The sequence below is a fragment of the Pseudoalteromonas sp. AS84 genome (assembly GCF_038900255.1).
In the GTDB taxonomy this organism is placed as follows: Bacteria; Pseudomonadota; Gammaproteobacteria; order Enterobacterales; family Alteromonadaceae; genus Pseudoalteromonas.
On record NZ_JBBMQY010000030.1, the window covers coordinates 1 to 42481 of the forward strand.

The 42481-nt window shown below is 38.9% G+C and carries 26 protein-coding genes, 1 tRNA gene and 1 pseudogene; 12 read left to right on the forward strand and 16 right to left on the reverse strand.

The features are described 5' to 3' along the window. The first annotated feature begins 224 nt into the window (after positions 1-224). The 8 genes from WNY79_RS19520 to nth all read left to right on the forward strand — a co-directional run bounded on the left by WNY79_RS19520 (position 225) and on the right by nth (position 9175). The gene (locus WNY79_RS19520) at positions 225-2168 is read left to right on the forward strand and encodes a GGDEF domain-containing protein (protein ID WP_342876673.1); all 1944 of its coding nucleotides are present in this window, start codon (positions 225-227) and stop codon (positions 2166-2168) included. Positions 2169-2379: 211 nt separating this feature from the next. Further along, positions 2380-2961, forward strand: a complete 582-nt coding sequence (gene rsxA, locus WNY79_RS19525; protein ID WP_008134172.1) for an electron transport complex subunit RsxA — start codon at positions 2380-2382, stop codon at positions 2959-2961. A gap of 1 nt (position 2962) precedes the next feature. After that, positions 2963-3517 carry an electron transport complex subunit RsxB gene (gene rsxB / locus WNY79_RS19530; protein ID WP_002960333.1) on the forward strand — a complete coding sequence of 185 codons (555 nt, stop codon included), beginning with the start codon at positions 2963-2965 and terminating at the stop codon, positions 3515-3517. Positions 3518-3525: 8 nt separating this feature from the next. Beyond that, positions 3526-6102 (forward strand): electron transport complex subunit RsxC, encoded by a 2577-nt coding sequence (rsxC, locus tag WNY79_RS19535; protein ID WP_342876674.1) that lies wholly within the window; start codon positions 3526-3528, stop codon positions 6100-6102. Then, positions 6099-7157, forward strand: a complete 1059-nt coding sequence (rsxD, locus tag WNY79_RS19540; RefSeq protein WP_342876675.1) for an electron transport complex subunit RsxD — start codon at positions 6099-6101, stop codon at positions 7155-7157. The genes rsxC and rsxD overlap by 4 nt, the downstream gene beginning before the upstream one ends. Further along, positions 7154-7795, forward strand: a complete 642-nt coding sequence (rsxG, locus tag WNY79_RS19545; protein ID WP_342876676.1) for an electron transport complex subunit RsxG — start codon at positions 7154-7156, stop codon at positions 7793-7795. The genes rsxD and rsxG overlap by 4 nt, the downstream gene beginning before the upstream one ends. Beyond that, positions 7792-8490, forward strand: coding sequence for an electron transport complex subunit E (locus WNY79_RS19550; protein ID WP_007585346.1), 699 nt, complete (start codon positions 7792-7794; stop codon positions 8488-8490). Before rsxG ends, WNY79_RS19550 begins: the two co-directional genes overlap by 4 nt. 49 nt (positions 8491-8539) lie before the next feature. Next, a complete protein-coding gene (gene nth, locus WNY79_RS19555; protein ID WP_342876677.1) occupies positions 8540-9175 on the forward strand; it encodes an endonuclease III in 636 nt (211 codons plus the stop codon). A 103-nt stretch (positions 9176-9278) separates the two neighbouring features. Here nth and WNY79_RS19560 read toward each other — a convergent pair whose 3' ends face one another. Next, entirely contained in the window at positions 9279-13076 is a 3798-nt protein-coding gene (locus WNY79_RS19560; protein ID WP_342876678.1) for an SIR2 family protein, read from the reverse strand. Between the two features lie 99 nt (positions 13077-13175). Between WNY79_RS19560 and WNY79_RS19565 the strand changes: the two are divergent. Together WNY79_RS19565 and WNY79_RS19570 are read left to right on the forward strand one after the other, a co-directional pair. After that, positions 13176-13424 (forward strand): annotated as a pseudogene (locus tag WNY79_RS19565) (endonuclease III); the annotation flags it as partial. Between the two features lie 442 nt (positions 13425-13866). Beyond that, positions 13867-15777, forward strand: coding sequence for an aminotransferase class V-fold PLP-dependent enzyme (locus WNY79_RS19570; RefSeq protein ID WP_024594845.1), 1911 nt, complete (start codon positions 13867-13869; stop codon positions 15775-15777). Positions 15778-16149: 372 nt separating this feature from the next. On the opposite strand, the gene WNY79_RS19575 is transcribed toward WNY79_RS19570, so the two are convergent. The 12 genes from WNY79_RS19575 to WNY79_RS19630 all read right to left on the reverse strand — a co-directional run bounded on the left by WNY79_RS19575 (position 16150) and on the right by WNY79_RS19630 (position 37457). Further along, on the reverse strand, positions 16150-19113 hold the full coding sequence (locus WNY79_RS19575; RefSeq protein WP_170072887.1) for a TonB-dependent receptor: 2964 nt from the start codon (positions 19111-19113) through the stop codon (positions 16150-16152). Positions 19114-19634: 521 nt separating this feature from the next. After that, the gene (locus WNY79_RS19580) at positions 19635-22667 is read right to left on the reverse strand and encodes a TonB-dependent receptor (RefSeq protein WP_024598711.1); all 3033 of its coding nucleotides are present in this window, start codon (positions 22665-22667) and stop codon (positions 19635-19637) included. A gap of 325 nt (positions 22668-22992) precedes the next feature. After that, positions 22993-25725: a poly(beta-D-mannuronate) lyase gene (locus WNY79_RS19585; RefSeq protein ID WP_342876679.1), complete on the reverse strand. Its 2733-nt coding sequence runs from the start codon at positions 25723-25725 to the stop codon at positions 22993-22995. A 461-nt stretch (positions 25726-26186) separates the two neighbouring features. Further along, complete coding sequence (locus WNY79_RS19590; RefSeq protein WP_024598713.1) at positions 26187-27149, reverse strand: class 1 fructose-bisphosphatase; 963 nt, start codon at positions 27147-27149, stop codon at positions 26187-26189. Continuing rightward, positions 27146-28228, reverse strand: coding sequence for a class II fructose-bisphosphate aldolase (gene fbaA / locus WNY79_RS19595; RefSeq protein ID WP_024598714.1), 1083 nt, complete (start codon positions 28226-28228; stop codon positions 27146-27148). Before fbaA ends, WNY79_RS19590 begins: the two co-directional genes overlap by 4 nt. A gap of 14 nt (positions 28229-28242) precedes the next feature. Continuing rightward, the gene (eda, locus tag WNY79_RS19600) at positions 28243-28860 is read right to left on the reverse strand and encodes a bifunctional 4-hydroxy-2-oxoglutarate aldolase/2-dehydro-3-deoxy-phosphogluconate aldolase (protein ID WP_337120128.1); all 618 of its coding nucleotides are present in this window, start codon (positions 28858-28860) and stop codon (positions 28243-28245) included. A gap of 429 nt (positions 28861-29289) precedes the next feature. Then, positions 29290-30222 (reverse strand): sugar kinase, encoded by a 933-nt coding sequence (locus WNY79_RS19605; RefSeq protein WP_342876680.1) that lies wholly within the window; start codon positions 30220-30222, stop codon positions 29290-29292. Positions 30223-30296: 74 nt separating this feature from the next. Further along, a complete protein-coding gene (locus WNY79_RS19610) occupies positions 30297-31604 on the reverse strand; it encodes an MFS transporter (protein WP_007585328.1) in 1308 nt (435 codons plus the stop codon). 2 nt (positions 31605-31606) lie between these two features. After that, positions 31607-31951: a cupin domain-containing protein gene (locus tag WNY79_RS19615; RefSeq protein ID WP_002962963.1), complete on the reverse strand. Its 345-nt coding sequence runs from the start codon at positions 31949-31951 to the stop codon at positions 31607-31609. Positions 31952-31956: 5 nt separating this feature from the next. After that, positions 31957-34173 (reverse strand): heparinase II/III family protein, encoded by a 2217-nt coding sequence (locus tag WNY79_RS19620; RefSeq protein ID WP_342876681.1) that lies wholly within the window; start codon positions 34171-34173, stop codon positions 31957-31959. Between the two features lie 5 nt (positions 34174-34178). Then, a complete protein-coding gene (locus WNY79_RS19625) occupies positions 34179-36437 on the reverse strand; it encodes a chondroitinase-B domain-containing protein (protein ID WP_342876682.1) in 2259 nt (752 codons plus the stop codon). A 141-nt stretch (positions 36438-36578) separates the two neighbouring features. Beyond that, on the reverse strand, positions 36579-37457 hold the full coding sequence (locus WNY79_RS19630; protein ID WP_024598719.1) for an NAD(P)-dependent oxidoreductase: 879 nt from the start codon (positions 37455-37457) through the stop codon (positions 36579-36581). 648 nt (positions 37458-38105) lie between these two features. On the opposite strand from WNY79_RS19630, the gene gloA reads away from it, so the two are divergent. Next, positions 38106-38507: a lactoylglutathione lyase gene (gloA, locus tag WNY79_RS19635; protein ID WP_024598720.1), complete on the forward strand. Its 402-nt coding sequence runs from the start codon at positions 38106-38108 to the stop codon at positions 38505-38507. Positions 38508-38643: 136 nt separating this feature from the next. Here gloA and WNY79_RS19640 read toward each other — a convergent pair whose 3' ends face one another. After that, on the reverse strand, positions 38644-38910 hold the full coding sequence (locus tag WNY79_RS19640) for a DksA/TraR family C4-type zinc finger protein (protein ID WP_342876683.1): 267 nt from the start codon (positions 38908-38910) through the stop codon (positions 38644-38646). Between the two features lie 85 nt (positions 38911-38995). Between WNY79_RS19640 and WNY79_RS19645 the strand changes: the two genes are divergently transcribed. Then, entirely contained in the window at positions 38996-39139 is a 144-nt protein-coding gene (locus WNY79_RS19645; RefSeq protein ID WP_170072881.1) for a hypothetical protein, read from the forward strand. Between the two features lie 21 nt (positions 39140-39160). Here the strand turns inward: WNY79_RS19645 and WNY79_RS19650 are convergent, their stop codons facing one another. Together WNY79_RS19650 and WNY79_RS19655 are read right to left on the reverse strand one after the other, a co-directional pair. After that, a complete protein-coding gene (locus WNY79_RS19650) occupies positions 39161-42028 on the reverse strand; it encodes a pitrilysin family protein (RefSeq protein ID WP_342876684.1) in 2868 nt (955 codons plus the stop codon). A 382-nt stretch (positions 42029-42410) separates the two neighbouring features. Further along, positions 42411-42480, reverse strand: a tRNA-Glu gene (locus WNY79_RS19655). Position 42481: the final 1 nt, after the last annotated feature.

Genomic DNA, 42481 nt, shown 5'->3' on the forward strand with positions numbered 1-42481 from the left:
CCCCCTTAGCTCAGTTGGTTAGAGCGACGGACTGTTAATCCGCAGGTCCCCCGTTCGAGTCGGGGAGGGGGAGCCAATTCTAAGAATTTCATAGACATCTCAAGCTAATTCCACTACTCTTCCTTATATAACTAAAGCATTAGTTTACTCTTTGATGCGCTGTACTTAGTTTATTAATCAAGGACTTGATTCCTTCCCTTTTGAACTATTAAAAGACTGAAAACATGGCTGGATTTAAAAAACTTATTTTTATACAAATTATCACTTGGTTATTGTGTGTTGCAGCAGGAAGCTACTTCATATCTATAAGCTTTGATACTGCAGTAAGTGATGCACAAAAAAATGCGCAAACAACTGTTACTAAGTATATTAATGACCTTTCTTTAGACGATATTTCTGCTCAAAATTTAAAACAATCAATTGCAGATGGTAAAACGTTTTCAAGCTTTACACTAAGAGATTACCAAGGGGCTGAAATATTTAGCATTAACCCCCCTACTCAATTACCAATGTTTGCTGAATTTGTACTCTCTAACTTTAATTCTGTACGCCCTCAATTTGCTGTAAATGATGCCTCAGATATAAAAGTTGAGTTTGTACTTAACATTGAACATTTAGCGTCGCAACTTCAAACGTCCCTCTTTATCGTTATTTTGATTTCTGCGATTTTAGTTATTATTCCAATAATTTTAATGCAATCAATTTTCTATCAGCTAAATAAAAACATAAGTACAACAGTTGCTGACATTATCGATATTTATATCAATCAAAACCAAGTTGATAATGATTTAGAAACAGCGTTAGATGGCACTCGATTGAAAAAAATGGGGAAAGACTTAGTACCTAGTTTTAATCGATTATCTCATTTTTTAAAAAACAAAAACGAAGACATACAAAGCGCTGCTATGACTATTAAGCATGAAGCGTACAAAGATGTAATTACCTCGCTTGGTAATCGTAATATGTTTGTTGAGTACTACGAAAAAAATATTGAAAACACTGAGCAAAGTACATTTGGCTCTTTAGCTATGGTACGTTGTAGCGAACTACAAGCTATAAACCAAACCCGTGGTTATCAAAAAGGTGATGAGTACGTTAAAGGCGTTGCCGATATTATTAAGCACATAAGCGGCACTTACACTGGTAGCCAAGTATTTAGATTAAACAGCTCTGACTTTGCTGTAGTACTGCCCCACACCCCTTTAAAAGAAGCAGAGCGCTTTGGTGAAAATCTACAATCGCGTTTTACTCAGTATCAACAAAACCAAGAGCTAAGCTCTGTTGCTAACACGGGCATTGTCGGTTACGAAAAAGGTAAGCCTTTAGGTGAGCTACTTTCTGTTGTTGATAACGCGATGAGTATGGCGCAATCAAAACAAGTAAACGCATGGCACGTGCAACGAGAAACCGATTTAGTTAATAACGTAAGTGCAGGTTTTGGTAATCAAAACTGGCGTAAGGTTATTAACGAGGTTATTGAATCTAAGCGTGTACATTTAGTTATGCAAAACATTATGCCGCTTGGTAAAAGTATTAAAGCCTACGCTGAAGTACAAGTGCGATTTAAAACAGAAGACAATCAAGTACTCCCTACGGCCTCTTTTTTAGCTATGGCCGAAAAGCTTGATATGGCAATAGAAATTGACCGCCTGATCATCGACTCTTCTCTTGAAAAGGTGAAAAGCCGTAACTTATCCGAAAAGTTTTTTGGTTTAAATGTAACAGCCTCTAGTGCACACAACGATCAGTTTGTAATTTGGCTAGAACGCCGATTATTAAAAGATACGCATATTGCATCTAAACTAGTATTTGAAGTAAGCGAGTTTGGTTTACAGCAAAACATAAAGGCTAGTAAGCGCTTTATCGACATGGTGCACAGAGTTGGCGCACGCGTTACTGTTGAACGTTTTGGTGTTGGCTTGACTTCATTTAAGTTTTTCCGCGATTTAAAACCTGACTTTATTAAAATGGACGCAAGTTATACTCGCGGCCTAGAAGACGATAAAAACAATCAGTACTTTATGCGCTTAATGGTCGATTTAGCCCACCGTATTGGTGTTAGCGTATTTGCTGAGGGCGTTGAGAGCCAAGAAGAGAAACATATAATAGAAACTTTGTGTTTAGATGGCGTTCAAGGTTATTACATAGAAAAACCTAAAGATATTTAATTAGTTTTTAATTAATAAAAAAAGAGCATTCGTTGCTCTTTTTTTGTTTCTGCTATTTGAGTAATTCCTTACATCAAAATCACATTAATTTTACAGCCTTGTGATCAATATGTTTGTCCTTGCGTTTATTTAACTGATAACGACTCGCAAATGTTGTTTATCGGGGCAGAAAAAAGGATAATACGCAGGACTTTAATAGCGTGAGGCACACATGACAGAATATGTCTTGTTATTGATTGGAACCGTTCTGGTTAATAACTTTGTATTAGTACAATTTTTAGGCTTATGTCCGTTTATGGGCGTATCAGGTAAGCTTGATACAGCGATTGGTATGTCTTTGGCAACCACGTTTGTGCTTACCCTTGCCTCTGTAACTAGCTATTTAGTTAACCAATATATTTTAATCCCTCTGGATATCGAATTTTTACGTACCATGAGCTTTATTTTGGTAATTGCCGTTGTAGTGCAATTTACCGAAATGGTTGTACGTAAAACAAGCCCTACTCTATATCGTTTACTAGGCATATTTTTACCGCTGATCACTACTAACTGTGCGGTATTAGGTGTAGCTCTATTAAATATCAAAGAAGATCATTCATTTTTACAATCTGCAGTGTATGGTTTTGGTGCTGCGGTTGGTTTTTCTTTAGTGCTTGTATTGTTTGCAGCACTGCGAGAACGCTTAGCAGCAGCTGACGTTCCTACGCCTTTTAAAGGCGCCTCCATTGCAATGATCACCGCAGGCTTAATGTCGATGGCGTTTATGGGTTTTACTGGATTAGTGAAGTTTTAATATGACTTTGTTTTATGCCTTGATAGCGATTGGCTCGCTAGCACTCGTTTTTGGACTTATTTTAGGATTTGCAGCAATCCGCTTTCGTGTTGAAGGCAACCCTATTGTTGAGCAAATTGATACTATTTTGCCGCAAACTCAATGCGGACAATGTGGCTACCCGGGCTGTCGCCCTTACGCCGAAGCTATAGCCAATGGCGATGAAATAAATAAATGCCCTCCGGGCGGCGAATCAACTATGAAAAAGCTTGCCGGCTTAATGGGTGTTGATGAAAAACCACTTGCAGGCGGCGAGCAAGCAGAACCTATAAAAACAGTGGCTTATATTCGCGAAGATGAATGTATTGGCTGTACCAAATGTATTCAGGCCTGCCCTGTTGACGCTATTTTAGGCGCGACTCGTCAAATGCACACCGTGTTAATTGATGAATGTACTGGCTGTGATTTATGTGTTGAGCCTTGCCCTGTAGATTGCATTGATATGCTACCTGTAGCCGAAACTAAACAAAACTGGAAATGGCAGCTAGATGCTATTCCTGTTACACAAATAGATTAGAGGTTTGAGTGGACAAGTTACTTGAACAAATAAAAAAAGGCACGGTGTGGGCATTTCCTGGCGGCATACACCCACCACAGCAAAAATCACTCTCTAATAGTGCGAGTATCACTCGCCTACCTTTGCCCGACAAACTCATTGTTGCGCTTAAGCAACACATAGGCGCAAACGGTAAGTTACTTGTAGAAAAAGGCCAACACGTCTTAAAAGGCCAACCACTTACAGCGCCTGCTGCTAACTGGTCGGTACCTGTGCATGCGCCAAGCTCTGGTGTGGTTACTGATATTGCACCTATGCCATCAGCACATCCATCGGCCCTACCTGAACTAAGTGTTATTATTGAACCAGACGGCAAAGACGAATGGGTAGCTCTAAATAAAAATAAAAATCCTGCTGAGCTTAGTCATGACGAGCTAATAAATATTATTCACCAAGCCGGTATTAGTGGTATGGGTGGTGCTGGTTTTCCTACTTATGTGAAAGCAGATACTAAGCAGCCTATCGAATTTTTGATTGTAAATGCTGTTGAGTGCGAACCTTATATTACTGCCGATGACGTTTTAATGCGCGAACACGCTAAAGAAGTTATCCAAGGCATTGAAATTATGCAGCAGCTTTTAAACCCAACACTGTGCATTGTGGGTATAGAAGATAATAAGCCAGAAGCTATTGCAGCAATGAAGCAAGCAGCTGAGCATAACTCAAAAATAATTATTCAAACGGTGCCCACTATTTACCCCTCTGGCGGTGAAAAGCAGTTAATTAAATTACTTACCAACCGTGAAGTTCCTAGCATTGGTATTCCTGCCGATATTGGTATTTTAGTGCACAACACGGGTACTTTGTTTGCCGTACAACAAGCCGTTTATGAAGGTAAACCACTCATTGAACGTATAGTTACAGTAACAGGTAACACTATTCATAAGCCAGGAAATGTATGGGCACTACTTGGCACTGAAATAAAGCACTTACTTGATTGCCAAGGGTTCTCGCCTGTACCTCAGCAAAGTGTTGTGATGGGCGGCCCGATGATGGGATTTACGCTACCCACAGTACGTATTGGCATAGTTAAAACAACTAACTGTATTTTAGCGCCCGATCATAAAGAGCTAGCAGAGCCCGGCCCTGAAAAAGCCTGCATTCGTTGTAGTGCTTGTGCCGATGCCTGCCCTGCTTCTTTATTGCCACAGCAATTACAGTGGTTTGCTAAATCAAAAGAGTACGACAAGCTACAAGAGCATAATTTATTTGACTGTATTGAATGTGGTGCTTGTGCATATGTGTGCCCAAGTGAAATCCCTCTTGTACAATACTATCGTGTGGCCAAAGTTGAAATTAAAGAACAGCAAGCTGACAAAATAAAAGCCGACAGAGCAAAAGAGCGTTTTGATGCACGAAAAGAGCGTTTAGATCGCGAGCAAGAAGAACGTCAAAACCGCCATAAACGTAAACCTGCGGCTAAATCTGCTGACGAAAAACAAAAAGTAGCTGAGGCACTAGCCCGTGTTAAAAATAAATCAGATAACGGCGATGAAAAATCAGCTGTTGCTGCCGCTATTGCACGCGCTAAAGCTAAAAAGCAAGAAGGCGAAGAAGTAGAGCCAGACAACAGCGAAGTAGCAAAAGAGCGCGCACTACGTAAAGAACAAGCGCGTAAATATAAAGAGCAAAAATCGCAAACAGATGAATCGGCCGAGACTGCACCCGTTGATGATAAAAAATCAGCAGTAGCTGCAGCCATTGCGCGTGCTAAAGCTAAAAAAGCAGCACAAGCATTAGATAACGCTGAACAAGCAACAAGTGAAGAGCCACAAAGTGATGCCCCTGTTGATGATAAAAAAGCAGCCGTAGCGGCGGCCATTGCGCGTGCAAAAGCTAAAAAAGCGGCTAAAGCACTTGAAGAAGCTGAGCAAACAGCAAGTGAAGTGCCACAAAGTGATGCCCCTGTTGATGACAAAAAGGCAGCAGTAGCGGCGGCCATTGCTCGTGCTAAAGCTAAAAAAGCGGCTAAAGCATTAGAAGACGCTAAGCAATCCGTGAGTGAAGCGCCACAAAGCGATACGCCTATTGATGACAAAAAAGCAGCGGTAGCGGCGGCTATAGCTCGTGCTAAAGCTAAAAAAGCGGCTAAATCATTAGAAGACGCTGAGCAAACCGTGAGTGAAGCGCCACAAAGCGTTGAGCCTGTTGATGACAAAAAGGCAGCCGTGGCGGCGGCCATTGCTCGTGCAAAAGCTAAAAAAGCAGCTAAAGCATTAGAAGAAGCCGAGCAATCCGTGAGTGAAGAGCCACAAAGCGCGGCACCCGTTGATGATAAAAAGGCAGCAGTAGCGGCGGCCATTGCTCGTGCTAAAGCTAAAAAAGCGGCTAAAGCATTAGAAGATACCGAACAAACTCAGCCGCAAGAGCTACAAGTTGATAGCGCAGCACCGAAGAGTGCAGAAAATAACACCGATGACTCATCAGTTCTTATTAACGCAGATAAACCTAAATCAGCCGACGATAAGAAAAAAGCCGCCGTGGCTGCTGCAATTGCGAGAGCAAAAGCTAAAAAGTTACAAAAAGAAGGAAATAATCAGTCATGAAATTAACCATGGCCAGTTCGCCGCATAATCACAGCCATAAATCGTTAACACGATTAATGCTTAGCGTTATTGCTGCGTGTGTTCCTGGGCTAATTGCTCAAGTTTTCTTTTTTGGTACCGGGGTGCTTATTCAGCTAGTACTAGCCCTTGTTGCTGTAAGTGTATTTGAAGCTGCAATAATGCTAATGCGCAAACGCCCTGTTTGGCCTGCATTAAGTGATGGCAGTGCGTGGCTTACTGCCGTGTTATTGGCATTGAGTATCCCTCCACTTGCCCCTTGGTGGATAATCGTGATTGGCTGTTTATTTTCTATTGTTATAGTTAAACAGCTTTATGGCGGCCTTGGGTTTAATTTATTCAATCCAGCAATGGCGGCTTATGTACTGCTTTTAGTTTCGTTTCCGGTGCAAATGACCGCATGGTTGCCTGTTACCGATTTAATAAATACGCCAATAAGCTTTGCTGATCAGCTAAGGCTAATATTCACCGATTTTACGGCCTCTGGGTTTAGCCTAGATCAAGTTCGTGCAGGGGTTGATGGCCTAACAATGGCAACCCCGCTGGATACTGTTAAAACAGACATAGCCCACGGTTTAACCGTTACCGAGAGCATGCAAAAGCCACTATTTAACGAATGGGCTGGCCTTGGTTGGACATGGGTTAATTTAGGCTATTTAGTGGGTGGTTTATACTTACTAAAAGCAAGAATAATTAACTGGCATATTCCTGTAAGTTTTATTGCAAGTTTAGCACTATGTAGTGCGATTGGTTATATCGCATCACCTGGTACAGAGCCGGGCACCCTATTTCACTTATTAAGTGGTGCCACTATGATGGGGGCCTTTTTTATAGCGACCGATCCGGTATCTGCAGCAACAACTAACAAAGGGCGCTTAATTTATGGCGCACTAATTGGCTTACTAATTTATTTAATTCGTACCTTTGGTGGTTTTCCTGATGCCATCGCATTTAGTGTATTACTGATTAATATTGCAGTGCCGCTAATAGACTACTACACACAGCCGCGTACTTATGGCCATGGAGCAGTAAAATGATCATTTCGTCAATGGCTAAAAATGGTGCTATTTTAACTGCGTTTGCGTTAGCAACAACGGGCTTAGTTGCCTCTATCAATGCACTTACTGCCGATAAAATTGCAGAGCAAGAACAACTACAACTTACTGCGCAGCTACAAGAAGTGCTCGACCCAAAATCATACGACAATCAACTATCACAAGATTGCGTAATTATTACTGACGAAAAACTAGGTCCACACGCAGAACAAGTAATTTACCGTGCTCGTAAAAACAATAAACCAGTCGCTGTTGTCATTAGGCATGTTACGCCAAACGGCTACAGTGGCGATATAAATCTATTAACCGCCGTTTTAAGTGATGGCACCATAGCGGGTGTACGCACTACTAAACATGAAGAAACCCCAGGTTTAGGCGATAAAGTAGAAGTTAAAAAATCACTTTGGATCACCGCATTTAAAAACTTAACGGTTGAAGGTGAAGATGACGCTCGTTGGGCTGTAAAAAAAGATGGCGGCCAGTTTGATCAATTTACAGGTGCAACCATAACGCCCCGTGCTGTTGTGGGCTCTGTTAAAAATGCCGTATTGTTCGCACAAACTAATTTTGATGATATTTTTGCAGCACCTAATGCCGAATGTTTAGAGGTAGCTAAATGAGTGAGTTAAAAACATTATACAAAGAAGGTGTGTGGGTAAATAACCCTGCCCTTGTACAGCTTTTAGGTTTATGTCCACTGCTTGCGGTTACCTCAACTGTAACAAATGCCTTAGGCTTAGGTTTAGCAACCTTACTCGTACTAATAGGCTCTAATGTTACCGTATCAATTGTGCGTAACTGGGTGCCAAAAGATATTCGTATACCTGTATTTGTCATGATCATCGCGGGCTTTGTTACAATAGTTCAATTACTTATGAACGCTTATACCTTTGGTTTGTATCAATCATTGGGAATTTTTATTCCGTTGATTGTAACTAACTGCGCCATTATTGGCCGCGCCGAAGCATACGCCTCTAAAAATCCTGTTCATTTATCAGCATTTGACGGCTTAATGATGGGCTTAGGCTTTATGATTGTGCTTGTTGTTTTAGGCGCTATGCGTGAGTTAATTGGTCAAGGTACGCTGTTTGACGGAGCCGATTTATTACTTGGCCCATGGGCACAGAGCCTGCGCATAGAAGTATTTAACTTTGATAACCAATTTTTACTGGCAATTTTACCACCGGGTGCCTTTTTAGGGCTTGGGCTGCTTATTGCTGCAAAAAACGTAATTGACGCACAAATAAAATCAAAGCAAATTGCACCGCCAGAGGCTGAAAAAGGCCCTCGAGCACGTGTTACTAGCTTAACTTAAGGGGAAAGCGTATTAGAGCAATAATTAGCACTAATACGTTTTAAGTTGCATGAATAAAGAAAAACGTCACCAAATACTGTCGCGCCTGCGCGATGATAATCCACACCCAGTTACAGAGCTTGAATATTCAAGCCCGTTTGAGTTACTAGTAGCAGTAACACTCTCAGCGCAAGCAACCGATGTAGGCGTTAATAAAGCCACTCGTAAATTGTTCCCTGTTGCTAATACACCACAAGCCATTTTAGATATAGGCCACGATACACTGCGTGACTATATAAAAACCATCGGCTTATTTAATTCTAAAGCTGCCAACGTTTATAAAATGTGCCAAATTTTAGTGGATGAACATAATAGCATCGTGCCAGAAAATCGTGAAGCACTAGAAGCCCTACCAGGCGTTGGCCGTAAAACCGCTAATGTTGTACTCAATACCGCCTTTGGCTGGCCTGTAATAGCAGTAGACACACACATATTTCGTGTTTCTAATCGTACTAAGCTTGCTATGGGAAAAGATGTTGTTGCCGTAGAACAAAAGCTTGAAAAAGTAGTCCCTGCTGAATTTAAAGTAGACGTGCATCATTGGCTAATACTTCACGGACGTTATACCTGCGTAGCACGTAAACCAAAGTGTGGCAGCTGTATTGTTGAAGACTTATGTGAGTTTAAAGACAAGACTGAAATTTAAGTCACATTAATTAGTATCTAATTTGAGCTTACTTTACTGCTTAATTAAAACTTATCAGGGAGAGTTATAAAACTCCCCCATCTAAAAAATACTATTGAAAAATTTAACTTGGAAGCGCTTTTAACTCAGTGTTTCCCTGATTGAATGGATTTAAACTTGTACCATAAGTTCGTTTTATCCACTTAGCTTGCTTTTCAACTAATGACGAAATATCAGGATTTCCAGGTAATGGATAATCTTCTGGTTTATAACGTCCTAAATTGGGTTGTTTTAATAATAAAAATCTGTGTTGCCAATATCGATAATAATGCTTTTTAGTTAACTCAAACCCTCGTTCATAAATAGTTTCGAAATCTAAACTATCTGCTTTTTGTAAAAACCGAGCATAAAAATAAAGTGCTTGCACATAATAAAACTTAATATGGCTTAAGTCTGGTAATGCTGATTGGTAATACCGAATTATATTCTGATTCGGCTCATTATGTTCTAGCTCAGATGACTGCTCATGCTCGCATGAAAAAGCATACATCAACTTTTTTAAACCTCGCGTATAAGGGTTAACGCTAGCCAACTTATCTATAGCTTCGAAGCTAACATAGGTCTCACGAGATTTAAGATAAGTTAACTGTACCCTGTTTCTATGCTCATTTTCATGTAATTCATCTATGGAATGATTTAGTTGATTTAGATTGATTGCACCATATAAATAATCTTGTGCCTCGTAGTAACTCAAATCAGTTTTAACAAGGCCCATTAAGGGTTCAACATTCATTGCAACTTGAACATTCGAGTGACCCAAAACGACGTACGGATATAAATTAAATTTTATGTTATGAATAATCCAATCAAGTGGATAACCTTCCATCTCATATAGGTTTGCTGCGATATTGTAAACAATTCTTTCAAGCACTCGACCTCTTTCATACTTTCCAGAAAGAGTAGATAGCGACCCAATTGTAATTAAAGATTTTAATTCCTCATAAGCAGCATCGAACTCTCCGTTATAATAGCGCGTCTTAAGTTTAATGAGCTTCCATACCTGCCTTACCTGAAATTCATTACTCCTTGTTACAAACCCTTCAATATTAATTGTTTCAAAGGCAGCTAAAAGTTCAGAATCTAGATTTAAATTATTTGAAAATAGACTAATGTTTTTAACCATCTCAAAGTAATCTTCTACTTCATCTTCACTTCTGATTACATTGCTCTTAGTGCCATAAGTGAGCGCGGCTATCAAATTATTAAAAAGAGATGAGAAAATTAGATTCGACTTTTTATTAGTATCACGAAATTGGTAAATAGACTCCATGAGCTGCTGATTGTATTTAAAAGCTTGCCTGAACAATTCAAACTTGTCTTTTTCTGTCGTATGTTGTTCAAATCGAAAACGAGCAAAACGTTGAATAACCGATTGTAATGAATAAAATCTACCGTAAGCCTCGACTAATGATTTATTTGTAAGTACGGCAATATCTTTATCACTAATCGGCTTTTTCAATTTATTCGACTCTTCGTTTCTATCCTTCATCTTACTTTCTGTTATTAAACGTTTAAAAGTATCGAGGTCTATTCCATCAGGAAATAACGAGAAGGATTCCAATGTACGTTTCTGATGTTCCTCCAATGAACCGTAAGAATAAAGAATGGAAACATAAAGAGACTCTTGACGATTAATATTCAAATCAACTTCATCGTCAAACATTAAAGTTAAGTCTTCTTCTTTAACCTTATTAAAAAAGTCGTCTTCTAACTCTTGCTTTAACTCTTTTAAGCTTTTACCTGTAGGCATCCCATCACAAATTAACTTAATGGCTAACGGGTTATTATTTAGTAGTGGTTCTAGAATTTTTCTGCGAGCAAAGTCTTGATCTTTATCACTTCGATAACCGTTTTTAGTTAGGCGATTAAATAATGCTAACGCTTCTTCAGACTCCATTTGCCGAAATGGCAACACATCTTCCCACTCTGTATTAATGCTTTCTCTTGAGGTCACCAACACATTTGCGTACATTAGTGTTTGCGATAACAATAACCTAACTTGTTCTACTTCTTGCTTGTTTTGGCTTTTATCCGCTTGTTTTAAATACAATAAACTTTCTAAGTTATCAAAAATAAGTAAACGCACTCGCTGATCATGATGTTTTGCTAAGTGACCAAATAAATTATCAGCGGCACGTAAGTTAAAGGCACTGCCGATGTGCATTTCAAGCTGATTGCTACTTGAGATATGTTCACAATCAATAAAATACACACCTGCATCAAAATGCCCGCGATTCGCTAACTCCAATGCCACTTTTTTTGCTATTGTTGTTTTACCTAAGCCTCCACTGCCTTTAATTGTTAATAACCTTTGTTTGTTGGCTGCTTTAGCAAGCTTTTGGCTGATATCCGCTAAATCAGATAAACGCCCTGTAAAGCCTTGCAATTCACTTGTATTAATACCTTTAGGTAGTAATGGTTGATACTTATGCCAATTCTGACGGTTTTCTGGTTTCAGAGATGCTAATAACTCACCGCTAATATGCGCCGATTGGACATCACTTTTATCAATAAAGTGTTTAACATCCGGCCTTTTGAATAGCTGATGCGCTAATTTATCAAGAGGTTTAAGATCTTTGCCTTGTTGATTTAACAGTGGAAAAACCAGTAATGGAAACTTAACTAGCCCTAGTTCTTGCTCATTCAATAGTTTATCTGTGATCAACACTGTTATTTTAGCATTAATTGGTAAGCTACTTTCTAGTTCATCAATTGCTAAGTAATCACTACAAGCGTTGTCGTCTTCAATCAACAATCCACTACTCGTTGTTTTGGCTAATAAAAATAAAATGGAATAATCATCAGCCTCCATTAAATTACTTTCAGTAAAAGCTTGTTGCGAAATAGGATATTTAAACTTTTTAAGTTTTGCGATGATATCCGAATCATCTATTGGTTTATCAAAAGGTGAGGCTGTAAATAGACCAATTTTATCGTGCTTATTTGGTTCTTCCTTAAGTGGTTGAATTGATTCTTTTGGTTGCTGCTCTTGTTGATTTTTGCATTCAACCAATTGATGTACAGCATCAATTAAAGGTTGACCAAAGTCACTAAAAGTAATTGTATTAACTGGGATGCCAGTCAATTTAGCATCAATTGCCTGCTTATCACTTTCTCGTACCAGCGCATAATGAGGACCAGTATTATTATCAAACAATTTATTCTGTTTTACTATTGCAGCCAATAGCTCTGCGTCATCAAGTGAACAACCAATAAAAAGAATAATCTTGTTGCTTAGCAGCTCTTTGAACTTGGTAAGCGCAGCCTGATAGTGTTCTTCAGCATATTCTTGGTATAACCGATTATATGACTGTGGAGTAAGCACCATATGCTTAGGATTTTCGATTTTACCATGCAAATGCCAAAGCATTTCTTGGGAGCCATTGCGTGAAAATTCTGCAAGTCGATTTGTATTTTCGTTATCAAAAGCACAAACATTAACTGATTCTGTATGTGCCCATTCTAATACCTTGTCATAATTTAAGGTTACAAGCCTGTTACTTAATTGCCAAATTGCTTGTGGTAAAGCCTTACAGCTATCGTCCAATTGAGTGAAATCTATTACAAATTGGGATTGCATAAAATCATACCAGCGCCTGCCTGACAATTGCTCTTGAGCTTCTTGTGCAGCTTGTTGGAGCTTTCCTTTCTTCACAAGCAATTTTACTAGATGACTATCATCTAATAACTCTTCATCTTTCAATCTTTCTGCTGCAAAATTAAGTAGTTCAGGCCAAGATGGAAAAGCCCTACTCCCATCTTTGTTTTCGACAGACATAGAAACACCTGCACCAATTAAAGGAATAACGTCATTGCTAGCTAAGTATTTTTTTAAAGATTGGGGAATTAAAAGTTCTTCCATGAAAAATCCATATTGTTTTATTGCGTTAGGCACTATGCCACTGAAAAGCAGAGAAATTCAAGTGCTATTATACTTTCAATCGGACAACTATTTTGCTTATCTTTTGGCTGGCCGACAATTGCTGTAGATACACATATTTTCCGAGTTTCAAACCGTACTAAGCTTGCCATGGGTAAAGATGTTGTAGCTGTAGAACAAAAGCTTGAAAAGGTTGTACCAAAAGAATTTAAAGTAGACGTTCACCATTGGCTAATACTGCACGGGCGCTACACCTGCGTAGCACGTAAACCTAAGTGTGGCAGCTGTATTATTGAAGACTTGTGTGAGTTTAAAGAAAAAACTGATTAGTTCCTAAAGCGCGGCATAAAACCGCGCCTACAAACATAACACCAGCCCCGTAGTCGCGAGTTTACCTGGCGCAATAAAGCACAAGCCCCAATAACGCGGCATAAAACCGCGCCTACAAATACAACGCCGACCCTGTAGTCGCGAGTTTACCTCGCGCAATGAAGCACAAGCTCTAAAACCCCAAAAGCGCGGCATAAAACCGCGCCTACAAATACAACGCCAACCCTGTAGTCGCAAGCTTACCTCGCGCAATAAAGCACAAGCCCCAAAAGTGCGACATAAAGCCGCGCCTATCAATCCATCTAGATAAAATATTTTTATACGTGAGGGCATGTTGGTGAAATTGTACAATTATTAGAACATTATCAAAGTATTAATTTCACAAGTTACATTCCTTTGGTTATGCTAGTGAGCATTATAAAATTATATTGCGAAACCCTCTATGCTACCTCTACTTCGTATCTTGATAATTGAGCAAGACCCAGCCACTTTACAAGGGCTTTCAACGAATCTGTCAAAGACCATTCCTAACTTTGAGCGAGACGATATTCATATCGATATTATTGAGTGCCTCGAGCTGAAGCACGCGCTGGAATGTGTAGAGGAAGATGGTGATATTCAAGCCGTGGTTCTAAGCTGGGATATGCACAACAAAGTGGGTGAGCGGATGTATAGCCGCTTTATTGAAGAGTTAAAGGCAATTCGCCTTGAGTTGCCGGTTTATGTTATTGGCGACGACACAAAAGGGCTGGAGATCGTAAACGAATCAGAAGAAATCGAATCTTTCTTTTTTAAAGATGAAGTGATTTCTGACCCAGAAGCTATTTTAGGTTATATGATTAACGATTTTGACGACCGCTCTGAAACACCATTTTGGACGGCATATCGTCGTTACGTTGGTGAAGCAAACGACTCTTGGCATACACCGGGTCATAGTGGGGGTTCTAGCTTTAGAAACTCACCTTACATCAAAGATTTTTATCAGTTTTACGGCCGCAATGTATTTGTTGGCGACCTGTCGGTTTCGGTAGACTCGCTAGGTTCATTGTCAGACAGCACTAATACCATTGGTCGCGCTCAAGAATCAGCGGCGGCGACGTTTGAAGTTAAGCACACCTACTTTGTTACAAATGGTTCATCTACCTCAAATAAAATCATTTTGCAGACACTCCTGCGCAAGGGAGATAAAGTAATTGTCGACCGTAATTGCCATAAATCAGTACACTATGGCATCTTGCAATCAGCTAGCTACCCCATTTATTTGGCGAGTATCTTAAATCCAAAATATGGTATTTTCGCGCCACCGTCGTTGGCCGACATCAAGTTAGCAATTGAAAACAATACTGATGCTAAATTGCTAGTGCTTACCGGTTGTACCTACGATGGCCTACTTAGCGACCTGAAACAAGTCGTAGATTATGCTCATCAATATGGTATCAAGGTGTTTATAGATGAAGCCTGGTTTGCATACTCTTTGTTTCATCCTAGCTTTCGTCATTATTCTGCAATACATGCTGGGGCTGACTACATCACACATTCGGCGCATAAAGTAGTATCGGCGTTTTCTCAAGCGTCTTATATTCATATTAACGACCCCGATTTTGATGCTGATTTCTTTCGAGAGATTTATAGTATCTACGCTAGTACATCGCCTAAATATCAGCTTATTGCATCGCTTGACGTGTGCCAAAAGCAATTAGAGATGGAAGGCTACAAGTTGCTCAATGCGCTGCTAAATCATGTTGAAGAGTTTAAACAACAGATGGCCTCGCTTAAGCAAATTAAAGTATTAGCTAAGCAAGACTTTATGGAAATATTCCCGCACTTTAGTGGTGATAACATGGGTCACGATCCATTAAAAATCCTTATTGATATTAGTGAGCTACCCTACTCATTAAAAGATATTCATAAATATCTACTGGATGAAATTGGGCTAGAGATTGAAAAATACACACACAGCACAATTTTGGTTTTACTGACGCTTGGCGGCACGCGCTCAAAAATAATTCGTTTGTACAATGCATTGAAAAAGCTAGATAGCGGTAAAGTAAAATTGTCGAAATCGACGCGTAGAGCCCGCTTACCTGAAAACTTACCAGCCATAGACTTGGCATGTATTCCAAGCGATGCTTTTTATGGCGACCGCGAATCTGTGCCTATCAGTAAAAGCAACAACCGCATTTGTGCAGGTTTAGTTACTCCATATCCACCGGGGATTCCGCTTTTAGTCCCAGGCCAGCATATTACTGATGATCATGTTGAATATTTGCAAGAGTTGGCAAGCCAAGGGCTGACGATTCAAGGCAGTTTCGATGGTGAAATTTATGTTCTTAAGGGTAAGGTTAAGAAGTAACGGTATTGGTTTAATACTATCTCGATAATAATACCAATCTGCTTATATACGGGGTCTATTTAACGTTAAGAAAATTACGCTAGAACTAGGCAAAAATTTTTGTATCTAGTTGTTCTAAATAAAAAATTTTTAACGATGTTATAGTGCAATTTAATTCGTTAAATTGATCAAAGATTTATGCAGGTTGGTATAATTACTGCCGGCAGTGTCGCAAGACATTGCCGCTGTAACAGTATTTAGAAGTAAAATACAAAGTGGAATAAATCATTCTCATAAATATTAACTAGTTTTAGTTAAAAAAAAGCAAGCCAGGTGGCTTGCTTTTAGCGTCTTTAAATACACACACTTATAGACTCGATTTAACTATAACTTTTAAAATCTATAGCTTGCGCCAAATGTAATACGGCGGTCTGTAATACCTTGGAAACAAAGTAAAGCACCTTCGTTAACACAAGACTGGCTAACTTCTGATTCAGTTAAGTTAACGGCTTCAATACCGATATTTAGCTGATCGTTCACATCATAACTTATGCTGGCATTAAGCTGCCCTCTGTCTTCTTGAACAACAGGGAAACCCCATGGGAAGCTTGAGGTGCTACCAAAGTCAGTTGAACGGTACCCTTCGCGCCACGTATAACGCGCTCGAGCAGATAGGCCGTATTTCTCATAGTAAAATGTAATGTTATATGCGTTTTCTGACAGATCAATGAGTGATTGCTTAGCACTTATGTCTGCATCAGGGTTACCGGTTGTTAATGCAAAAACAGCATTTGCACGACTCGTTGCGGTGTCAAATGATTCGCCACCAGAAAATTCTTGATAGGTATAGTTAGCAACCACACCAAAACCTGATGCCCATCCTAGTTCTTTTTCAAAATTTGATAAGTCGTATTGAGCTGCAAGCTCGATACCTTGCTGTGTTGTTTCACCAGAATCATTAATAGTAGTTTGCGTAGGAACACATAACCCTACGCCAGCATCTGGGCCAAATACGTTTATGTCAGCAATTGGGTTAAATATGCCGCCGCCTTCACATTCTGGACCAGTTGTATCGCGAAAGCCTGTGCTTGGGTCTTCAAATGGGTCAACTTGCTGTGTAACGTGCAAATCGCTACGTGTTTTATGAAAGTACCCCACACTTAACAAAGCAGCGGGTGCAAAATACCAATCTGTGGATATATCGAAAGAGGTTACTTCTTCTGGCGCTAAGCCTGAGTTACCAATTGAAACGGCACTATTAGGGCTGGTGCCAAACGTAACAGATGTAGATAGGTCATCAAAATCTGGGCGTCTAATATCTTTAGACCAACCTAAACGAACAATCACATCTTCACTTACATTCGCGGCTAAATTAAATCGTGGTAAAAAGAAATCGTAATCACCTTTTGACGTTAGCTGAGTAACCAGTTCGTTGCCACTTCCATCTTGAGTAACAGAGTTACCTAGCGATGTAACTTCAGTCTCTAAATAACGCAGGCCAAAGTTACCGCGAAACATGCCATACTCAAAATTTGCTTGTGCATATAAGGCATGTGTTTCTTCTTCAATATCAAAAAACGCATTTACTTGAGACGTTGGTGAACTTATTGGACCACGATCAGAACCTGTTATTGCATTATTAGCTTCAATCGCTTGGTTAAGCGCTGCTAAAACTGCTTGTGGATCAGAGGATGCAAGCTCTGGGTTTATAAGTAAGAAATCACGAATATAGAGTGCTCGCCCATCACCATCGTTAAAGTTATCTGGGCCCGCTGTTAATAATTGTGCAAATAAATCACCCGTTGGGCTATCAGCCATATTTCTTAAACCAACGTTAGAACGAACTTGATCCGACACACTACTCGTTTTACTGTAGCGGTAACCGAAATCGACTGACGTTATTACATCATCTAAGTAATATGTAAAATCTGTACGAAACGCATCTTCTGTATTTTCTGACTCATCTTGCCCTTGGTTTACGTCACGTAGAACAACATTTGCAGGGTCAAGTAATTGAGCCATTGTTGGCGCGTTTGCCTCACCCGTAGCAATCCCAAACGTAAGTGCATCACCTGTAAGATCATACTCAAAAGGAGTCCCGTTTTCATTTGACGAATTAGTAGCAACATTTGGATTTATAAAATTAAGCGTTGTATTAAAGCTTGGTGTCGTTGAATCAGAACGCGAGGTTGAGGCTTCAACACTTGCAAATAATCTATCGCCTTGCCATTCCCCTCCTATTCTAAATATTTTGCTCTTTGTGATGCGTGAATTAGTATCGCTAGAAAAACGCAAGTTAGGATCGCCACCACCGTCTTCAACCGGAATAACGCCTCTTACAGCCGCTTGAATGCTGCCTAGGTTCTGTCCGTCAAGAGAACCAAAATTAACTGTTTCAAACTCACTCGGTATTGATACATTTCTAAGATCACTTAGGCCAGATGCTTGTACTCTAGAGCTTTCTTGGCGGCGCTCTTGATCGTTAACAACTGCATCAAAAAAGAATTTCATATTATCGTTTGGCGCATATTCAAATGTACCTGCGAAGTTTTTTGTCTCGTATTCGTAATTATCATAATCTTGAATTAAAAATTGTACTGGTAGGAAATCAAATGATTGTGCACTTGCAGCACCGCTATCAGCGGCTACCGAATTATCTCTATCTGCGCGAGGACGAAATGCGGTTACGTCTTGCTCACTGTAACTACCACTAAATACAACACCAAACTTACCGCCCGAATCAAGCTCCCAGTTATCCCCCCAGGCACCAGAAACTCGAGGAGTGACACCGTCTGTTGATAAACTACTATCTTCACCTTGAACTCTAATTGAGCCTAGAGTTTCATTTAACTGTAACGGGCGAATTGTTTTCAAGTTTATTGTTGCGCCCACAGAGCCTTCGATTGTTTTTGCTTCAGGGGACTTAATTACTTCTACACCAGAGATAATTGCTGCTGATACATCTTCAAAACTAATACCACTTCGTCCAGAACCTGAGCCAACTGTTGATACGCCGTTCACTTCTGTACGATTAGCATTGGTACCACGAATTTGAACGCCCGTACCTACCCCTGCTTCACGAGTAATTTGAATCCCTGTTACGTTTTCAAGTACTTCTGCGAGGTTTTGATCTGGTAGCTTACCAATATCTACAGCCTCAATAATTTCAACAAGGCTGTCTGCTGAACGCTTTTGTGCAAGCGCATTTGTAAGCGATTGTCGAATACCTGAAACCTCGATAACCTCAAGATCATCTGCAGCTTTTTTTGGAGCTTCTTGCGCCTGTGTAGACAAAGACATACCAAGTGCAGTTGCCGATATAACTGCCAGTGTAATTTTAGATAACTTGTGACTCATAGTTTTTTTCCTGTGTGTGTGAAATGCTATGTTTAACCAGCTACTTTATTGTTTTTATTAAAAGCCCTTAATTATTACAAAACCTTAACTTTATATTTACACTCAACTATAAAAAGGTCAACCTTTTGGTAATTAATTTAGATCAAATATCATGCAATATGTTATTACCAAAATAGAAAAACCTATCTAACCTTCAAGCTAATAGCAAAACTTACATTTTAAGTTAATGTTATTTATGGTTTTTAAGTTTCATTAGAAATAGGCCTATTAATAACAAGGGTTAGAAGAGTTATCGTTTTAAAAATGAAATAATTTAGGCAGGAAAAATCGATGATGTTAGGCTTACTGAATAAACAACAATATTGGTTAACCAATTCAATTGTTTTAGTCGAGTAGCGTAATTCTGGAGTGAGTTTTTTTGAGTACTGTTAGCTAACGCTATCGAAAATATAAAATTGAAGAATTTGAGGATCAAAAAAGGCGGTAAAACCGCCTTTTTAATATGATTAAGTGTTTAACTATTATAGCTTGTAGCTTAAGCCTAAGAATAAACGTGGGCCGTAGTCATTCACTTCACCTAGGTTACCTTCAACAAAGAAATCTTGTGATTTAGGAGCACTGAACAAGTTAATTGCTTCAGCTTTAACTCTAAAGTGCTCATCAATTTTGTATGATGCGCGCATTTCCCACACACCTACGCCATCAACATAACGAAGTCGAGTACCATTTGTAGTATATGGTTGGAAATACTCACTACGATATTTGTAAATAACGGCAGTATCAAATCCACCTATTTGGTAGTAAAGCTGGCTGCTAAATACATGCTTTGAGAAACCAGGTACTGAAGCCGACTCAATAATACCATCAGTTAATTGTGTAGTATTACCATCTACGTCAGTCTCAAACGTATCGCCGTACAAGCTATCTTGGAACTCAAAATCAGTGTCTGCATAGTTGTAACCAAATTTCATACCGATGCCATTATCCCAGCGGTAAGAAAATGAAGCTTCAAGACCTAATATTTCACTGTCCTCGTCTGATGTAACAGAGTTAGTAATTGGTAATGAAACAGTTTCACCGGCAACAGTAAAATCTTCAATTACTGTTTGTTGTTGAAAACCACCGTTGAACTGTTTGTAGTATAAGCTTAACGCTAAGATTGAATCTTCGTTAGGGTACCATTCAAATGCAGCATCGTAGTTCCACGACATAAGCGGTTGAGTATCTGGGTTACCAGAACCATTTACACCCACCAATAAATCGCTGATTGAAGTTGCTGTACCTTCTGTATCTTCTTGGAATGTACGGCTGTAACCTAAATCAGATGGATCTGCGCGTGACATACCACGGTATATACCAGCTCGGAATAAAATATCTTCACTGTAATCAATAACTAGGTTAAAACTTGGTAAATACTTAGTGTAGTCACCACCGCTTTTTATTTTATCCAATGAACCATTATCAGATTCAACCAGAGAAAGTACACCGGTATCACTTGTTACAACATCAAAGCTATTTCTAAAACCAATCGAAGTTACTTCTGTGTCTACAATACGAAGACCAAAGTTACCGCGAATGAATTTACCAAACATTTCTGTATCGTAATTAGCCATTAAGTACACTGATGTTGTTTTTTCTGTTACATCAATTGTACCTGCATTTTCATATTCAACTTCTGGGTAAGCAAACACACCATCAGCGTTAGAACCAGCTACAGCTTGTGAGAAACATACGTTGTCGTATGTAGCCCATGATGAACCTGTACCGCTATCTACAACGTTACCGTCACTATCAACATTTGTTACAATATCGCCATCAGATACACTCGATAAAAAGCCTGATTCTGGAAAGTCGATTTGACAACCTTGTAATACGTCAAGCGCTTCTGTACCAGAGTCTAGTGTAAATTCGTTTCTTGAACCGTTACCTTGGCTACCACCATACTGTAGGAACGTCATTTCAGATGTTCTAATACCACCTTGTACACTGGTGAAAACGTTACCATCTAGCGCATAGTCAAAATCTAATCGCGCTGAGATAACTTCGTTTTCACGAACATTTTCACGGTCAAGTCGCGTTCTTAGGCTATCTGTAAAGTTTGAAATATCTGTTACATCAAAATCTGTCAGTGTGAAATGAGGGATCTCATCACCCATATCCCAAGAAAAGAAATTACGACCTGATGTTCTACCACGGTTAGATATTTGAAGTTCTTCACGTTCAGTTTTTGAATATGCTAAATCTAGGTCAACAGTTAATCTATCAGTAACTGTATGTTCTATATTTATGCCGTAACCTTGGTAGTTTTCTTCACGAGAAAATTGCTCACCCGCTGATTCAATGCGCTCTTCACCTTCCCAGTGCAAAATACCGCCTACATCGTTAGTAACAAGTGTTGGACCTGTTACACCTGGTGTGGCACGTTTTTGTAAAAAGATTAAATCGTGGCGTGCTTCTTGTTGTGTTCTATCTGAAATTTGCGCATCAAAGTTAACATCCCAATCAGCTGAAGGTTGGTATTGCAGTGCAAAAAACATTGCATCACGCTCATCTGATGTCTCGTTTTGACGGTAGCTTCGGCTACTACCAGTCCAAGCATACGGAGTACCATCACTTACTGCTTTGCCCGTTTCAGGATCAATTTCTGTATCGTAACCTTGGTTGCTACTGCCACTAACTTGGTCTTCACAGTCGCCTGCGCTGCTACGGTAAAAACCTTCATTAGTATTATTTGGATCGTTTAAACAGGCCCATAATGAAGAACCTGATGGGCTAGAGCTTCTGTATTCAGCTTCTGGTTGGCTAATATCTTGGCGCTGTACACCAAAAGACACACCAACAGCTTGGCCGTTATCAAATTCAAACTGGTCAACATAACTAAACGTGCCACGGTAACCCGCGTCACTTTGAAGTGAGTTATCTACATTACCTTCATCAGGGTTGTAGTTTAATTTAACCTCTGCAGATACACGTTGTTTGCCAAAATCAAGTGGAGTTATAGTTTCAAGTGCAATAACACCTGCAACACCACCTTCAATCATTGAGGCATCTTGCGTTTTATATATCGCTACTTTTTTTACAAGTTCAGAAGGAAACTGCGAAAAGTTAACTGAGCGGTCACCACTACCATTAGTCGCTTCACGACCATTAATGTGTGTTGCGCTTAAAAATGGACCAAGTCCACGGATAGTTATTTCAGTTGCACCACCATTTTCACGGTGAGATGCAGCGCCTGTAATTGACTCAAGTGCTTCACCGATAGACAGTGCTGGTAAATCACCAATGTCTTCTGATGACAAGCCATCAACTACCGTTGTTGCTTCACGTTTAATTGCTATTTGGTCCTGTATTGTTCTACGAGTACCTGTAACACTAATTATTTCAACGTCTTCTTCAACTTCTGTCGCTTTTCCCTGATCTTCTTGTGCGCTTGCTGTAAATACGCAAGAACTTGCCATACCTGCGATGACCGCTGTTCTTACCCATTTTGCAACTGGGCGCATTGCAAACTGCCCTGTTGTAGAATTATTGCTATCTCGTGACTTCAACGACATTTGAATTCTCCGCTGGTTGTTGTTGTGTGATTTTAGTGTGTTAGCTTGTTATGCTTATGTATATTTTATGTGTCCTTTGACTTTAATATACTCAAACGCAGTCATATGATCAACCAATTTAGCGTTTTAATATTACCATAAGGTATACCAATTTTTACATAGCGGCATTACCAGCAGGTCAGGCAGGTTTTTCACTAGAATATAAACACCTCTAAGCTAGTCCATAAATGAGTTATGTAGGCTAAATTAAAGTGTGGTGAAAAGTATAAACAATAAAAAAGCCCCAAATTTGGGGCTTTTAAAAGTTAACTGATTAATTGGTTATTTAATCGTTTTGTATTTCCCATGTAGATCCAACACCTACTTCAGATGATTGAATATAATGAAGCCCTTTAGCACCCGCCTCTGACTGAAGGCCTGCAGGGTCAGTTTCTAATAACGTACTTGTTGCTGTAACGTACTCAAGCACTTCTTTACCATTCGTTGCTGGGTCTTGGTCAATTGCACCATCAGTATCGAATGCCCCATTACCGTTTAGTTTTCTAATTTCAACCCAGTCACCGCTTGCATCGCCTGATACTCGACTATCCATATAACCAAAGTTGTTACTTAGCACCGAACTATCATGATTAATTAAGTCACAGTCATATTCAAAAGCATGGTCACTATCAAGTGTATTTGGATAAAATAGGCCTTGAGTTGTAGCACTGCTGTTTATTGTATCTTCGTCTGTTTGATCGCCTAAACCGTTTGCAATTAAATTTCCATTAAAGTTGATAACAAACGCATTTTTGGTTAGGCCGTATAGCACCGGCGCATTCGCTGCGGTTAACTCATCACAATCACTTGTTGGTGCTTTAGGGCCTATTTCTGTACTAAATACAATAGGTTGCTGCGAGTTCAAAACCGTATTGTTTGTTACATTTAGTGTAAAGTCGCCGGCACTATCAAGCACTGCCTGATTACCTGACTTTGGTACACCACCATCATCTTGCGAAAATGGGTTAGCTGTAAATACAATACCGCCCGCTTCTTTATTACCAGAACGAATACCTGCAATGTAGTTGTTACTTACGGTGTGACCAAGTGGTGTAATTAATATACCCGCTGGGCGATCATCAGAGCTTGCAATATCGGTAGTTCGAATAATAACGTTATCTGTAACACTGTTGAAGCCACCATCTTCTAGTGAAATACCCCCATTAGGATTTACGATTGTATTGCCTTTGATGGTTGCACCCGAAGTTTGTACACGCATTAAACGACGACCCGTTACAAAGTTTTCTACGCGGTTATACTGAATAGTAAAGTTTGCATTATCAGCTGCACCGCTACCCGTTGTGCTACCTGCATTGATTAAATATAAACTTGATTGACCAAAGTTTGGATTATCACTGTCGCTAAATAAATTATATTGAATAACGTGATCAGAGCTTGATGATGATATTTTTATCACAGACCCTTTTTCTGCTACATTTCGATTAGAGAATGTATTTCGCTCAACCAACGCGCTTTGACCTTTTATCATCAGCCAATGGTATTCAGAGTTATTGAGTGTAGCTTCTTCTCCATCCATCGTGTTTTGCGAAAAAGTAAAGTTATCCCCTTCTGAGTAAATAACAGCACCTTCTTCTGCTTCACAAAATGCACCCGCTTTAGTATCTATATTCTTAAAGGTAAGCCCTGTTAATCCAGCGCCATCTACTCCAGCAGCTACATGCACACATACTTCACCGCTAAGTACAGGAGTTTGACCTTCTACAGCGCGAAGCGTTACTGCACTGGTTAATAAAATTGCGTCCATATCAGCATAAACACCGGTGTTTAAGCCAATAACATCACCATCAGCTAAACCGCCGCTTAAAGCACCAAGGAGTGCTTCAGGGTTACTAACTAATTGTGTGTAAACCAATGTATCAAGTGAGTTTGTAACCTCACTCGCAAAGCCATCGTTATCTGTATACGTAGCTTTTACAGACATTATTGAGCCAGCGTAAGCAGCAGGTGTAAATGTTTTACTATTACTGTCGGCTACTTCAACGCCATCAGCAGACCAAGTATAAGTAACGTTTGCCTCTTCAACACCATTGTTATCTGTTATCTCAGCTGTTAACTCGCCACTTGTCAAATAAGGCGCTACGCCCATAATTGCGACGCTACCGGCTTCGTCAACCGCAACAGCAGAAACAGCAATTGTTTCCTCAGACGTATTATCCTCGATAAATCCATTATCATCTGTATAAGCAACTTGAACACTTATCTTTTGACCTAACAGTGATGCATCAACTGTAAAGGTACTTTCTGTCTCGCCAACTATCTCTTGTGCATCAGCAAGCCACTGATAAGTTATATCTCCGGTTGCTCCATCGGTATCTGCAATTTCTGCTGTTAATGTATTGCCAACAGTTGGCGTGCCACTAATTGTAACTTGGCCTTCTGAATTTGTTCGTGCTACAACTTGTGTTCCAGTAGATGTAACAGATTCAGCAAACCCGCGGCTATCTTCAAAAGATGCACTAACTGTAATAACTGTACCAAACTGTGCGTCTGTTAACGTGAGCGTTGAAAGTGCTTCATCTGCAATCTCTACGTCATCAGCAAACCATTTATAAGTTACTGTATCGCCATCAAAACCGTTTTCGTCAGCTACATTGGCTGTTAGTTGCGAACCAACTAGCGCGTCACCCGTAATGGTTAAACTTGCAGGAAATGCGATTGCGGCAACATCTGCGGTTGGATCTGTAATATGTGATTCATTAATACCGCCATCATCGGTATAAAGCCCTTGAACAGTAATTGGTAACCCTATCTGATCGTCAGTCAGTGTAAATGAAGCGCTATTTGCACCTGCAATTGCCTCACCATCTGCATACCAATAGTAAGTCACGTCACCTGAGATGCCATCAGGGTCACTAACTTCTGCCGTTAATGTTTGTCCGCTTGTAACTGTTCCACTAAGAGCAATAGAGCCCAAGTTGTTGTCATTGTTGTTTGAGTTTGTGTCACAACCAACTATTGCTGCTGCAATAGCGCATAGCGCAAAATGTTTTAATTTCATGGTGGCTCTATTCTCCAAATTTATGATTTTACTATTTGGTTATCTATTGTGTGTGTTACCAAATAATTCACTTGTGTATTACCAAATTTATTTGAGTTGCAAATAAATTGTTAACCAACTTGGTAATATAACCATAATAAAATAACTTTTTCCACTACACTCACTCAAATAAATAACAATAAATAAACATAAAGTTAACCGCGCACTGTTTCTCTGGTCAAAAATTGAATTCAATCATGTATAATTACTGCGAAAAAACATAACTTTAGAGCAAAAAATTGGTTTTACATGAGGTTAAGTAAATCAGATTTATCTAATATATATAAAGTATTCTTATTTGAAGACTATAAGAAAATTAAGAAATGAAGTGAGTTTGTATAGAAAGGATTATTGACAGAGAGAACGAAAAGTAAGAGTAAAAAAGGGGCTATTTTTTTGCCCCTTTTTTATTAAGTACTGTTTTATAAAATAGCGTTATTATAAAACTCTACAGGCTCATTTGAGCCCAAAGCAACAGGCACGCGTTGATGCAAGCTCGTTGGCGCAATATCTAAAATACGCGTTCCTCTAGAGGTTGCTTTACCACCTGCGTTTTCAACTAAAAGTGCTAGTGGGTTTGCTTCATAAAGCAGTCTTATTTTTCCGTTATCGTTACCACTGCGTTTATCTTGCGGATACAAAAATAACCCGCCTCGGCATAAAATACGATGAACGTCACCTACCATCGCTGCATTCCAGCGCATTGAGCTTTTTTCAAAGCTTTCACAGGTATATAGCAATTTATCAAAATACACTTGTGTCGGTTCGTCCCAATAACGGTAGTTTGCCATATTAACGGCAAATTCACGACTTTGCTCAGGCACATTCAATTGCTTATTTGTCAATAAGTAACCGCCATGTGTTGAGTCTAATGTATAGCAACGTGTTGGACCACCAGTACTCATTACAAGTAATGATGAAGGGCCGTATAACACATAGCCTGCACATACTTGATTCACACCTGGCTGACTAAATTGCTCGTCACTGTCGAAAGCAACATCATCACGGGCTAAGTAAATAGTAAATATAGTGCCTATTTGACCATTAACATCAATATTAGAAGAGCCATCTAATGGGTCAAAGGCAACAATAAACTTACCTTCAGGATGACCACCTACTGCATGATCTTCTTCTTCTGATGCAACTGAGCGTACGCTGCTATCGTCAAGTAGTATGTCTTTAAGTAGTTGGTTTGCGATTACATCCAACTTTTTTTGAACTTCACCCTGAACATTTTCGTTAAGAGTTGAGCCTAAAACACCGGCTAATTCACCCTGACTTACTCGAAAAGCAATTTCTTTACTAGTCGCTAAAATTGTGCGAATAAGTAAAATAAGATCGGTATCTACACCGTCTTCTTTCAATACTGTATTTAATCTTTTCATGCGCTATACCTATTTACACAATTTAGATCGTCAAAGCATTGCTCTAGTCTTGCAACCATACTTTGCTCTGAATGACGCAGCCATACGCGAGGGTCGTAATATTTTTTGTTTGGCTTATCTTCCCCATCAGGGTTACCAATTTGCTCTTGTAGGTATGCTTGGTTATCTTTGTAGTAATCTAAAATACCTGTCCAACAAGCCCATTGCGTATCGGTATCAATATTCATCTTAACTACGCCATAGGTTAAAGACTCTGCAATTTTATTGTACTCAGAACCACTACCACCATGAAACACAAAATTAATTGAGTTGCTTGGTAGATTAAATTTCTCTGATACGTAAGCTTGTGAATCTTTTAAAATAGTGGGTGTAAGAACAACGTTACCCGGCTTATATACACCGTGAACATTGCCAAAAGACGCTGCAATTATAAAGTTAGGGCTAATACGGCTCAAACGTTCGTAAGCAAATGCAACATCTTCAGGCTGAGTATATAAAGAAGAGCTATCTAAGTGTGAGTTATCAACACCGTCTTCTTCGCCGCCCGTGCAACCAAGTTCAATTTCTAGAGTCATACCTATTTTTGCCATACGCGTTAAATAACGTTCACAAATTTCAATATTTTCTTCTAAAGACTCTTCGGAAAGATCAATCATATGCGAGCTAAACAGTGGTTTGCCCGTCAGTTCAAAGTGTCTTTCACCTTCATCAAGCAAACCATCAATCCAAGGTAGTAGCTTTTTAGCTGCATGATCAGTATGAAGCATTACTGCCACTTCATAATGTGCTGCCACTGAATGTACATATCTTGCAGCACTTACCGCCCCAAGCACTGCTGATTGTTGCTCTGGTAAAGATAAGCTTTTACCACAAAAAAATTGAGCTCCACCATTAGAAAGCTGAATAATAACGGGCGAGTTTTTCTTTTTAGCAGCTTCTAGCGTCGCATTTATAGATGTTGTACTAACAACATTTACCGCTGGCAAAGCATATTGATTAGTACGCGCATGCTCATACACAGCACTTACTTCATCGCCAACGATTACGCCTGGCAGTATTGTTGGGGCTAAATAATTCATTTATGCAATCCTTTCTATTTTAAAGCCTGGATACAAGAATCGGTAATTGCTTGCCAGTTTTCTTGCTCAACCCATTCTTTCTTCGCTATCCAAGTACCGCCAACGGCGAATACATTATTTAAAGAAAGATAGTCCATTTTGTTACTTTCGCTAACACCGCCTGTAGGGCAAAAGCTGACTGCTCTAAATACTGACGATACAGCTGATACAAAAGGTGCTCCACCGGCTAGCGATGCCGGGAATAATTTTTGCTCTTCAAAGCCATATTCAAGCGCCATTAAAATATCACCTGTGTTTGATACACCAGGAAGTACCGGTACATTACATTTAGCAAGTGCGGCAAGTAGTACAGGAGACACAGCTGGCGTTACAATAAAGTCAGAACCCGCTTCAAGTGCTTGCTCCAAAATATCAGTATTGATGACTGTTCCCGCACCTACTTTTAGCTCAGGCACTTGTGCCTTAATAGCTTTTAATGCTTCTAAAGAAGCTTCTGTTCTTAGCACTACTTCAACTAAAGTAAGGCCGGCGTTAGCCATAGCTTTCGCTATTTGAACACCTTGCTCTGGCGTATCAGCTTGAATTATAGGTAGCAGTGTTTGTCCTGACATAAGTTCAGAAAAGCGAGTCATAACGTTGTTCCTTTATAAAAAAGTAATGCGGCCGAGGTATGGCGGCCTTTAATGTTTGATTAACCTGAACTCTAGATAATAAATCTATCTCAAGCAGCTATTTTCAGCGCTAACTGCGTTGAATTTACTTGCAATAGGCCCGCTATTGACGCGTAAATTCGCCTTGTTTTCACTGAAAATCTCTAGCTAGAGAAAATAATTTTAAATATCACCATGATTCAATATGTTAGTAAATCTCTTAACCAGAGTTCAGGTTAATTATTTTGTTATACCAATTGCATTAAATTAATGAGCTATTATAGCGACAAGAAAATAGCTCAATAACAAGGCTAAAATTATGATACATAGTTGTTCTATATAAATAATTTTTAACGTAGTTAGTGAGTTATTTAATACGCTAAGGTGATCATGTTTTTAATAAAATTGGTATCAGATCCCAGCTTCAACCATTGCTAGCTGAAATATATCTTTTGGAGCAATAGCGCCTGGCTGTTGTATAACAGCACCTGCTGCTTTTGCAGCAAGTTGTACAGCACTTGAAATTGATTTATCAGATAAACGAGCACCTAAATAAACACCGTTAAAAGCATCGCCTGCTGATGTAGTATCTACAACATTTGTTACCGGTATTATAGTGTGGCTTTGAAGGGTCTCGCCCTCTTTTGTCACTACCGATTCAGGGCCATTTTTAACAACAATTTCTTCTATTTGGTAAGGTTTTAAATATTCAACAACCGCTTCTACGCTATGTACGTCATAAAGTGTTGTTAAATCTTCAACGCCAGGTAGGGTAATATCTGCAAGCGTAAAGGCTAAATGATATTGCTCTTTAGTTTCCTCTACACTATTCCACAAACGCGCTCTGTAGTTAGGATCAAAAACTATTTTAACTCCAGCATCTTTGAGCTGCTTTACAACTTTCCAAAATTGCTCACGTGCACTTTTTTCAATTATTGCTAATGAAATTCCTGAAAAGAAAAACATATCACCTTGGCTAAGCTGCTCAAGTGCATCAGCATCTAAAAAATCAACAACCTTTTTAGCTGCAGAATCATTGCGCCAATAAATAAAGCTACGCTCACCATGCTCATCGGTTTCTATGTAATACATGCCAGGTACTTTAGTATCGTGAGCAAATACAAGTTGCGTATTTATTTCTTCACTTTCAAAGCGCTCTAGCATTTTTTTACTTAAATTATCTTGACCTAAAGCCGTAACAACCGAAGTAGTAACCTGTGGGAAGCAACGCTTTAAATACACTGCAGAATTATAAACATCGCCTGCAAATGATTGGTGTAGTGTTGCCGCGCTCATAGCCCTAAGCTCGACCATGCATTCACCGATAAAGTAAATATTTTTCATCTTGGAAGTTACCCTATGTAGTTAACTGCTATGCACTTATACAAAATATGTTGGCACAGCAGTTATTATCTAGATTATTGAGGCTTTTTAAGAGGTTCTATTTTTGGAATTAAAATCCAAACAGCTGCCATTGCTATAATGGCTAAAGAAGCACCAATAACAAATGCTGGTGTATAGTTACCATCAGCAGTAAGAATAGGCACAAGCGATGTAAGGCCTACAGCACCAAGTTTTGCCGCCATACCAGAAAAACCTGATAATGTACCTACAGCTTTTTTGCCTAACAAATCACTTGGTAGTGTTTGCACATTACCAATTGCAGTTTGAAAACCAAATAAAATAACAGCCATAATTAGTACCGCTGTCGTTGGTCCGCCTGGATTTGCCATTGCAAGTAACGCAGGTAGCATAATTAAACAGCCTAGCGTAATAGTTAACTTACGTGTTTTATCAGTGTTCCATCCGGCTTTAAGTCGATTTTGTGCCAGTAAGCCACCAAACCATGCACCAAACATAGCGCCAACATAAGGAACCCAACCGTATATACCAATAGACTTAACATCCATGCCGTATACTTCGTTTAGGTAAATAGGTATCCAAAAAACAAATAACCACCAAATAGGGTCAATCGCAGCAGAGGCAATAATTACACCCCAGCTTTGTTTGCGAGAGAGTAACTCAGCAGTAGACGGGTTATATTCTTCTTCATCTTCGCCAGTCACATCGCCATTATCATCAACACGTCTTTGACCTGTTAAGATATATTCACGTTCTTCGGCAGTAAGCCAAGGGTGAGAGCTAGGCGGCGCTTTAACTAAAATTAACCAAGGCACTAACCAAAGAAAACCTAATACACCAACAAAAACAAACACCATTTGCCAGCTAAAGTAGATAGTTAAGTATGCAATTAAAGGAATCGCAATAATACCGCCGATAGCAGCGCCAGAGTTAAAAATACCCTGTGCTAAAGCACGCTCTTTAGTTGGAAACCATTCAGCATTACCTTTAGCTGCGCCCGGCCAGTTACCAGCTTCGGCTACACCTAAGATTGCGCGAAAAATACTAAGGCTAAGTACACCTTGTGCAAATGCATGGGCAACGGTTGCAATAGACCAAACACCTATCGATAAAACAAAACCGAAGCGTGTGCCTACCCAGTCAAATATTTTACCAAATATGGCTTGACCAAATGCATAAGCAAATACAAACACAATTGAAATATTAGCGTATATTTGTTTGCGTTCTAATGCTGATTCATCAGGGAATAAATCTTCAACAATATCAGGCCAAAGCACGCTAAGTGCTTGACGGTCGATATAGTTAATAATGGTAGCTAGCGCAATTAGCGCTATAACCCACCAACGTAAGCCTTTAAGTTGCATAATTAATCCTCAAGAAAGTCTTCACGCGCTGGGCTAAAGGTATCAATCAGGATTCCGCCTGTTGGGCAGGTAGCTCCATGATCAGCAAATGGTGGGATTAAGCAGCTATCACCCGGTTTTAAGATTTTAGTTACGCCATCAATGTTAAAGTGAAATTCACCTTCAACAACATACGTTACTTGAGAATGTCTGTGAGCATGGTTATAACCAATAGCCCCTTTCTCAAACCAAATTTTAACAGCCATTAGCTCTTCGTTGTAACCTAGCATTTGACGTTTTAGACCATTTCCTAAATCTTCAATTTCAGTCTCGTTGCCAAATGAAAAGTTTGCGCTTTGCTTTTGCATCCTATTTACTCCTGATTATTGTTCATCATATAAACGGCTAATCGGCCATTTAAAGTGAACTCTTTATTTTGATAATTGAATGTGTTTTTAGCTGATGTTGGTGCTTTATTAATAGCCACTAAATATGACTTGCCTTTAATATCAAGTTCAACAAGTGTTAAATCGCCCTGCTGACTATATTCAAGCTTTGTAACTCTGCTAACAGCTTCTAAGGTATATTCTTTACTTGGATTATATTCACCGTGAGGCTCTAATACTGATATAAATTTATGATGCTTTTGACCCTCAACGCGACGAATAAAACCGTTTTCGTTGCGTAAATTAAAATCAGGGTCGTTTGCGCCTATTTGGGTAAACAAGAAAGACTCATCACCTTTAACTAAACTCGTTTGCGTATAAAAGCGGCCATTCTCGTTTAACCACGTTACTTTAGCTAAACCACTTTGAGGTTGCGCTTGAGCTTTAAGCCATAGATGCTGGTAGCCATTTTTAGTACCTAATGCAGCGAGTTGTGTTGCATTCGCTTTTAGCTCAAAGCTGGTATCGATAAGCTGACCTTTATAATGCAAAGGCAAGTCAAGCTGATGCGCTTTATTTGCTGCAACATCAAACATATCAAGTGCAACTGTGCTTTGTAGTTCAGGTAAGTTAATAAGTGCAAGCGTGCGTTCAAGATCAACGCCTTTATAAGCTGTGCTTATTTCGCCACTTGAAACCGTGCCATATTCATTTGTTTCAAAGAAGTTAAGCGTTGGGTAGTTATTATTACCTACTTCAACATTTGCATTAAAATGTGTTGTTTCGTCAACCACTACCGTATTGTGCGCAACAGTGTGTTTAGCGTAAGTTTCGTTTTCTGGTAAGTAACGACCGCCGTATTTAGCTTCTACATTTAAAAAACGTGCTGCGCCATAATCAGATACAATTTCATTACCGTGGTCGTAAAACTGCCATGTTAGTTTATCAAAATGACCATGACCTAAACCTTGTGCAGCAGGTTTAAATAGTAGAGCTTGATCGCCACCTAGCTGCGTTCTCATTACAACTAGAGCACCTTGTTTACCGTCATTACCATCGCCGAAAGCAACTGATTTAAACGAATAAGGTTTTGCCATGTTGTTATCAAGTGCTTGAGCTACTTTTAGTCCATCACCAGAGAGGATTATTTGGTCTTGTTGCTTAGCAATATCTAAATAACCTGCATCGTTGGTTAAACCGTATGCCGCAGTTACACCATTTACTAACTCAATGGTATCGATACCTTTACTTTTTATTGCATCGTTAATTGGGAAGAACAAACCGTTGTAGCTAAGTTGAATCGTCGTATCAATCGCTTTTAATAATATGCCATCGCGATATTCAAAGATTTTTCGTTGCGGTTCGTTGTTTTCAATCGCTTTAGCAAACGTTACAAAGGGTAATAGTGCAAAGCGTTGATAGTAAGGACCTTCGTTATAGTAACCTTGTGGTGAAAACAGCATCTCTAGCTGCTTAATAAAGCCACCTTTACCCGACTTTTCTAAATCGTATAATGATTTTTCTACCCACTCAGGTTCACCTAATACATACCCTGCCATGCCAACACCCGCTGTTGCCCATGTTCCATGGTTATGTACTTTATTAAATGTAGAAGGCTGGCCTACTGATGTGAACAACGAAACAGGTCGTAGTAAGTCATTTTCAATTTTTTTAATGTTATCGGCATTTAACGAGTCATGAATTAGATCATATGCTTGTATTGTGTACACAAGCCACATTGCTTCATTTAGGCTTTGCCAAAAAAACTTACCTGGATTTTGCGAATCCATTTTACGTTTTGGATGCAGACCAAGCGTTGGGTATAATTTTGCATACTCAAGCAACATATCACGTACATAATTTGCGTATTTATCATCTTGGCTTAATTGATAAATAATGCCCGCATTGTACATAAGTTGGTAATTTTTCTTATGACGCTCATGTGTATAACCACCACCGCCGTCTTTTGGAACTGGCACAGTGATAGGCTGTGCAATTTGCTCATCAACTTGTGCTTTTAGCGATTCAAACGCGTTAGCAAACTTTGTGCTACTGTTGCTACTAATTGCTTGGCGCATTTGCTTAACATCATCAGTAGTAATTACTAAGTTTGGGTGCGCTGCATGCGCACCCAATGATGTAAGTAATGTAAGTGCAGCTACAGCAGCTATTTTAAAACCTGTTTGGCATTTTAATAAGTGCATAGTATTTACCCTGCCTTATTTAAAATGTTGTTATTTTTTAATACTGCCGTATGCGGGCCTTTAACTCTTAGCTCTTTCACACTTGGTGCTTTAGTTTCATCAAATGTATTGTTTGAGATTTCAGTTTTAGGCTCGCCTACTGTGTGCTCTACAACAATAGGAGCAGTTTTAACAAATTTATTATCTGTGATATTAGTAACCTGAACACCGTGAACATAAATGCTCGCTTGCTCTTTATTACGCTTACCAAAGCCAATATTATTAAGCGTGTTACTCGTCATTTCAAAATGAGGACCAAATGTACTTTCATCTGAACCACCACGGTAAAGCTTAACTATGCCGCCTTCTACATCGTTAAATGTATTATTATTTACAATGACGTATTCCGCGTTATAAACACCTAAGTCTTCAATTTCAGTATTTAGACGTAAAATGTCACCTGTTACTGTATTAAAGGTATTACCTGTAAGAATAATTTCATCAGCCATTGCACCTTTACCAGTGATAAAGAAATGGAATGAATGATTAATATCTAAAGCATTCAACTCAGAGTTAGTCATTACAAAGCGATAATTATCAACCATACCCCATTTTTGCGTACGAACAATGCTGTTCCCTATTGCATCTGGCGCGTTTTCACCTGAAATTGATAAGCCATCTAGTTTTAAGCTGCCGCCATCATGTATTTCAAATAATGTAGAGCGTTGAAAAGTAAGTTTAGACTTGCCGCTTTGCTTCGCTTTAATTGTCAACGTTTTATCAATTTTAACCAGTTTAGAAACATCATACTGACCAGGTGCGAGTTCTAATACATCACCCGACTCTGCATTATCAATAGCGTCTAGTAATGCACTTACATCAGCTTTAACAGAATGTGTTTTACCAGAATCAAAATCAACTAAGGCAGGTACTTTTGCATACCAGCTAACACCGGTATCTTCTTTTTTCAGCACTTTTAAATCGCGCTTTGCACCTACATTTAAACTTTTAAATGTTGGGTAAAGTAGACCATTACTTGCTTTTTTAAGTGTGATTTTTTCTTTCTTTACACCGTACATTAACTCAGAAATCACTTTTGTATCAGCAATGTTGTTACTTAGTACCAACCCACTTACATCATCAAATGTTGTAAATGGCTGTTCGCCATCTTGATTTATGATTAAGTTGTTTTTCATTGTGCTGTTTTTAGGCGCCGCACTTCGTTCAGCATCGCTACCAGCTGCAAGTTGAATATGACGCACATTTATAAATGTGTTGTTTTCAATTGTCGCATTTTCAACCTGGTGATAACGATTAATAGATGAATTTGGTACGCCGTTCATCACAGTAAAACCACTGCCAAAACGATATCCTGTTAGACCTTGTAGGTAGTTGTTTCTTACAATTTGGTCTTTATTGATAACGCGTATACCACCAGTGTGATCAACACCATTACCAATGAAAATATTTTCTTCTATAAGGTTACCGTTACCGTGGCGCAGCGTTAATGTACCGCGCGCTTCATAAAATACATTATTACGAAGGATGTTTTTGCCTGACTTAACCGACACAATTTCTACTTCACCATTGGTGCGTTCAAAGTAGTTATTCTCTACCAATGTATGCGAATCAGTTAATGAGTAATGGCTGGTGCCAATACGTAGGGTTTCACCACCGTTCGAACCAAAAGTAGGACGGTAACCAAAGTAGTTGTTATCTATACGATGATAATTTTCCTGACTTGCTTCAGTATTTAAACGCACAGCAACTGTCACGCCTTTATTTCGTTTGCCGACTAAATGGCTATGATCGAAGCGGTTATGTTGTCCATATAGTGCCACCCAATAATCAGACTCTCGTTTGTCTGGATTACTGTAATTATCAATTACTGTTTGTGTAACTCGTGAATTGTAGGCTAATTCATTTTTATTTTTACGAAACTCTATTACAGCTGAGCTCGGTGTATAGCCGTCTTTGAATACTAAACCTGAAGCTTCAAGGTATTTACCTGCAAGTCTTAGGTTAGATTGACCCGATAAGATTACTTTACCGTTAGTTTCAGCGGTCAATAAAATAGGAGAGTTTTTTGTGCCTTGGCCTTCAAGTAGGATTTCGAAGTCAGACCATGTACCGTTTTTAAGGATTACTTTGTCGCCAGCAACTAAGTTAGACGAAATATCACGGAAGGCTTGTTTATCATCTACAAAATAATCTTTGGCTGCTAATTGCGTAGATATACAACCAATCAGAACTAAACTTAGCTTTATAGTATTAATTAAACGCATAGTTAACTCTTTATATTGTGACTCGAATTAGGCTCTATGAATATTTAAAAGTGGTGTTGCACAAAGCAGGCTAAGTCTCGTCAATCGAAAGTGTGTGTGCTGGCGCTAAACTATAAAGCTAAGCGCCATTTGTCGTGTTTTTTACTTTTCTAACTTTTTGAAGTAATCAAAAATTTCAGGAACGTTACCTTGACCCATACCAGCGTCAAACGCTGCTTGTAGGTTAGCTGATGAACCTTCAGCGATTTTAGATTGTGTACCTAAATCTTCTACCATTTGTAGGAAGTAGCCTAAATCTTTGTTTGCATTAGCAATTGAGAAACCAAGGTCGCTAACATTATCAACCGCATAGTTTTTACAAAATTGCATAAACGGTGAATTAGATGGACCAGTCGACATGATGTCGAAAAGTTGTTGACGGTCAACACCAGCAAGCTCTGCAACTGCAAACGCTTGTGACATAGCACATACTGTAGTCATGCCCATGAAGTTGTTGATTAGCTTAGTTGTATGACCAGCACCTAGCTCGCCAAGATGGAAAACATTTTCACCTTGATCTTCTAGTACTGGTTTAACTTTATTGAATGTATCAATATCGCCTGCAGCCATAATGTTTAAAAGACCGTCTTTAGCATGTGCTGGAGTACGACCAAGAGGAGCATCAATCATGCCTGCGCCTTTTGCTGCTAAATCAGCACCAATTTTTTTAGTAGATGATGGGATAGAAGTACCAAAATCAACTAATACTGCACCTTCTTTAATGCCTGCTAAGATACCGTCTTCTGCGTAAACAATTTTTTCTACAACTGCTGAAGTTGTAAGACAAAACATAACAATATCTGAACCTTCAGCTAGCTCTTTTGCAGTGCTTGCTGTTTTTGCGCCTCTAGCAACACATGCTGCAACCGCATCTTTGCTAAGGTCCATAACAATTAGCTCATAGCCTTTGTTTTGTAAATTTTCGGCCATGTTGCCGCCCATTAAGCCTAAGCCGATGAAACCGATGACTGGTTTTGACATGAATAACTCCTAAATATGTGGCGCATACTTTTATAAGAACAAGTAAAATCTACTCTATAAATACGCTGTGTCTTTTGTTTCAATTTGTAGAGTAACTTTAAGCTTGAGTTATTTATAAATTAACCTGTGCAAAACGTAACTCTGATTAATTACCAATACATTGTATTCACTCAAACCAAGCAACTTACCAATTGGTATGCAAAAACTGTATTACCATACGCCTTTTTTGTCAACCAATAAGTTAACCAAGTAAACCCCGCATTTTTACAAATTACATACAAAAAAATTTAATACAAAATAAAAACAATTAGTTAGGGAGAACTAACCCAATCAAACCCAGGTTAACTTTTGTTGAACAATCAGTAACTTTTTTTATACTAATAGGTTGACCAATAATTAAGTGTTCTTTATTTAAATATGCAAAATTCAATAAAACGGTTCATTAATTGGCAATTTACAATTGATGTTATTGGTAAATCATAAAGGCCATACATGAACAGCTTCCAAATCTCCATCGCATTGAGGTTGTGATCTATAAGTAACGCCTACATATATGGCTAATACACATAAAACCACAAAATGTGCTTAATAATAGTGCTTAGTTGAAAATATACTGAACTTTGAAAAAATCACCAAAGGAACTTAATAATGCGTTTATTACATACTATGCTGCGTGTAGCTAATTTAGACAAATCAATTGCTTTTTATACTGAAGTCTTGGGTATGAAAGAATTACGCAGAGCCGACAATGACGAGTATCGGTATACATTAGCTTTTATTGGGTATGGAAATGAAAAGGACACGACGGTCCTCGAATTGACATATAACTGGGATGAAGATAGCTACGACCTGGGTAATGCTTATGGACATATAGCTATTGAATTTGAAGATATTTACAAAGCCTGTGCTGATATTAAGGCAGCCGGTGGCAATGTTAGCCGTGAACCAGGTCCTGTAAAAGGCGGTACCACTGAAATTGCTTTTGTAAAAGACCCTGATGGCTACTCAATAGAGCTAATTCAGAAAAAAGAAGACATGAGTAACTTTTAAATTACTCACTAACAAATTCAAGTGATAACAATTTGCTTAGTCATGTGGGGCCTAATTGAGGGTGTAACAAATTTTATGAATTGTTCAGATACTTGTGTAGATTGGTATTAAATAAAAGGTGCTTTTTAGCACCTTTTTAACGCAACTGACTATCTTTACTACCACGTCTATTGAATGATTTTGCGCTAACACCATTACCTTCTATTGCAGCTTGGCATGCAACACAATAACGCACTCCTGGTAACGCAAGCCTTCGTGCTTGTGGGATTTTCTCGTCGCACTCATCACATAGCTCTGCACTTGCGCCAGATATTAAATTGCTTCTTGCGTACTGTACGGCGTCATTAACACTCGCATCAATTTGATCTTGAATTGCACTGTCTCGTGCCCATCCACTTGCCATAAATCCTCCTAATAAAGTTGGATGTTTAAGTTTATGCTACCAAATCGAATCTTTATAAGTACTGAATAAAAAAGCTAGGAATGTGATGTTCTTTGAAGGCTTAAGCTACGAAACTATATTTTATACTTGGAGAAAAGATACTGTAGTTGTTCTTTGTGAACTCTTTTTCAAAAAAGATCAACACTCTACAATTAGGCAAAAAAAAGCAGCTAAAAAAGCTGCTTTATAATTCCAATTATTTATTTAAATATTAAAGGCTGTAATCAACAACCTTCATACCTAATTTTTCGAGCTCTGGGCGGAGTGTTTTAGCATCACCCACTACTAAATAAATCATGTCTTTAGTATTTAAGTGTTTTTTAGCTAAGGCGTTAACTTCTTCTTTGCTAATATTGCTAACAATCTCATTTCTTTCTTTTACAAAGCTAGGTTTTAAATCAAATTCTAATATTTGTGCTAAAAAGCCAAGTTTTGCATTAGGCGTTTCGTATTTAAGCGCATCTTTTTGATTGATAGCTTTACGCATAAACATAAGCTCTTCGTCAGTGACACCGTTTTGAGCATAGTTATTAAGCTCATTAGTAAACTCTGTAATAGACGCTGCAGTAGAGTCGGCTCTCACCGCTGCAGAAGCAGTAAAGCCACCCGATGTTTTATCACCCCAAAAACGAGAGCGAGCACCGTAAGTGTAGCCTTTATCTTCGCGTAAATTTAAATTGATACGGCTGTTAAACGTGCCGCCCAGTGCAAAGTTCATCAAGTTAGCTTTAAAAAACTCACCTGTAATATCTTCAACCATATCGCGTTTACCAATACGAATTTCTGATTGAGGAGCATCAGGTTTATCAACCAAATAAATCACATTAGTTTCTACTTTAGGTTCACTGAAATCAACCGCTACTGAGCTCGATTTACCTTTCCAGTTTGTAAGTGTAGCTTTAACTTTTGGTTCAATTGTTGACTCTTTTAAATCAGAAACAATAATGACTTGAGCGCCCTGCGGTTTAAAGTTTGCGCTATAAAAAGCTTTAACGTCAGCAAGTGTAATAGCCTCTATACTATTAAGCGTTCCAGTGCTTGGAAGTGCGGCTATATTGTTTCCATATAGTAATTTACTATATGTATTAGATGCTAAATACCCAGCATCCTTCATTGAATGTTGAATATTTTGAATGATTTGCTTTTTATTACGCTCAAAGTCATCTGCATTAAATGCTGGTTTAAATAACTTTTCTTCGACAAGCTTTAGCGTTGCATCGACATTTTTGGTTAAGCTAGAAACATACACATTTGTATGTGTTTTATCTGAGTAGATATTTACCTGGCTACCTAGCTTTTCAAGCGCGTTACTCATCTGCTCTGTAGTGTAGTTTTGCGTTGACTCGCTCATTAACGATGCAGTTATTGATGATAAACCAACTTTACTAGCTTGCTCACTGTACAGGCCACCGGGAACTTTAATGAAAATAGCGGTAGTTGGTGTTTCTGTACTTTGAGTACCTAATATTTTAATACCGTTTTCGGTCTTAGTTTGCCAAAGAGTAGGAACATCAACAGCAGGATTTGCGCCGGCCTCTGGATGAACACTTCGATCAAATGTATCAACAGCTCTTCGTGCCACTAAATCATCAGCTGAAGTTGTAGATGGACCTCCAAAATCATGCGTTTTAGGAGTAAAGTTGTCTGGTGCAGCTATAAGCTGTGTCTGCCCTTCTGGCACAACACTCATAATAACGGCAGATTTATCTTTGATATATTGATTAAAAACACGCATAACATCAGCTTTTGTAACTTTGTTATAACGTGCAATCTCATCTTTAGCTGAGTTTGGATTACCAGTAAATGTTTCTGACGCGGCTAGTTGAGAGACTTTACCTGATACGCTTTGCAGACCAAAAATTGCACCCGATTCTATTTTAGCTTTTACTTTATCTAAATCATCTTGTGTAACGCCTCGCTCTTCAAATTCAACAAATGAATCACGAATGATTTTTTCCATATCAGCTAACGTTTTCCCTGCTGTAGGATTTGGTAAAGCATAAAGACTAATTGAACACGCTAACTCTTGGCATGGGTGATTTGCACTTGCTTGAACAGCAAGTTGAGTTTTAACTAAGTTTTTGTATAGTAGTGAATTATTACCACCACCTAATATTTCAGCAAGTATATCCAGTGGTGCTTCATCTTCAGAGCGAGCGTAAGTCGTTGGGAAGCTCATGCTTAATAAAGGTAAATGAACTTTATCTTCCATTGAAATATATCTATCAGCATCTAGTGTTACAGCTGTTTTTTCTACTGTAGGAATTTCAGGGCCTTTTGGGATTGGCGCAAAGTATTTAGTAACTAAAGGCAGTATTTCATTAGCGTTGATGTCGCCACCAATAGTAAGCGTTGCATTATTAGGACCATACCACTTTAAAAAGAATGCTTTTAAATCATTTACATTTACGCGATTAAGATCGTCCATAAAACCAATTACAGGCCATGAATATGGATGACCATCAGGGTACATTGCTTGAGCAACACGCTCACCTAAGCGACCATAGGGGCGATTATCAACGCGTTGGCCGCGCTCATTTTTTACTGTTTCGCGTTGTACTTCAAATTTTTCTTGGGTTACAGCATCGAGTAAAAAGCCCATTCGATCAGCTTCTAGCCACAACATCTTTTCTAATTGATTTACAGGTACTGTTTCAAAATAATTTGTTCTATCTGAGTTAGTAGTACCATTTAAAGTACCGCCTGCTTCAGATATTATTTTAAAATGTTCCTCATCAGCAACATTTTCTGAACCTTGAAACATCATATGCTCAAAAAAGTGAGCGAAGCCTGACTTACCCAACTCTTCGCGAGCAGAACCAACATGGTATGTTACATCAACGTGTACTAAGGGGTCTGAATGATCCTCATGCACAATTATTGTTAAACCGTTATCTAGTTTATATTTTTTATACGGTATGTTGATTTCACCTGCATTAGATTTCACTGATTCAATAAGTGTAACGCCAGGAATTGATGTTTCTGTAACAATATTTTTATCAACAGCTTGAGTTGAGCTATTACATGCAGCTAACCCTGATGCAAGTAAAACAGCGAGTGCAATTTTTGTGAGTTTCATTTTTTAGTCCATATTTAAATTAACTCAATGAGTTTAAAGACTAATTAAAAGTACAACAAGGAATATGGAGCGATTATCGGTTTGGTTTTGTAACGAAGTGTAAATAGATTGATATAAAAATACAAAGTTGGGGTAAAATGAGGATATTTATTTTTGAGTTTTATTCTAATAACACTGCACTTCCCTATTAAAAAATAAGTAAATGACATACCTAAGAGATTAGTACTCTTGATAACGTCGTGCATAGAGAGTGCGATGTCACACTGCTTTATACATTACTTAAAATAAGTAAATGGCATCCCCAAAAGATTAGTACTCTTGATAACGTCGTGTATAGAGAGTGCGGTGTCACACTGCTTTATACAGTACTTAAAATAGTAAGTGGCGTCCCCAAGGGGATTCGAACCCCTGTTACCGCCGTGAAAGGGCGGTGTCCTAGGCCTCTAGACGATG

What these genes read in the sequence shown, in the direction of transcription:
- WNY79_RS19580 (WP_024598711.1), bottom strand. Translation starts at nt 22,667, where the DNA reads ATGTCGTTGAAGTCACGAGATAGCAATAATTCTACAACAGGGCAGTTT.
- WNY79_RS19640 (WP_342876683.1), bottom strand. Translation starts at nt 38,910, where the DNA reads ATGGCAAGTGGATGGGCACGAGACAGTGCAATTCAAGATCAAATTGAT.
- WNY79_RS19570 (WP_024594845.1), top strand. Translation starts at nt 13,867, where the DNA reads ATGCTACCTCTACTTCGTATCTTGATAATTGAGCAAGACCCAGCCACT.
- WNY79_RS19615 (WP_002962963.1), bottom strand. Translation starts at nt 31,951, where the DNA reads ATGCAAAAGCAAAGCGCAAACTTTTCATTTGGCAACGAGACTGAAATT.
- rsxG (WP_342876676.1), top strand. Translation starts at nt 7,154, where the DNA reads ATGATCATTTCGTCAATGGCTAAAAATGGTGCTATTTTAACTGCGTTT.
- WNY79_RS19650 (WP_342876684.1), bottom strand. Translation starts at nt 42,028, where the DNA reads ATGAAACTCACAAAAATTGCACTCGCTGTTTTACTTGCATCAGGGTTA.
- gloA (WP_024598720.1), top strand. Translation starts at nt 38,106, where the DNA reads ATGCGTTTATTACATACTATGCTGCGTGTAGCTAATTTAGACAAATCA.
- WNY79_RS19590 (WP_024598713.1), bottom strand. Translation starts at nt 27,149, where the DNA reads ATGAAAAGATTAAATACAGTATTGAAAGAAGACGGTGTAGATACCGAT.
- WNY79_RS19575 (WP_170072887.1), bottom strand. Translation starts at nt 19,113, where the DNA reads ATGAGTCACAAGTTATCTAAAATTACACTGGCAGTTATATCGGCAACT.
- rsxA (WP_008134172.1), top strand. Translation starts at nt 2,380, where the DNA reads ATGACAGAATATGTCTTGTTATTGATTGGAACCGTTCTGGTTAATAAC.
- WNY79_RS19630 (WP_024598719.1), bottom strand. Translation starts at nt 37,457, where the DNA reads ATGTCAAAACCAGTCATCGGTTTCATCGGCTTAGGCTTAATGGGCGGC.
- WNY79_RS19520 (WP_342876673.1), top strand. Translation starts at nt 225, where the DNA reads ATGGCTGGATTTAAAAAACTTATTTTTATACAAATTATCACTTGGTTA.
- WNY79_RS19610 (WP_007585328.1), bottom strand. Translation starts at nt 31,604, where the DNA reads ATGCAACTTAAAGGCTTACGTTGGTGGGTTATAGCGCTAATTGCGCTA.
- WNY79_RS19605 (WP_342876680.1), bottom strand. Translation starts at nt 30,222, where the DNA reads ATGAAAAATATTTACTTTATCGGTGAATGCATGGTCGAGCTTAGGGCT.
- WNY79_RS19550 (WP_007585346.1), top strand. Translation starts at nt 7,792, where the DNA reads ATGAGTGAGTTAAAAACATTATACAAAGAAGGTGTGTGGGTAAATAAC.
- fbaA (WP_024598714.1), bottom strand. Translation starts at nt 28,228, where the DNA reads ATGAATTATTTAGCCCCAACAATACTGCCAGGCGTAATCGTTGGCGAT.
- WNY79_RS19645 (WP_170072881.1), top strand. Translation starts at nt 38,996, where the DNA reads ATGTTCTTTGAAGGCTTAAGCTACGAAACTATATTTTATACTTGGAGA.
- eda (WP_337120128.1), bottom strand. Translation starts at nt 28,860, where the DNA reads ATGACTCGCTTTTCTGAACTTATGTCAGGACAAACACTGCTACCTATA.
- WNY79_RS19585 (WP_342876679.1), bottom strand. Translation starts at nt 25,725, where the DNA reads ATGAAATTAAAACATTTTGCGCTATGCGCTATTGCAGCAGCAATAGTT.
- WNY79_RS19625 (WP_342876682.1), bottom strand. Translation starts at nt 36,437, where the DNA reads ATGCGTTTAATTAATACTATAAAGCTAAGTTTAGTTCTGATTGGTTGT.
- nth (WP_342876677.1), top strand. Translation starts at nt 8,540, where the DNA reads ATGAATAAAGAAAAACGTCACCAAATACTGTCGCGCCTGCGCGATGAT.
- WNY79_RS19620 (WP_342876681.1), bottom strand. Translation starts at nt 34,173, where the DNA reads ATGCACTTATTAAAATGCCAAACAGGTTTTAAAATAGCTGCTGTAGCT.
- WNY79_RS19560 (WP_342876678.1), bottom strand. Translation starts at nt 13,076, where the DNA reads ATGGAAGAACTTTTAATTCCCCAATCTTTAAAAAAATACTTAGCTAGC.
- rsxD (WP_342876675.1), top strand. Translation starts at nt 6,099, where the DNA reads ATGAAATTAACCATGGCCAGTTCGCCGCATAATCACAGCCATAAATCG.
- rsxB (WP_002960333.1), top strand. Translation starts at nt 2,963, where the DNA reads ATGACTTTGTTTTATGCCTTGATAGCGATTGGCTCGCTAGCACTCGTT.